A 57671-nucleotide genomic window follows, 5' to 3' on the forward strand; every position below is an offset into this window, starting at 1 on the left:
GGGAGCCGGCTGCGAGCCGGACGCGCGGGAGCCGACTCCGTGTACTGCCGGAGTCGGCTCCCGCCACCCGCACCCCCGAAGGGTCGTCCGGTGGATCCGCCTGCCTAGCGCAGGCCGTTGGCGACTGCGGTGATGAGTTCACCGTTGCTGGTGTCGCCGGAGAGCTCCCAGAAGAAGGCCCCACCCAGCCCCTGGCTCTTGGCGTACGACATCTTGCCGCCGATGGTGGCCGGGGTGTCGTAGCTCCACCAGTTGCTGCCGCACTTCGCGTACGCCGTGCCGGCGATGGTGCCGGTGGTCGGGCAGGTGTTCTTGAGCACCTTGTAGTCCTCGATGCCCGCCTCGTAGGTGCCCGGTGCCGCCCCGGTGGCCGTACCGCCCGGGGTGGCCTGGGTGACACCGGTCCAGCCCCGGCCGTAGAAGCCGATGCCGAGCAGCAGCTTGTTGGCCGGGATGCCCTTGCTCTTCAGTTTCTGGATCGCCGCGTCGGACCAGAAACCCTGCTGCGGAATCCCGGCGTACGACGTCAGCGGCGAGTGCGGGGCCGTCGGGCCCTGCGCGGCGAAGGCGCCGAAGTAGTCGTACGTCATCGGCATCAGCCAGTTGAGGTTGTTGATCGCCCCGGCGTAGTCGGCCGCGTCGATCTTGCCGCCGTTGCTGCCGTCCGCGGTGATCGCGGCGGTGACCAGGTTCGACGAGCCGAACCGGCTGCGCAGCGCGGAGATCAGGTTCTTGAACGAGTTCGGCCCGCTGGCGTCGCAGGTCAGGCCGCAGGCGTTCGGGTACTCCCAGTCGATGTCGATGCCGTCGAAGACGTCCGCCCAGCGCGGGTCCTCGACCAGGTTGTAGCAGGACTCGGCGAACGCGGTCGGGTTCTGTGCCGCCTGGGTGAAGCCGCCGGACCAGGTCCAACCGCCGAACGACCAGATCACCTTGAGGTTCGGGTACATCCGCTTGAGCTTGCGGAGCTGGTTGAAGCTGCCGCGCAGGGCGCCGGCATCCCAGGTGTCGGCGACACCGTCGACGCTCTCCGCCGCCGAGTACGCCCGGTCGTAGTCGGCGTAGCTGTCGCCGATGGTGCACCGGCCGCCGGTGGTGTTGCCGAAGGCGTACAGGATGTGGGTCAGCTTGGCGGCCGAGCCGCTGGTGTGGATGTTCTTGACGTGGTACGCCCGCTGGTAGACGCCCCACTGGGCGAAGTAGCCGACCACCTTCTGCGCCCCCGGGTTGCTGGGCGGCGGGGTCGTCGGCGGTGGCGTGGTCGGCGGCGGGGTGGTCGGGCGTACCGTCGTCGGGGTCGCGGTGGGGGTCGTCCCGCCGCCGCAGGCGCCACCGTTGACGGTGCAGTTCGCCGGTGCCCGGTAGCCGCCGGTGCCGACGTAGCCCCAGCTCGCCGAGGCACCCGGGGCGAGGGCGCCGGCCCAGCTCTTCTGCACCGCCACGTAGCGGTTGCCGCTGCGGGTGACGTCCGCGTCCCAGAAGCTGCTGATGGTGGTGCCGGCGGGCAGGTCGAATTCGACCCGCCAACTGGCGACCGGTGCGTCGGTGCCGTTGGTGACGGTGACCCGGACCTCGTGCCCGGAGCCCCAGTCGGAGCTGGCGGCGAAGGTCGTGGTCAGGCTACCGGCGCCGATGGCCGCGGTGACCGGGACCACGGCGACGGCCACCGCAGCCGCGACGCCGGCCCACAGCGCCCGCCGGATGGATCTCCTCATGGTGGCGTCTCCCTTTATTGATAGGAAACTTTCCAGATAGTGAGGCGACGCTACTCACCAGTTCACCGCTTCGTCAAGATGTCCATGTTTCGATTGGTGCCGGATCCCGGAGCCGGCCGGCGACGGAGAGTAAGTGCCGGGGAAGTCGATCCCGACGACCTCGTCGACCGGTAGCCTCTGGACCATGACCGAGCGGAAGATGCAGACCCGTCTGGTACGGCGGCCGGAGCACGGCGACGACCGGTGCGGAGGATCCCGGTGACCGTCTTCGACGTCCAGATCGGAGCGCTGACCGGCGGCTTCACCGACCTCGGTCAGTTCCGGGGTAACGCCCTGCTGGTGGTCAACCTCGCCTCGAAGTGCGGGCTGACCCCGCAGTACGCCGGCCTCCAGACGCTGCAAGAGACGTACGCGGACCGTGGGCTGACCGTGCTCGGCGTACCCAGCAACCAGTTCGCCGACCAGGAACCGGGCAGCCCCGAGGAGATCGCCGAGTTCGCCCGGTCCACCTTCGGGGCGACCTTTCCGATGACCGAGAAGATCGACGTCAACGGCCCGGACCGGCACCCGCTCTACGCCGCACTGGTCGACGCGTCGGATACCGACGGACACTCCGGCGACATCCGGTGGAACTTCGAGAAGTTCCTGGTCGGCCCGGAGGGCACCGTGGTCGCCCGGTTCGCGCCCCAGGTCGAGCCGGAGTCACCGGAGATCTCCGCCGCCATCGAACGCGTCCTACCCCGCTAGGCGTACTGCCCAGGCAGGTCGGTCAGGTTGGATCACCCGAATCGCCGCCGCAGCGATTCGATGAACTGGTGCACAGTCGCCGAGTCAGAGGGCACGAGCCGGTTGAAAGTGTTGCTTGCCCGCTCGATGTCCATCCGTATGTTGCTGTGCTCCCATTCGCCTTCGCGGGTGTACACCTGGCTGTCCGTCCCGCTGCCGTCCGAGGCATCCCACTCGGGCCGCCCAGTTCCGACGACTCGAGTCGGATGATCTCGTAGAGCCAGTGCTCGGCCCTGTTGACCCAGAAGCTCCTGGGCGAGCACGATCGCTTCGCTCGCGACCGCCAGCGCGGCCTGGGCGTCGACCGCGGCGAACCGCGACGCGATGTAGCTCGCGGTGCCGGCCCGGTCGAGCGCTGAGCGGCCAGCGCTCGGGGCGACAGTCGTTTCGCCAGGCGTCGCACGCAGATAATATCGACAATGGTCGTTCGGCGTCGTCACGCGTGCCGCGCAGTTCGGCCACGGCGAACAGCACGCACCCGGGGAGCCGCACCCGGCATCGGCCGGCCGGATCTCACTCGTCCGGGGAATTGACCCGGTTCGGCTGGTCGGCGCGCCAACTTCGAGCGGTACGTAACAATTCAGTCACTCCGTGTGGCAGGCTTGCCCGGCCCTCCACCGCTCGGGACCCTGTCCCCGGCGCCCAGTTCCCGCCGAGCGATCCACCCGTGACCGGTCCGGGGTGGACGGACGGTGAGTGCGACTTCCAGGGCCGCCGGGCCGGTACCCTGCCCGCCACATCGCCAGGAGGCGAGATGGATCAGCACCTCGAACACCCTGTCCGGACCGTGCGGCGGCTCGCGGCGGCAGCCGTCGCCCTCGGCCTCGGGCTCGGCCTGTCCACCGTGGTCGCCACGCCGGCCGGCGCCACGTCGCCGATCGGCTACGTACGCCTGGCCCACCTGTCGCCGGACACCCCGGCCGTCGACGTCTACCTCGGTCCGGACAGCCCTTCGGCCGAGCCGCAGGTGTTCAAGGCGGTCGGCTACGGGGTGCTCTCGGCGTACCTGCCGCTGCCGACCGGCCCGTACGCCGTCGCGATGCGCCAGGCCGGGGCGCCGGCCGGTGATCCACCGGTACTCACCACCAGCGTCTCGGTACGGGCCGGGGAGGCGTACACGGTCGCCGGGGTCGGGCGTTACGCCGATCTCGGACTGAAGGTGCTCGACGACGACCTGAGCGCACCGGCCGAGGGCCGGGCCAAGGTACGCGTGGTGCAGGCGTCGGTCCGGGCACCGGTGATCGACGTCGCGGTGGCTGACGGGCCGCGCATCGCCTCCGCCGTGTCGTTCGCCACCACGACGCAGTACCACCAGGTCGAGCCGGGCCGGTCGACGCTGCGGCTCTCGGCGGCCGGGGCGGAGCCGACCACCGCCGACGTCTCGCTGCGGGACGGGACCGTCTACTCGCTGCTGGTCCTCGACGCGAAGCGGGGCGGGTTGACCACGGAACTGCGGGTCGACGCCCGGGGCGGCGCGGTGGTGCCGAACGGCGGCGTGGACACCGGTGCCGGGGGCGGTGTGGACACCGGTGCCGGAGGCGGCGCCGGGCCGGCCGAGCCGGCGTACCCGCTCGGGCTGGCTGGGATCGGCGCGCTCGGCGCCGTCGTGGTCGCGGTGGCCGTCCGCTCCGCCGTGCGCCGCCGCACGGCGTGACGGCGCTCCGCGTCACCTCGCCGGCCGCCCGGGTGACCGGCCGGGCCGGCTCGGTCGCGCTCGCCGTCAACCTGCTGCTCTGTGCGCTGCTCGGCGCGGGCCTCGGGGTCACGCTGACCGGCGACGCGGCCTCGGCACCGTCGCCGGCCACGCTGCCGATCTCACTGCCCGGTCCGGTCCCGCCCCCGGAATCGGTCGCGCTGCTGGGACCGGTCGCGCTGCACGATCCGCTTGCGCTGCTGGGACCGGTCGCGTGGCCGGCGACGGTGCCGGCGCCCGTCACGCCGCCGGACTGCCCGGACGGCTGCTCGGCCGCCCCGGCCGGGGCAAGCGTCCGATCCCCCGCCGGACCGCCGACCCGGGTACGCATTCCACGGATCCGGGTCGACGCGACGCTGACCCGGCTCCGGCTGGACCGGTCCGGCCGGCTCGGCACCCCCACCGACTTCGCCGAGGCCGGCTGGTACGCCGCCGGCACCGCTCCCGGGGACGTCGGACCGGCGGTGATCGCTGGACACCTCGACTCGACCACCGGCCCGGCGGTCTTCGCCCGGCTCGCGGAACTGCGGCCGGGCGACCGGATCGAGGTACGACGCGGGGACCGGTGGCTCCGGTTCCGGGTCACCGGGACCAGCCGGCACGCCAAGGCCGAGTTTCCGACCGCCGCCGTCTACGGTCCCACCCCCGGCCCGGAACTGCGGCTGATCACCTGCGGTGGCACGTTCGACCGACCCACCCGGCACTACCGGGACAACGTGGTCGTCTTCGCCGTCGCCGACCAGCCGGTGCCGATCCCACGCTCGGCCGCCGGCTGACCCAGGGCCACCCGCCGGCCCACCGTGGCGCTACCCCAGGCCGCTCAGAATCGGCCCCAGCGCCCAGCGGCGCGGCACCCTAGCGGCCCGGCACCCCAGCACCTCAGCGCCCCAACGGCCCAACGGCCCAACGGCCCAACGGCCCAGCACCCCAGCGGGCCAGCGCCCCAGCGGCCGACGTCCCGACAGCGCGGCCGACAGCAGCGACTTCCGGCTCCTCCGCAGTCGGCTGCCCGGAATGCAAGCGACCCGGCAGCTCCCGCATCCGGCATCACCGGGGGGTCAGACTCTGCGCCGTCCCGAGAAGCCGCACTCCACCCGGTGGTACCAGCCAAGATCGCTGTCCCCCTCCAGCCAGCACCACAGCACCGGCCGGCCGTCCCGCTCACCGGGGAAGTCCAGCAGCACCGGGGCGAAGCCCTTGACCTGGATGTCGTGCCCGGTCAATTCCTCCAGGATGCCGAAGAGCCGCGCCTCCAGGCCCTTCACCTCGGCCAGCCCGCCGAGCGGACTCACTCCCCGGTCGGTCAGGTCGGCCCGCAGCTCGGCCAGGTCGGCGCGGAGCACGATCAGCTCGTCGATCCGTGGACGCAGCGTCGCGATCAGGTGACGTGCCTGCGCAAGGGTGAACACGCGCACAGTATGGGGCACCCGGGCCGGATCGGGCCGGACGCATCTCCGCCGAGCCCGTCATCCGGGCCGGAAGCGGCTCAGTCGTTCTGCGCCGCGATCTCCCGGGCCCGGTCCCGGGCCGCCTCCAGGGCGGCCAGCAGCGCCGCGCGTACGCCGTGGTTCTCCAACTCACGGATCGCCGAGATGGTGGTACCGGCCGGCGAGGTCACCGCCTCCCGCAGCTTCACCGGGTGCTCGCCGGAGTCGCGCAGCATCACGGCCGAGCCGATGGCGGTCTGCACGATCAACTCGTGTGCCACCTGACGGGGCAGGCCGAGCAGGATGCCGGCGTCGATCATCGCCTCGACCAGCAGATAGAAGTAGGCCGGCCCGGAGCCGGAGAGCGCGGTGACCGCGTCCTGCTGCGACTCCGGTACCCGGATGGTCGCGCCCAGCGGGCGGAACATCTCCTCGGCGAGCGCCAGGTGGGCGGCGGTCGCGTGCACCCCGGCGGAGATCGCCGTCATCGCCTCGTCGACCAGGGCCGGTGTGTTGGTCATCACCCGGATCACCGGGGTGCCGTCGGGCAGCCGCCGCGCGAAGAAGTTCGTGGGCAGGCCCGCGCAGAGCGAGACCACCAGCTTGTCGGCGGGTACCTTAGGACCGATCTCGTCGAGCAGCGCGTCCGCGTCCTGCGGTTTCACCGACACGGCGACGACGTCCGCCTCGGCGACCGCCACCAGGTTGTCCACCACCCGTACGCCGTACCGGGTGGCGATCTCCTCGGCCCGGCTCTGCCGGCGGGTGGTGGCCAGCAGCCGGTCCACCGGCCAGCCCGCCCGGAGCAGCCCGGAGAGCATCAATTCGCCGATCTTGCCGGTGCCGATCACGGCAACGGTGTGCGCTCCCGGCGCCATCGCTCCTCCTCCATCCCCGGCAGCGTCGCGCTGCACCTGGAAACGTAGAGCCATCCGCTGACGGTCGGCCACCCCACCACGACGAACCGGGAGCCGACCCCCGGTCAGCTACCGAAGAAGACCTCGGCCTCGGTGTAGCGCTCCAGCGGCACGGTCTTCAGCTCGCGGGTCGCCTCGGCCAGCGGTACCCGGACGATGTCGGTGCCCTGCATGGCGACCATCTTGCCCCAGTCGCCCTCGTTGACCGCGTCGATCGCCTGCAGGCCGAGCCGGGTGGCGAGCACCCGGTCGAACGCGGTCGGGGTGCCGCCGCGCTGGATGTGCCCGAGTACGACCGTCCGGGCCTCCTTGCCGGTCTTCGCCTCCAACTGCTCGGCGAGCCACTGCCCGATGCCGCCGAGCCGGACGTGCCCGAACGCGTCCAACTCCTGGTTGTGCAGCACCATCTGCCCGTCGAGCGGCTGCGCGCCCTCCGCGACCACCACGATCGGGGCGTACTGCTTCTGGAACCGCTTCTCGACGTACGTCGCGACCTGGTCGACGTCGAACTGCCGCTCCGGCAGCAGGATCACGTTGGCGCCACCGGCGAGACCGGCGTGCAGGGCGATCCAGCCGGCGTGCCGGCCCATCACCTCGACGACCAGCGTGCGGTGGTGGCTCTCGGCGGTGGTGTGCAGCCGGTCGATCGCCTCCATCGCGATGTTCACCGCGGTGTCGAACCCGAACGTGTAGTCGGTCGCGCCCAGGTCGTTGTCGATCGTCTTCGGTACCCCGACCACCTGGACGCCGAGTTCGTGCAGCTTGGTGGCGACGCCGAGGGTGTCCTCGCCGCCGATCGCCACCAGCGCGTCCACGCCCTGCGCGGCCAGGTTGTTCTTGATCTGCTCGACCCCGCCCTCGATCTTGAACGGGTTGGTCCGGGAGGAGCCGAGGATGGTGCCACCGCGCGGCAGGATGCCCCGCACCTCCGGGATGCCGAGCGGCTTGGTCAGGCCCTCCAGCGGACCGCGCCAGCCGTCCCGGAACCCGACAAACTCGTGGTCGTAGGTGGCGACGCCCTTGCGCACCACCGCTCGGATCACCGCGTTCAGACCCGGGCAGTCACCACCACCGGTGAGCACGCCGATACGCATGATCTGCTTCTCCTCCAGGAGCTTCGAGTGAGCCCGTTCAGCCCCAGGGTGCAAGTCAGGTCAGACCATCGGCGTCGTTGCCGGCCCGGGGCGGGCCGTCATTGCGCACTGTAGTCGCCCGGCCAAGGCCCGGCCACCGCGCCCCGGGCCGCGTCGCGGGGCCGAACCGGTGAACCCTCCGACGTGCGTCGGCGCACCCGCGCGGGTCGGCGCGGCGGGCCGGCGAGGCACTCCACGCTCCGCCAGGCACCAGCCACCAGCCGCCGGCCGGTCGAGCCTGCGGGGGAACTTCATGATCACCAGCCCGGGTCAGCCAGGGATGATCATGAGTGACGATCGGACACCGCCGGGCGGTCGTGCATCGCCCGCCAGCGGGCCAGGTTGTGCCGGGCGTCGACCAGCGCGTCGTGCCGGTCGGCGGCGGCGTCCGGCAGCGGCGGGCTGCCCCGCTCCTCCCAGCGCTGACGCAACTCCTTGGTGAACCGGGGAATCTCCCTCGGCAGCGCCGGCATGGCTCCCCAGAGCTGGGCCAGCGCCACGTGGTCGTACGCCGCGTACCAGGCCCAGAGTTCCAGCTTCTCCCCGGCCCGGCCCCGGATCGGCTCCATCAGGAACTCGTAGAGATCGTCCCGGATCCGTTCCCGGGAGCGCCACGCCCGGTCGCCCGGGGACGGCAGCTTGTCCAGCACGTGCCGGCGTACCCACGGCACCGCTCGGGAGTCGTCGAACTCGGTGGAGATCGCGTAGAACTCCCGACCGTACTCGTCGACGACACCGATTGACACGAGGTCGACGAGCCGGCCGTCCTCGATGAACTCGCAGTCGTAGAAATAGCGGTAGACCATCGCCGCCATCCTTGCCCATCCGTCCCGCCCTACGGGAATCGGGGGTGGAATTTCCGCCATTCCGCTCCGGCGTACCCGGTCGGGCCAGGGCGCGTGGGAGGTCGGCGTGGTGATCCGGTTGTGTCGGCGGACCACCACGCCCTTCCCCTGCCGGGCCGCCCGACGCCCCCACGTCCGGCGTACCCCGAGTCCGCCGCGGCCGGCCAGGGACTTGCTCGCCCGCCGGCCGGTCGCGGCTCCCCGCGCCCCCACGCATCCGCCACGCCCCCGTACGGTCCCCACCCAGTGGCGGATCTGACGTCAGAATGCCCCCTGGTCAGCGGCAGAACTGTCACAGAAGTGATTTCGGGGGTGTACAGCAAGCGACACGACCGTCATGATCTGATGTGTACCGCTACCGGACCCTACCGGTATCAGTTTCATCTTGCTTCTTCGGTCGGTTGCGGGTCGACCGAGAGCAGAACTGTGGTTATTTACCGGGGAGGGGTTGAGCCGTGGAGGTTCGCCTGCCTGAGCCGGGCGACGCCCTCACCGGCGTCGAGATGTTCGCCGGCCTTGAGCCAGAGGTGCGCCAACGGGTGATCGCCGCGGCGGTGCCACGCACCTATCGCAAGGGTCAACTGCTCTTCGTCGAGAACGATCCCGGCGAGTCCCTGATCGTCCTGCGCCGGGGGGCGGTCGCGGTGTTCCGCACCGCGCCGACCGGCGAGCGGGCGGTGCTCAACGTCATCCGCCCGCCGGACGTGCTCGGCGAGGTGTCCCTGCTGGACGCCTCCACCCGGTCGGCGTCCGCCGAGGCCATCGAGGACTGCACGGCGCTGGCGCTGTCCCGTGGCGCGTTCATGGAGCTGGTGCACTCCAACCCGCGCATACTCGACGCGGTGATGCGGTCGCTGGGTGGGCTGATCCGCCGACTGACCGAGCAGAACGCCGACCACGTCTTCCTCGACCTGCCGGGCCGGGTCGCCAAGACGCTGGTCAGGCTGGCCGGCGAGAGCCAGGCTCCGATGATCACCATCGAACTCAACCAGAGCCAGCTCGCCGAGATGGCCGGTGGTTCGCGGCAGAGCGTCAACCAGGCCATCGGGTCGTTCGCCAGCCGGGGCTGGCTGCGTACCGAGGGGCGGCGGATCGTGGTGACCGACGTCGCGGCGCTGCGCCGGCGGGCGGGCATGGCGGAGCGCTGACCCGTCCGGCACGACGCCGACAGCTCCGCAACGTGTCCCGCCCGGCAGATCCGTGGCCGGTCCCGCGACGCTGTCCCGGCCCTCACGATGGGCGGGCTTCGTCGATTCCCCGTGTCCTCCGCCGACAGTCACACTGTCGACAGTGTCCTGTCGACGGGACCCGCGATCCGGGCCGAACCGCGACCGGGCGTCCGGTCCGCGCCGACGACGAAGGGCGTTCCGGAGCCGGTGACCGGTCCCCGGCACGACGAAGGGCGTTCCGGAACCGTGACCGGTCTCCGGAACGCCCGCGCGGGCCCGGCCCGAGGCCCCGTCAGGTCGCGCCGGGCCAGTTGGTCGTGTCCCGGCTACCGCCGCCGGTCGCCCCCGGCCAGTCGGGATTCTCCCCGCCGACGACCCCGGCGGCCTGGAGCTTCGCCAGGGTGGCGGCGTCCACGTCGATCATGTCCCCCGAGGAGTGGCCGACGCCGTCGCCGTCGGTCCATTCCTTTTCCAGTCGGACGTACACCATTGCCCATCTCCCTGATAACTCGTCGATCGGTAGGCGCCAATGACTGTATCTTGGATCACTATGGGTGGGACTGTCCGCTAGCTAACAGCCCGGTTCCCGACACCGGGCCGGACGCTGATACTCGGCGGTGGCGAATCCCCGACCGCGCGACTGCCGGCGACCCGTCGGAGCCACCGGTCGGCCGCCACGCCGGCCGGCGCCGCCCGGTGGACAGCACGTCCCTTCGACGCTGTAGACAGCACGTCCCTTCGACGTTGTAGGAGGACGGCATCTCCGCTACCTGCACCAGATGCGGCCGAATCACCGCCGTCGGCGACCGCTACTGCGGCGGTTGCGGCACCGAGCTGGCCACCGCCTGTCCGCACTGCGACCAGCCGCTGGCCGCCGATGCCGCGTTCTGCACCGCCTGCGGCAAGCCCCGGCCCGCGCAACCGGGCCGGCCGGCCGCGGTGTCCCAGGAGGACCGGCGGCGGGTCAGCGTACTCTTCGTGGACCTCATCGACTTCACCCCGTACGTCGAGCGGGCCGACCCGGAACTGGTCCGGGGCATGCAGACCGCCTTCTTCTCGGCGGCCCGCCGGGTCATCGGTCAGTACGGCGGAGTGGTGGAGAAGTACATCGGGGACGCCGTGATGGCGTTGTTCGGCGCTCCGGTGGCGACCGAGACCGATCCGTTGCGGTGTGTGCGGGCGGGTCTGGAGTTGCAGCGGGTGCTGACCCGGTTCACCCCGACCGGCGCCGACCACCTGCGGTTCCGGGTCGGGGTGGCCACCGGGGAGGCGCTGGTCGACGTGGCCGCCGCCCGGGACGGCGGACAGGCCATCGTGGCCGGTGACGTGGTGAACACCGCGTCCCGGATGCAGTCGGTGGCACCGCCCGGCGGGGTGCTGGTCTGCGGCACCACGTATTCGTTGACCCGGGACGCGATCCGCTACGCCGAACAGGCGCCGGTGACCCTGCGCGGCCGCTCGTCGCCGACCGAGGTGTGGCTGGCGGTGGCACCGGTGGACCGGCAGCCGCCGGACCGGGAGTCGGACACCACCCCGCTGATCGACCGGGAACACGAGCTGGGGCTGCTGGTCAACGCGTTGCACCGGTCGATCCGGGACCGGCTGCCGCAGATGGTGACGGTGCTCGGGCACGCCGGCATCGGCAAGAGCCGGCTGGTCCGGGAGCTGTTCCGGCACACCGAGCGGCTGACCGACGAGCCGTTGACCTGGCGGGTCGGCCGCTGCCCGCCGTTCGGCGAGAACGTCACGTTCGCCGCGCTCGCCGACATCGTCAAGGCCGAGGCCGGCATCCTGGACACCGATCCGGCACCGACCGCGACCCGACGGCTGGAGGCGGCGCTGGTCGAGCTGGTCGGGCCGGGGGCGGCGGACCGGCTGATGGACGCGCTGCGCCCGGTGGTGGGGCTGCCGGGGCCGACGCTGCCGGCCGAGGAGTCCGAGTCGGCGTGGCGGCGGTTCCTGGTCGCGCTCGCCGCCCGCCAGCCGACCGTACTCGTCTTCGAGGACCTGCACTGGGCCGATCCGAAGATGCTGAACTTCGTCGAGCTGCTCGGGGCGTACGCGCAGAACGTGCCGCTGCTGCTGCTCTGCACCGCCCGCCCCGAACTGGTCAACCGGGAGCCCAGTTGGGCGGGGACGATCACCGGCTCGATGAGTGTCACCCTGCCGCCGTTGCGGGACACCGGCATCGCCTCGCTCTACGGCCACATCTTCGGCCAGGCGGCCTTCTCCACCGACATGCTCAGCCCGCTGGTCGAGGTGGCCGACGGCAACCCGCTCTACGCCCACGAGTACGTCCGGATGCTCATCGAGCAGGGCGCGCTGCGCCAGTCCGGCCGGGGCTGGTCGCTGGAGAAGCAGCACGACCTGGCGATGCCGGACAGCGTGCACTCGGTGATCGCCAACCGGGTGGACCTGCTCGACAGCCAGGATCGGATGGTGCTGCTGGCCGCCTCGGTGGTGGGGATGCAGTTCTGGCCGGGGGCGGTCGCCGCCGCGCTCGGCCAGCCGGTCGAGTCGGTCGAGCGGGCGCTGCGCCGGCTGGAGCAGCGGGACTTCGTGCACGAGCAGGCCACCTCGGCGATGGCCGGGCAGCCGGAGTTCCGGTTCCGGCACGTGCTGGTCCGGGACGTCTGCTACCAGCGGCTGCCCCGGACCGAGCGGGTCGCCCGGCACGACCGGACCGCGGACTGGCTGGACGGGATGGCCCGGGACCGGGACACCGACCTGGCCGAGGTACTCGCGCACCACCGCTGGGCGGCGCACGAGATCGCGCACACCCTCGGGGTGGACACCGAGCGGTACGCTCCGCCGGCCCGGGAGGCGCTGCACCGGGCGGCCCGCCGGGCGTACGCGCTGCACGCGCTGGACGCGGCGGCCAACCACGCCGGCCGGGCGCTCGGGCTGGCCGACGACAGCGACCCGGTCGGCCGGCTGCAACTGGAGCTGCTGCTCACCGAGGTCTCCTACTTCCGCGACGGCACCGCCTTCCTGGCCGGCGGCGGCACCGACCAGTTGCACGCCCTGGCCGACCGGCTCTTCGCCTACGACGAGTACGGCGGCGCGGCGCGGGCCTGGACCCTGCTCGGCAAGGCCGCCTGGCTACGGGCCGACCGGGCCGAGGCACTGTCCTGTCTGGACCGCGCCGTCGAGCTGTTCGACGCGCTGCCGGACACCGCGCAGAAGGCGGACGCCTACGCCGAGCTGGGCCGGCTGCACATGCTCAACTACGAACGCGACCCGGCGGTGGCTGCGGCCGGCGCGGCGGCCGACATCGCCGAGCGGCTCGGCCTGGTGGAGACCCAGACCGACGCCCGGATAACCGTGGCGACCGCCCGCTACCAGGCCGGCGACCGGGCCGGGCTGGACGAGTTGCACACCATCCTGCGGTTCTGCCGGGAGTCGCAACTCGTCGCGGAGCCCCGGGTGGTGCGCAACCTCGCGCACGCGATGCGGGAGGAGGGCGACTGGGTCGGCGCGGACGAGCTGGTCGCGTCCTGCGCGGCGTTGGCCCAGGCCGAGGCGCTGTCGACCGGCGGTTCGGCGGAGGCGGCCCGGGCCTACTGGGAGGGTGACGTGGGCCGGCTGCTGAGCGTGGCCGACGGTTTCGTGGACACCCCGGCCGGGCGGTGGGACATGCAGGTCCGGGGGATGCGGGCGTACCTGCGGGTGCTGCGCGACGAGCCGGTGCCGGGCGAGTCGCCGACCGGCCGCCCCGGGGTCGCCGGCCCGGACGACGTGACGGACGCGCTGGAGACCGCCCGGCGCAGCGGCTTCCACCGGCTGCACTGGAACACCCTCGCCCTGGGCGCGTTCTGCCGGGCGCTCCAGGGGCGTACGGCGGAGGCGGCGGAGTTGCTCGACGAACTCGCCGAGTCGTGGTCGACGGTGCCGGCACTGGCCAGCGGGGAGTGGATTCCGGCCGCCTCGTACGCCGCCGCGCTGACCGACCGGGACGCGGCGGTACGGGTCCGGGCCATGCTGGACGCGGTCACCCACTCCACGCTCTGGGTCGAGGCGGCGCTGCGTACCGTGACCGGGGCGCTGGCCGGCGCGGACGGTGACCATGCCCGGGCCGGGCAGCTCCACCTCGCGTCGGCGGAGACCTACGCCCGGATTCCGGACGTCACCGACCGGATGTTCGCACTGGCGCTCGCCGCCGACGAACTGGTGCTGGCCGGCGACGACTCGGCCGCCGAGGTGGCGCTGGCCGAGGTACGCGCCTTCGCGCTGCGCAACCGGACCCCGGGCCTGCTCCGGCTCGGCCAGGGCCCACCGGCGGCCGGCGCCACCACCCCGATGCTCGCCTCCTGACCCGCCCGTCGACCCCGCGTCCGGTCCCGCCGGAGGGCAGGACCGGACGGGTTGCCCGGGATCAGGCGGCGAGCGAGTCGGTGGGCGACCCGGCAACCGGCTTGCCGGCCGCCGCCTTCACCTGCTGGTTCTTGATCTTCTGGGCGTAGATGTCGACGTACTCCCGGCCGGAGAGTTCCATCAGCTCGTACATGATCTCGTCGGTGATGGCCCGCTCGACGAACCGGTCTCCGGACATGCCGGCGTACCGGGAGAAGTCCAGTGGCCGGCCAAACCGGATCTTGACCCGCTTGATCTTCGGCAGCAGTTTGCCGGGCGGCTGGATCTCGTCGGCGTTCAACATCACCACCGGGATGACCGGGGCGCCGCTGTCCAGCGCCAGCCGGGCCACCCCGGTCTTGCCGCGGTAGAGCCGACCGTCCGGCGAGCGGGTCCCCTCCGGGTAGATCCCGGCGAGGTTGCCGGCCCGCAGCACCTTGAGCTGGGTGTCCAGGGCGGCCTGCGCGGCCCGCCCGCCGGTGCGGTCCACCGGGATGGTGCCGGTCCCCACGAAGAACATCTTCACCAGCCAGCCCTTCAGCCCCTTGCCGGTGAAGTATTCGGCCTTCGCGACGAACGTCACTTTTCGCTTGACCATCAGCGGCATGAAGATCGAATCGGAGAACGACAGGTGGTTGCTGGCGATGATCGCCGGACCCGAGTCCGGTACGTTCTCCCTCCCCTCGACCTGCGGCCGGAAGATCATCCTCAGCCAGGGCCCGAGGATGAGGTACTTCATCAGCCCGTACAGCACCAGTGTCCTTCCCGAGAGTCCCGCGCGTCCCCACGTCGGCCGGCGAGGGCGCGGCGACACGGGTACGCGTCGCGCCGCCGTCGATGGCCGCGGGCGGGAACTGTCGGCAAGAAGCCTACGAAGCGGGTACGCCGCGCCACAACGCACTCCCGGAACCAGTGCCCGCCGTGTCACGATTCATTGCACGGCGCACGCGGCGCGGCCGGCGGTCGGCAAACACGGCCGCGCGCGTCACGGCCGGTAGGGAGGGTGTCGGGGTGTCAGCGGGTGGCGCCCGCCGGGGACGGCGGGACAACGGGCTCGAGGCGACGGAGTACGCCGTCGCCGGCGACGTGGACCCGCGGCTCGGCGAGCACCTGCTCGACGTGCTGGCCGCGGGCGGCATCGCCGCCTACCTGCAACCGTCGGCCGACCTCAATCCGGTGACCCGGACCACCACCGTGCCGCCCCGCCCGGTGGACCGGCTCTACGTCGACCGGAGCTTCCTGGCCACCGCCCGGGACTACCTGACCCAGCTCGCCGACGAGGACCCTCCGGGGCAGCCCCCGGCGCCCCGCCCCGATCCGGACCCGGACGTGGAGGCGGAGTGGGCCCGGATCGTCGCCGGCTACCACACCGAGGTCGCGGCGGACTCCCGCTCCTGGCCGGCCGCCGAGGACGTCGTGGTCGGCGAGTCGACCGACCGGCCGGGCGGGGCCACCACCACCCTGCCGGCGCCGGAGACTCCCAAGCCGGCCGATCCGGGCGTACGCCGGCTGCCGTCCGCGACCGACTTCTCCGGCATCTCGGTCGGTGGTCGGGCCGACGACCCGTCGCTGCTCGACGGCCTGGACACGTTCGGCGCGGACCTGCCCGACGACGCGGAGGAACGCTACGTCCCGCCGCCGCCCCCGCCGCTGCCCCGCCCCTCGAAATACGCTGTCGTCGGCGTGCTGGCCATCGTCGCCGGTTTCGCGCTCTTCCTCTTCCCGGACCTGATCCCCATCGACCGGGGCCTGGTCACCATGCTCGGCTTCGCCGGCATCCTCACCGGTTTCGTGACGCTGATTTGGCGGCTGCGGCCCGGCAACGAGGAGGACGACGACCCCGACGACGGCGCGGTGGTCTGAGGGTACGGGCCGACTGTCCGGTCCACCCAACGTCCAGATCGCGAGATTCATCACCGGGTGCAGGCAACACGTAACACTCGCGTAATTTCGCGTCAGTAGGAATACTGCTGTACGTCACCTTCCCCTCACGACTACCCGATCGCTCCTATTCGCGGTGGTCGCCTCGCCCGGAACGAGGTGCCCGATTGCGACAGAGTTCCCTCGTGGTGGTGGCCAACCGGCTGCCCGTCGACGACAGTGTGGCGCCGGACGGCGCCTGTGAATGGCGCCGCAGCCCCGGTGGGCTGGTCAGCGCACTGCACCCCCTGCTCCAACACACCCCGGCGACCTGGGTGGGCTGGGCCGGCGGCACCGGTCCGGCACCCATGCTCGCCGACATCGACGGCGTACGCATGCACACCGTGCCGCTGGCCGGCGACGACGTACGGGACCACTACGAAGGTTTCGCCAACGCGACGCTCTGGCCGCTCTACCACGACGCGGTGGAGCAGCCGGTCTACCACCGTCGCTGGTGGGAGGCGTACCAACGGATCAACCAGCGGTTCGCGGACGCCGCCGCCGAGGCCGCCGAGCCGGGCGCCGTGGTCTGGGTGCAGGACTACCACCTGCAACTCGTACCCGGCCTGCTCCGGTCGATCCGGCCCGACCTGCGGATCGGGTTCTTCATGCACGTGCCGTTCCCGCCGCCGGAGCTGTTCATGCAGCTTCCCCGCCGCGCCGAACTGCTGCTCGGGATGCTCGGCGCCGACCTGGTCGGCTTCCAGCGCCCGCAGGCGGCGCACAACTTCGCCCAGCTCGCCACGAAGGTGCTCGGGCTGGCCGCCACCGACCGGCGGATCGCCGTCGACGACCGGGTGGTCCGGATCGGGGCGTTCCCGGTCTCCATCGACATGACCGAGATGGAGGCGCTGGCCGAGCGCCCGGACGTGGTCACCCGGGCCGCCCGGATCCGCCGGGACCTCGGCGACCCGCAGCACGTACTGCTCAGCGTCGACCGGATGGACTACACCAAGGGCATCGAGCAGCGCCTGAAGGCGTACAGCGAGTTGCTGGCCACCGGGCACGTCAAGGTACGGGACACGGTGATGGTGCAGGTCGCGGTGCCGAGCCGGGAACGTGTCGAGCAGTACCAGATCCTCCGGGAGCGGGTGGAGCGCGAGGTCGGCCGGATCAACGGCGAGTTCGGGCGGGTCGGCGAGCCGGCGATCCACTACCTGACCCAGCCGTTCGACCGGTCGGAACTCGCCGCGCTCTACCGGGCCGCCGACATCATGGCGGTGACCCCGCTGCGGGACGGGATGAACCTGGTCGCCAAGGAATACGTGGCGGCCCGGGTCGACAACGGCGGTGCGCTGCTGCTCAGCGAGTTCGCCGGAGCGGCGGCGGAGTTCCCGGAGGCGTTCCTGGTCAACCCGCACGACCTGGAGGGGCTGAAACTGACCCTGATGCACGCGCTCCAGGCCATCCCGGCCGACCTGACGGCCAGGATGCGGGCGATGCGCGAGCAGTTGCGGGTACACGACATCCGGGCCTGGGCCCGGTCCTACCTGACCGCCCTCGACCAGAGCGGAGACCTCGCCAACCGCCTCACCATCACCTGACCATCCCTCGTGGTCAGGGAGCGTTCGGCCTGCCATGGCGAGCCGGACGCTCCCTGATCACGTAATAGCCGGGTCAGGTGGAGAGGTCCTTGTCGAGCCAGTCGAGGATCGCGTCGATCGGTTCGCGCCAGCGGGCGTCCAGCATCAGGTCGTGGCCCATGCCGGGGAAGAGCAGCGGGGCGACGCCGTACCGGCCGGCCGCCCGGGTCAGCGCCGACGGCGGCACCACCCGGTCGTCCGGACTGCCGACCACCAGCATCGGCGGGTTGCCCACCGCCGGCTCGGCCGCCCGGTGCCGGAGCAACTGCCACTGCGCCCGGGCCGAGGCCCGACCGAGCCGCGCGGTGTACTCCCGGGCCGCCGTGTCCGGCAGTTCCCGGCTGAACAACTGGCGGTGACTCAGCCGCAGCGGACCGCCGAAGACCGCCGGCAGCGTACCGACGGGGTTGCGGGCCAGCGCACCGCCGAGCGTGCCCCAGCCGCCGAAGACCGGCGCGACCAGCACCCCGGCCCGGGCCGGATAGCGGGCCAGCGCGTGTGCCACCACGAGCGCGCCGGCGCCGTGCCCGACCAGCACCGCCTGCCGGTTCAGGCTGGTGGCCACCTGGACCACGTCGTGCGCGTACGCCCGCAGCGTCGCCTTCGGCGCCGGGCCGCTGCCGCCGTGCCCGCGCAGGCTGACCGCGTGCGCCGGAAAGGCCCGGGACGCGGCGTGTTCCAGCCAGTGCTCGGCGAACGCCCACGCCCCGTGCCCGAAGCCCGGTACGAACAGCAGCGGCGGCTTGCCCTCCGGCGCCTCCGGCGTGGCGGCGCGTACCTCCCGGAACACCGCCGGCACCGGACGGGTCCACTCCCGTACCCGCACCACCCGGGTCTTCACGCCGCCACCTCCAGCTCGTCCAGGGTGCGCTGCAACACCCGCAGATAGTCGATGTGCCCGATCTCGAACCAGTGCCGGGTGCTCTCCTTCATCTTCGCCGAGTGCCACCGGTTACCGGCCTCGGCGTCCACCCGGGCGGCGAACGCGCGGGCCCGCTCCGGTGCCGACTCGCGGAGCCGGAGCCAGCGGGCGATCAGCACCGACTGCCAGTGCACCAGCGGGAAGAGGCCGGAGTCCGGCTGGAGCAGGCCGGCCACCGCCAGCGTCGGATGCCGCCGGGGGAAGGCGTTCAGGTAGAGCGCCGGCCGACCCGAGGCGTCGGTGCCGAGCAGCTCCGGCGCCAGGAACTCGAAGCGCGGCAGGTAGCCGGTGGCGAAGACCACCAGGTCCGGCTCGATCTCCTGCCCGTCCACCAGGGTCACGCTGTTGCGGCGGAACCGGCCGATGTCGGGCACGGGAGTGATCGAGCCGTGTCCGAGCTGGTAGACGAGGTGACTGTTGACGATCGGGTGGGTCTCGAAGACCCGGTGGTCGGGCTTGGGCAGACCGAACCGGGTCAGGTCGCCGACGGTCAGCTTCAGCACCCGGTGGAAGAGCCACTGCCGCAACCGCAGCGGCAGCCGGTACGGCGCGAGCGAGTCGTTGACCTGGTCGGCGGGGCGGCCGAAGGCGTACTTCGGGGCGTACCAGTAGCCTCGGCGGGTCGAGTGCCACGTCTTGGCCGCCTGCTGGCCGGACTCGACCGCGATGTCACAGCCGGTGTTGCCGGCCCCGACCACCAGCACCTTCTTGCCACGCACCTGGGTCGCGTCCTTGTACGCCGACGCGTGGATCACCCGGCCCCGGAACTCGTCCAACCCCTCGTACGTCGGCATCTTCGGTGCCCAGTTGTGCCCGTTGGCCACCACCACGCCCGAGTAGCGGGAGGTGCGCTCGGCGCCGTACCCGCCGGTGCTGCGGGTGGTGACGTCCCACCGGTCCCCGTCGGCCGGCTCGACCCGGACCACCTCGGTGCCGAACCAGATGTGCGGTCGCAGGTCGAAGTGGTCGGCGTAGTGCTCCAGATAGGACAGGAGCTGGCCGTGGTGCGGATAGTCCGGCCAGTTGTCCGGCATCGGGAAGTCGGGGTATTCCGACAGCGGTCGGGACGAGACGAGGTGGGTGCTGGCGTAGACCGGGCTGCGGTCGTGCCGCCAGTTCCAGGCCCCGCCGACCCCGGTCTCCCGTTCGTAACAGTCGACGCCGAAGCCGTACTCCTTCAGGTTTTTTATCGCGGTGAGGCCGCTGGCCCCGGCGCCGATCACGCAGACGGTGCCGGCCCGGTCGTATACCGGGCGTCCGTCCCGCCAGAGGGTCGCGCCGGGGTCGTTGCTCTCCTGGTCACTGAAGGTGGACACCGAGAAATCTCCTTTTGTCCGGCACGAGTGCCGACGTGCGGGGGAATCCTCTCGGCTGTCGTCGCCTCTTGTCCAGCCCAACGCGCAGTCGGATGCGGTAATCGGGACGGGTCGACATCGAGCAGGCTCGTCGGACGTTCGCGGCCGGGATCGATTCGCCGCCCGGCACGCACGCAATCCGTTCGCAGCCCGGCACGCAGGCGGTAAGTTTCGCCGCCACGCACGCAGGCGATCGGTTCACCGCCCGGCACGCAGGCGGTCGCACGCACGAAGGCGGTCAGCCGGCGGCCGGCAGTAGCAGGTCGGCGCGGATCGGGAAGTGGTCGCTGGCCCGCCGGGTCTGCTCGGTGTCCACCACGTCGTAGCCGAGCACGCTGATCCGGGGGTCGACGAAGAGCGCGTCGATCCGGTCGCGCGGCTGCCGGCACGGGTAGGTGAACCGGGACTCGCCGCCGCCCACCACCGCCGCGTCGGTCAGGCCGTCGGCGACGGTACGCCAGGCACCGCCGCCCGAGTTCTCGTTCAGGTCCGCCCCGACCACCACCGGCAGCCGCGTCGCGGCCAACTCCTGCTTGAGGAGGTACGCCTGACCGGGCCGCTCGGCCGGGTCGGTGGACAGGTGCGAGCCGGCCAGGGTGAACCGGGACGCCCCGATCCCGCACTCGGCGAAGACCGCACCGCGCATGTGCCGGCCCGGCGTCAACGGGAACTGCCGGCACCAGGTCTGGTAGACCCGGACCCGCAGACTGGTCAGCAGCAGGTTGCCCAGCGCCGGCAGGCCGCCGCCCGCGACCACCAGGCCGAGCCGGTCGGCCAGCACGGCACACTTGTGCCGCCATCGGAACCGGCGCGGCGCCTCCTGCACGATCACCACGTCCGGCCGCATCGCCCGGACCGCCTCGGCGAGCGCGGCGGTGTCGTCCCGCTGCCCGTGCACGTTGTACGAGAGCACCCGAAGGCGCACCGCCGACTCCTCCGCACCGGAGGACTGCTGCGATGCCTCCGCACCGGAGGACTGCTGCTGTGCCACGCCGTACCCCTTGCCTGTCCGTTCCTCCGCGTGTCCCCCGTGGTGGTCCGGTCACCGGCGCCGGGGGTGGTCCGGCTACCGGCGCCGGGCCAGGTCGGCCGCGCCGACCATACCGGCCGAGTTGCCCAGCTCAGCGGGGCGGATCTCGGCCACCGGAATCCCGGCACGCGCGGCGAGAGCGTCCAGATAGGACCGACGGGTCGGACCCATCAGCAGGTCACCGGCCTCGACCACCCCACCGCCGACGACCAGCACCTGCGGATCGAGGATCTGTGCCATGTCGGCCAGGCCGATGCCGAGCCAGCGCCCGATCTGCGCGAAGGCCGTACCGGAGACCGGATCACCGGACCGGGCGGCGGCGGTCACCATCGGCCCGGTGACCGCGTCGACGTCACCGCCGGCCAGTTCGAGCAGGATCGTGGCCCGGGCCGGCTCCTGCCGCGCGCCGGCCCGGGCGAACCGGACCAGGGCGTTGCCGCTGGCGTACTGCTCGATGCAGCCGAGCCGACCGCAGCCGCAGACGTGGCCGTCCGGTACCGAGAGCATGTGCCCGAGTTCGGCGGCGATGCCGTGCGCGCCGCGCAGCAGCTCCCCGCCGAGCACGATGCCACCGCCCACCCCGGTGCCGATGGTGAAGAGCACCATCGAGTCGTCGGCGTCCCGGGCGGCGCCGTACCGGAACTCGGCCCAGGCGGCGACGTTGGCGTCGTTCTCCACGATCACCGGCAGCCCGACGGCGTTGCTGACGTAGTCCCGCAGCGGCTCGTCCCGCCAGGCGATGTTCGGGGCGAACAGCACCGTCGACCGGGCGGCGTCGATCCAGCCGGCGGCGCCGATCCCCACGGCGTCCACCTCGTGCTCGGCCGCCAACTCCTTGACGACCTCGACGATCACGTCCCGGGTCCGGGCGACGTCGTCGGCGGGAGTGTCCCGGCGAATCCGCGCCCGCACCTCACCGTCGACGTCGACGACCCCGGCGGCCACCTTGGTACCCCCGACGTCGACTCCGATGGTCAGCGTCACCGAGCCGCTCCCCTCTGCCACACCGCGCCCTCGCGGTCACTGTCCCGCCACTGCCGCCGTACCGTGCCCTCGCCACCCGGCGACACCGGCGGACCCGTCCCGGCGGTCAGCCGCCCTCGCCGGGCCCGGCCTGCTCGCCGGGACCGGTGCTGACCGGTCCCTCCGGGGTCCGCGACGCGGGCACCGGTGGTCGTCCGGTGGCCGGCGGCGCGGCGGGCCGGGGCTGGTCCGCCCCGGCCGGGGTCGCCCGGTCCGGACCGGCGGTCGTCCCGGTCTCCCGGGTTCCGGCCTCGGCACGGGTGGCCGCCGCCCAGACGTCGTCCGGCTCGTCCACCGGCCACGAATCATGCCTGGTACGGGTCGCCTCGCGCCACACGGTGTCGCGCCACGGGCCCGGCGCGTCGGCCGGCTGGGCCCCCGAGGTGCCGGAGTGACCAGTTGATCCACTTCCGGTGCCCCCGGCCGACCCTGCTCCGGTGCTCCCGGCCGTTGCCCCTCCGGCGGTGCCGGCCGTCTCTCCTCCGGCGGTGCCGGCCGTCTCTCCTCCAGCGGTGCCGGCCGTTTGTCCTCCGGGGGTGCCGGCCGGGCGGCCGCCGTCGGTGCGGCGGGCGCTGGGGGCGGTGATCGAGGAGAGCGCGCGCAGCAGGCTGGCCACCCCGGCGGCGAAGTCACCGGCTCCGGTGGCCAGCCGCTCGGTGAGTTCGGGGCTCGGGTCACGCAGTGCCGCGATCGAGCGGCAGACCGGGCAGACGCAGCACTCGGGATCACCGGTGGCGAAACCGGCCCCGAACAGCGCTTCCGGCCCCGGTTGGCCGGCCTGCGGCGGCACCTCTCCCACCGGCGGCACCTCGGCTCCGACACCGCCGGGTCCGAGACCCGCCCCGGCCGGCCGCGCACCCGCCGCCTGCGCCTCCCCGGCTGCCGACCCGGTCGGCTCAGCCGCCGATTCTTCCGACCACACACCCGACCCGTCCGGCTCGGCGGCCGTTTGCGGCGACCGCGCGCCAGATCCGTCCGGCTCGGCGGCCGACATGTTCGGCTGCGGGCTCGCGCGGTGCGGCTCCGCCCCTGTTGGGTCGGCAGTCGAACCCTCCGACCGCACGCCCGACCCGTGCGGTCGGGCGGGGCGGGACGCGTCGGCGGGTGGCCGGACCGGGCTGTCCGGCGGCGGCGTGGCCGGCTCCGGACGGCTCGGTCGGGGTACCACGCCGGCCTGGTCCAACACGTCGGAGATCACCTGACCGAGCGGCCCGAACGCGCCGGCCCGACCCCGGGCCTCGGACGCGGCCGTCTTGGCCATCGCGAGCGCGGCGGCGACCAGGCGCTCGGCCTCCTCCCGGGCCGAACCCGGGTCGGGCGCTCCCCCGAACGAACCACTGTCTCCCATGATCGGCTCCTCTACGCCGCACCCGCCCCGGGCGACCGGGGCGACCGGGCCGGTGCCGTCACCCCGCCCCGGACCGTCGTCGCACCCCGGACCGCTGTCGCACCCGGGGCCGTCACCCCGCCCCGTTCAGGGCTTCCACTCGCCGCTTGAGCTGCGTCAACGCGGCATCCATGATCATTTTTTCGGCCTTGCGGCGGAACATCCCCAGCATCCCGACCGACAACTCGACCTCGAGTGTGTAGGTCACCGTCGAGGTGCCGTCCCCGTTGTCCCCGATGTCGTACGACCCGTTCTGCACCTTCTGCATCCGGGAGGGCTCCACCAGGTGCCACTCGATCCGGGAGATGTCCTCGGCGTACTCGTACGCCAGGGTGTACTCGTCGGTCATCACCGAGGCGTCCAGGACGAACCGGACCCGGGCCGGGTAGCCGTCCTCGTACTCCTCGACCACCTCGACCCGCTTGACCGCCTCGGCCCACTCCGGATAACTCGGAAAGTCGCAGATCACCGCTGTCACCCGAGCCGGCGGCGCGGCGATGACGATGGACTGGGTGGAGGAATCCGCCATGCCCGGCAGGCTACCTCCCAGCGGGGTGAGACCGGCCGACCACCTCGCCCCATTCGTTCCCGGTCGACCCACCTGGCCGGGCGGGCCGGGCCGGTCGAAGGTAGGTTGCGGGTAGCCCGACCGGCCAGGTTCGGCCGGGTTGCAGGGTTGCCCGACCGGCCCAGGGTCGGTACAGGCGGCACAGGATCGTTACAAGCACGAGGGAGTGCAGGTGCGCGAGTTCTCGGTTCCCCCAGCGGTCACGGTCGGCGACGCGGCCAACCTCACCGACCCGGTCTGGGACAACGCCGAGGAGGCCCCCGACAGCGTGCAGTTCGTCCGGCGGGCGGTGGACGCCTCCGGGCGGCAGGACGGCTGGACCGACGTGACCTGCCGGCAGTTCCGCGACGAGGTGGTGGCGCTGGCCCGGGGGCTGATCGCCGCCGGGATCAACCCGGGCGACCGGGTCGGGCTGATGAGCCGCACCCGGTACGAGTGGACCCTGATCGACTACGCGATCTGGGCGGCCGGCGGGGTGACCGTACCGATCTACGACACCTCCAGCCCGGAGCAGATCGCCTGGATCCTCTCCGACTCCGGGGCGACGGCCTGCGTGGTGGAGACCAACGGGCACGCGATGGCGCTGGCCGGGGTACGGGACGGGCTGCCCCAACTGGAGCAGGTCTGGCAGATCGAGGTCGGCGGCATCGACGAACTCGTGGCGCTCGGCGAGCGGGTAGACCCGGCCGAGGTCGACCGGCGCCGCAAGGCGGTCAGGGCGGGCGACATCGCCACCATCATCTACACCAGTGGCACCACCGGCCGCCCCAAGGGCTGCGTACTGACCCACCGGAACATGCTCTCCGACATCTGCAACGCCATCCCGGTACTGCCGAACCTGTTCAACGAGGGCGCGTCGACGCTGCTCTTCCTGCCGCTGGCGCACTCCTTCGCCCGGCTGATCCAGATCGGCACGGTCCGGGCCCGGGCCACGGTGGCACACAGCGCCGACGTGAAGAAGCTTGTCGACGAACTGAAGGAGTTCAAGCCCAGCTTCGTGCTCTCGGTACCCCGGGTGTTCGAGAAGGTCTACACCGGCGCGGTGCAGAAGGCGACCGACGAGGGCAAGGGCAAGATCTTCGCCAGCGCCGAGCAGGTGGCGATCGCGTACAGCCAGGCCCTGGACACCCCGTCCGGACCCGGCCTGGGCCTGCGGCTGCGGCACCGGGTCTTCGACCGGCTGGTCTACCGCAAGCTCCGGGCCGCGCTCGGCGGGCGCTGCCAGAACGCGATCTCCGGCGGCGCCCCGCTCGGCGCCCGGCTCGGGCACTTCTTCCGGGGCGTCGGGGTGCTGGTCTACGAGGGGTACGGCCTGACCGAGACCTCCCCGGCGGTCGCCGTGAACCTGCCCGGCGCCATCCGGATCGGCTCGGTCGGCCGGCCGCTGCCCGGGGTGACCATCCGGATCGCCGACGACGGCGAGATCCTGATCAAGGGTGACGTGGTGTTCCAGGGCTACTGGAACAACCCCGAGGCGACCGCCGAGGTGCTCACCTCCGACGGCTGGTTCCACAGCGGTGACCTGGGCGAACTCGACAACGACGGCTACCTCTGCATCACCGGCCGGAAGAAGGAGATCATCGTCACGGCGAACGGCAAGAACGTCGCCCCGGCCGTACTGGAGGACCGGATCAGGGCGCACCGGCTGGTCAGCCAGTGCATGGTGATCGGCGACCGGCGGCCCTTCGTCGCCGCGCTGGTCACCGTCGACGAGGAGGCCCTGCCGGCCTGGCTGCGCGAGCACGGCCGCCCGGACGGCACCCCGGTCGGGGAACTCCGGAACGACCCGGACCTGCGAGCCGAGATCCAGACCGCGGTCGACGAGGCCAACCAGGCGGTGTCCCGGGCCGAGTCGGTCCGGGAGTTCCGGATCCTGCCCCGGGACTTCACGGAGGCGACCGGTGAGTTGACTCCGTCGATGAAGGTCAAGCGCAACGTCGTGGAGAAGACATACACAGCGGAAATCGCCGAGATATACGGCGACTGACTACCATCCGTCAGGTGCCCGCCTCGACCACCGGCCTCACCCGTCCGCATCCGCTCGCGGCGGCGGCGCGGGTCGTCATGCTCGCGCTCGTCGCGGTACTCACCCTGATCGCCACCCGGGAACCCGGGCAACTCCGCTGGGTCGCCCTGCTCGCCGTCGCCGGAATCCCGGCGGTGGTCGCCCCCGGGCACCGGCTGCTGGCCCCGTTGGGCCGGTTCGCCGAGGTCGTCCTCGTGGGGCTGGCCGCCGGCCAGGTCGCGGCAGCGGCCAACATCGGCACCCCGATGCCCGGCGTCGGCGCGTCGGCCATCCTGCCCTACCTGGCCGTACCGCTGACCGTGGCGGCGTTGCAGCGCCGGGTCCGGGAGGGCGTCGGACTGATCGCGGTCGCCGCCGTCACCCTGATCCTCAGCGGTGTGCTCAACTCCGGCGGTGACGGGCCGCAGATCAGTCAGGTCGGCTACCTGACCGTGGCGGCCCAGTGGGTGATCCTGGCCGCACTCGGGCTCTTCGCGGCGGGTTCGCTGCAACGGACCATCCAGGCCCGCAACGAGACCCGGCCGCAGCCGTACACCGAGGCGACCCGACTGCTGACCCAGTTGCGGAGCGTTGCTCGACAGCTACCAGGAGCCACTCTTGACCCGGGCAGCATCTCCGATCACCTGATCGAGGAGCTGCGCGTGGTCACCCGGGCCGACCGGGCGGCGGTGCTCTCCGCCAGCGGCGGCGGCCGACTGGTCGTACTCGCCCAGGCCGGCGCGGACCGGGTCGACTGGGAGACGACGCTAGACGCCGACTCGGCCATCGCCGACGCCTGGGCGAGTCAGCAGCCCCAGACGGCACACCGGTCACAGGCCCGGTCACACTCCGGCGGCGAGGTGTCGGCCCTGGTCGTACCGCTGGTCGCCGGGGTACGCACGGTCGGCCTGGTCACCCTGGAGGCGGACGTCGCCAACGCCTATCCGCCACCGGTGGTGGCCCAGGTCACCGCGTTGACCCGGCCGGCGGCGCTGCGCCTGGAGGCCGCGCTGCTCTTCGACGAGGTACGGTCGCTGGCCACCAACGAGGAGCGGCAGCGGCTGGCCCGGGAGATCCACGACGGGGTGGCCCAGGAACTGGTGATGGTCGGGTACGGCATCGACAACGCCCTGGCCAGCCTGCCCGAGGAGGCCAAGGAGACCGGCGAGGAGCTGCGTACGCTGCGCGGCGAGGTGACCCGGGTGATCACCGAGCTGCGGTTGAGCCTGTTCGAGCTGCGCAGCGAGGTTGACCGGCACGGCGGGCTGGCCGCCGCCATCGCCGAGTACGCCCGCACCGTCGGCGCCTCCGCCGGACTTCGGGTGCACTACACGCTCGACGAGTCCACCGCCCGGCTGCCGGCGGCCACCGAGGCGGAGTTGCTGCGCATCGCCCAGGAGGCGATCACGAACGCCCGCAAGCACGCCGGGGCGTCGAATCTATGGGTCACCTGTGCCGTGGACCCCCCATTCGCCCAGATTGAAGTGTCGGATGATGGTCAGGGCATCGCTGACCAGCGGCCCGATGGCAGGTATGGTCTTGCGATCATGGCAGAGAGGGCGGAACGTATCCGGGGCCGGCTAGAGATCAGTCCGCGACACCCCAGCGGCACGACGGTGGCAGTGGTGCTCGGAACCTCGCCCCGGCGCGATAACGTGCGCGATAGCGTCACCGCATCAGAAGGGGAGTAACCCGAGCATGACCACCAGCCCCACGCCGACCACTCGGACCAAGGTCCTGCTCGTCGACGATCACGACCTGATCCGTAAGGGCCTGCGGCACGCGTTCGAGCGGGACCGGCAGTTCGAGGTCGTCGGCGAGGCCGCCACCGCCGCCGAGGGGGTACGCCAGGCCGGCGCCCTGCAACCCGATGTAGTGATCATGGATCTCCGACTTCCCGACGGCAGCGGCCTGGAGGCCACCCGGGCGCTGCGCAAGTCCAGCGCCACCATGGGAATCGTGGTCCTCACCATGTACGCGGGCGACGACCAGCTCTTCGGCGCCCTCGAAGCCGGTGCCAGCGCGTTCGTGCCGAAGACCGCCCCCGCCGACGAGGTCGTTGCCGCCGCCCGGCACGCGGCCTCGTCACCGAGTGCGTTCACCGCCGCCGACCTCGCCGAGGCGATGAAGCGCCGGCTCGCCCCCTCCGGCCCGCAGCTGTCCCCCCGCGAGGGGCAGGTGCTCCGCCTGCTCGCCGACGGGATGAGCGTCGCCGGCATCGCCAAGCAGCTCTTCGTCAGCGAGTCGACGGCGAAGACGCACATCTCAAAGCTCTACGAGAAACTGGGTGCGGCCAACCGGGCCCAGGCACTGATGACCGCCCTCCGGCTGGGGCTGCTCGAAGCCCCGGACGCCCCCAAGTTCTGACCGTCCGCCGGGCCGGGTCGCGCGACCGGAATGCCAACGGGTACGAATCCCGTCGGCATTCCGCTCCTCCCGCGACCCGGCTTGGCGTGCGACCTCCGCTGGGCAGGTGGCGGGACAGACCGACCAGCCGCACGGCAGGTTTCTCCCGTCGCAGGTATTGGGTGAGGCCGCCGAGTGGTCAGTTCGACGGGTTGGGCACCCGGGCGGGAACGGCCCGACCGGTCATCCGGCGGAACGCCAGATAGGTCTCGCAGCCGAGGCAGAGCCCGAAAGCCCCGTTGAGGAAGGCGGCTGCCAGGGCCAGGCAGGAGACGGTCAGGCCCAGCCAGGTGGCCCCGGCCAGGTAGCCGGTGGCGGCGACGAGCATGAACACCAGCCCCAGCAGTTGCGCGAACCGTACCGGTGCGGCCGGTTCCAACTCGGCGGGGCGACCCAGCCGAGGGGCCACGACGGCCCGGAACAGCAGTGCGTACGGGCTGCGGCGCGGGTCGACCGTGCCGACCGCGAACACCACGGCCTGGGCCAGGGCGAGCCAGCCGGACCCGGTGAGGAGCACGACGACCAGTACGAGCGCGGTGACGGCCGCGGCGAAGCGCGGTCCACGGGGGTCGAGCAGCATGTTCACCTCGGAAGGCAGGGACGGCGCCTGGTCGCCGGTCAGCGGCGCTCGTCGGAACTGGACGCGGGGGTCACCGCAGGGGTCGGGGGCTGGTCAGCGGCGGAGACGGACGGAGGGCCGGCGATGATCGGCGACCCGGTCCCGCAACAGCGGTACGCCCGCCGGCACTCCCCCGGCGGTACGCCTGGTCATGACGGTCCCCTGCGCAGCAGCGGCGCCACCGCCGCGAGGACCTGTGCCCGGGCCGGTACTCCGGCGGCACGCCGGACGATCCGTCCGTCGGCGTCGACCACCAGCACGGTCGGGGTACGCCAGATGCCCAGCGCGCGTACCGCCGGCAACTGACTCGCCGCGTCGACCTCCACGTGCCGTACCCCGTCGAGGGTGCCGGTGACGTCGGCCAGCACCTGCCGGGTTGCCCGGCACGGCGCGCAGAACGCCGACGAGAACTGGAGCAGCGTGGCGGAGTCGCCCGGCCGTACGCCGAGCGCGGCCAGCAGGGCGGGATCGACCGGCCGGCCGCCGACGCGGTCGGGGGTGGTGTCCGGGCCGGCAGCCGCCGGAGGCCCCGGGGCGTCGAGCCGCATCGTCGTCGTCTCCGGGCGGAGCCGCCCGTCGCACCGGCGGCGCCACAGCCCGAAGCCGGTAGCCAGCAGCAATGTGGCCACCACGGCGACGGACCCGCTCAGTGCGGCGTTCTGCACGGCTCCAGACTGCCACGTAAGGGCGTCGATGACCATCGCTGTCCGGTCACCTGTTCCGAGCCCGGCCCGACCACCGGTGTCCCGTCCGCCGATCCCGAACGAGCCGGAGCAGGGGAAAGCCGAAGCACGGACGGCCGGAGCACGGACGGCCCGAGCACGGACGGCCCAAGCACGGACGGCCCAAGCACGGGAGGCCGAAGCACGGGAGGCCGAAGCACGGGAGGGCCGGTCAGTCGGTCAGTAGCTCCGTCATCCGGCGGGCCTGCCGCTCCCAGGGCCATTCCCGCTCCACCCAGGCCCGGCCGGCGGCACCCATCCGGCGGGCCAGTTCCGGATCGGCGAGCAGGGTGGCCACCCGGTCGGCGAGCTGCCCGAGGCTGCGGCCGTCGACGACGTACCCGGTCTCGCCCTCCCGGACCGCGTCCGGAGCGCCGCCGGAGTTCCCGGCCACCACCGGCAACCCGGTGGCGGACGCCTCCAGGTAGACGATGCCCAGGCCCTCGACGTCCAGCCCGCCGTTGCGGGTCCGGCACGGCATCGCGTAGACGTCCCCGGCCGCGTAGTGCGCCGGCAGCTCCGCAGTCGGCACCGAACCGGTGAAGACCACGTCGGCGGCGACGCCCGCCCGCCGGGCGAGCTTCTCCAGCGTTCCCCGGTACGGGCCGCCGCCGACCACCAGCAACGCCGCGCCCGACACCCGACGGCGGATCTCCGGTAGCGCCCGGATCAGCGCGTCCTGACCCTTGCGCGGCACCAGCCGGGAAACGCAGACCACCACCGGCCGGTCGGCCAGGCCGTGTCGGGCGCGGACCTCGGCCCCGTCCACGTCGGGGTGGTAGACGTCCACGTCCACCCCGGGGGCCAGCCGGCGCAACTCGGTCCGGCCGCGCAGCACCCGGTCCAGCCGGACCCGGGTGTATTCGCCCAGGTAGGTGGTGACGTCGACGCCGTCACCGATCCGGCGCAGCGCCGACCGGGCGCCGGGCAGTGCCGCCCAGCCGACCTCGTGACCGTGGGTCAGGGCCACTGCCCGACCGATCCCGGCCCGGCGGCGCAGCCCGGCGGCGAGCAGCCCCAGCGGGGCGGCGGCACCGAACCAGACGGTGTCGCAGTCGTACGCCCGGGCCAGCTCCGCCGCCCGGCGGGCGACGTGCCGGGTCGGCAGCAGCACGCCGGTCGGCTCGCGGACCACCTCGAACGGCTGGTCCGCGTCGAACTTGTCGGCGCCGCGCCAGGTGGAGGCGTACACGACCACCGATCCGGCCGGTTGCCGGACCGCGAGGCCGTGCACGAAGGACTGGATTCCGCCGGGGCGCGGCGGGAAGTCGTTGGTGACGAGCAGGGTCCTGGTCAACGGCCGACTCCTCGGGCGTACGCGCGGGCCGCCGCCATGCGCTCCACAGTGGATGGATGACTCGCCCGGTAGAGGTACTCCCAGCGGGGCGGATCGGGATCGGCGAGGTTGAGGCTGGACAGCCGCCGCTGCATCGCCTCGAACGCGGCCGGGTCGCCGGTCAGCGCCAGCGCGTGCGCGTCGGCCCGCGCCTCGACCTGCCGGGAAACCCACGCCTGGGCCGGCGCCGCCACCAGACCGGCCACCGTGACCAGGGCCAGCAGCAGCGGGAACGCCCGTGGCTCGGCCACCGAGTCGACCCCGGCAGCCCGCAGCAGCGCCCCTGACGAGCCGAGCAGATAGAGCGCGACGACCGCAGCGGCGGCACCGAGCGCACCGGTGAGGGTGCCGGTCAGCACGTCCCGGTCCTTGGCGTGGCCCAACTCGTGCGCGACCACGCTGGCCACCTCGGCGGGCGGCGCCTCGCGCAGCAGGGTGTCGTAGACGACGATCCGCCGGGTCGGGCCGAAGCCGGAGACGTACGCGTTGACCGCCCGGGTACGCCGCGACGCGTCGGCGACCAGCACGTCCTTCACCGGTACGCCGTCGGTGTCGGCCAGCGCCATCAGCTCGGTGCGCAGCGGACCCGGCTCCATCGGGGTGAACCGGTTGAAGATCGGCTCCACCAGCACCGGAAGGATGAAGGAGAGCAGCGTGACCAGCACCGCCGCGCCGGCCGCGCCGAACGCCCACCACCACCTCGGGGCCAGCCGGGTCACCGTGTAGAAGCCGAGCAGGGCCACCGCGCCGATCACGGCACTGACCGCGTACGACTTGAGCAGGTCGACCGTCCAGCCGCCCCAGCCCTGGGTGGAGAGCCCGTAGCGGGCCACCACCGCGTGCCGCCAGGCGGCGAACGGCAGGGTGAGCAGATCGGCGACCAGCACCACGGCCAGGCCACCGAGCACGGCCTGGGCGATCCAGTTGTCCCCGAACGGGCGGCCGACCAGGCTGACCAGTTTCGCGCCGAGCGGAGTGAGGCCGAGCAGCAGCGCCACGACCAGTCCGACGGCGAGCGCGCCGTAGCCGCCCGGTCGCAGTGCGGCGGCGAAGGCCCGCCCCCGGGCCACCTCTGCCGGGTCGAGTTCGTCCAGTGCGGCTAGTTGGTCGACCCGGGGCGCTGGCGGCCGGTGCCACGGCACCAGTAACGCCGTGGCGGCGACGAGCAGCAGCACGAGGGCGCCGAGGGTCAGCCCGGCCCAGGCACGCGGCGTCATGCCGTGGCCCGTACCCACTCGGTCATCCGCTCCGCCCTTCGCCGCGACGCCGTACCGGTCGGACCGGCGCTGCCGTCCGTCGGCTGCGCCGTGGCCGACGGCCTTCGCCGGCCCGATCGCGGGGCAATCCTATGCCGGATCGCCGGTCGGAGGTGTCGGGCGGGCCGCCTCCGGTTGAGCCACGCGGCGACGCCGGACCGGCTCCAGTCAGCCCACCGGGCGGCGCCGGGCCGGGTCCGATCAGGCCACCGGGCGACCTCAGGTCAGGCCACCCGGCGACGTCGGGCCGGCTCAGGTCAGGGCCATCCGGCGACCTCGGGTCAGGCCACCCGGCGACGCCGAGCCGGCTTCGGGTCAGGCCACCCGGCGACGTCGGCGCCGGGTGGCGAGCCGCAGCGGTGCCGAGACCGGGGCGTCCAGGATCTCGACGTCGAAGCCGGCCCGGGTGAACACCTCGATGGCGTGCATCTCGTCGGCGGTCAGCGCGGCCTGCGCGGGCGGCTGGTCCAGCAGGGCACTCACCAGGCACCCGGAGCAGGCCGCAGCCGCACCCCGCAGGGTGCAACTGTCGCAGTCGATGAGCATCGACCCTCCTCAAGCAGCGGCGGCGATCGCTGTTGTTGTCCCGCCACCGTCCGTGACATCGACGCTAGAACAGGGGTACGACAAAACCTCCGTTGCCACCCAACGGCCCCATCCGGATGATCAACGGACAAAGAGGCGGGGCAGGCGGCAGCGGTCCTCTGGAGGGGATGGGCGGCAGCGGTCGCCAGGAGTGGGACGGGTGGGCAGCAGTCGCCAGGAGCAGACGGGCGGCGAGCGGTCGTCAGGAGCGGGCGAGTCGGCGGAGCAGGGAGTCCGCGCCGAGCGGGTAGGCGCCGTGCCGGCGTACCCCGTCGGCGACCTCGCGGTCGGAGGAGACCACCACGATCGGCCGGCCGGCCGGCTCGGCCCGGACCAGCCGGCGGATCAGGTCGTCGGCGGTCTCCCCCTTCCGGGAGAAGAGCACCCGGACGCCGCGTGGCGAGGGCGGCAGCCCGTGCATCCGCTCGGCGCCGTCGAAGACGACCGTCACCTCGTCACCGGTCTGTGCCGCGATCCCGCCCAGGCCGGTGATCAGGCGCTTGCGCTGCTGCTCAAGGGACATGTCACCGAAACCGCGCTTGGTGACGTTGTAGCCGTCCACCACCAGGTGCGCCCGGGGCAGCGCCAGCAGCTCGTCCAGCCGGGCGGGGTCGTCCGTGTCCAGGGCCCGGGCCGAGGTGGTCGCGGCCGGGCGCTCGGCGAACGCGTCGGCGACGTAGTCCGCCGGCAACCGGTCGGCGGGGTCCAGGGCGAGTTCCCGGCGCAGTCCGACGGCGGCCCGGCCGATCGTCTCCAGCAGCAGCCAGAGCCGGGCGTCGTCGACCGACCGTGCCTCCTTGGCGGTCTGCCGGACCGCGCCCGCGGTCGCCTCCGCCTCGGCCAGCCGGGCCCGTACCCGGCGCAGCTCCGCCTCGTGGTCGGCCGCCGCCCGGCTGGCCCGCCCTTTCTCGGTGGCCAGCAGCTCGGCCGCCCGCCGCTGCCCGGCCTGGGTCTCCCGGAGCGACCGGCCCAGTACCCGGTTCTCCTCGCGGAGCTGACCCACCTCCTCGCGGAGCCGGGCCACCTCGTCGCGCAGCTTGTCGGCTTCGACCTTCGCCACCGCACGGTCGTGCTCGGCCCGGGTGGCCCGCTGTTCCGCCTCCCGGACCAGTTCCGCGACGACCGCGCTGTCGGCCTCGGCCCGGACCGCCGCCCCGGCGTCCTCGACCAGGTCACGCCAGCCCGCCGGCCGGGTCAGGTAGGCGAGCGCGGCGACCTCCACCGGATCGGCCGCGGCCGGACTGCCCCCGGAGACCACCACGGAACCCAGCTCGCCGGCCTCGGACAGCACCCGGCTGGCCACCCGCTGCCGGAACAGCGGATCGGCGGCGAGCTGGATGGCGATCGGTGCACCGCCGAGCCGGGCCCGCCGGTTCGGCGCGAACTTGGCGACCCGGCGCAGCGGCGGTGGCAGTTCGTCGGCCGGCAGCGTCGGCAGCGCGGCGGCGGCCAGGCTGACGATCCGGGCCCGGACCGGCTCCGGCAACGTCGGCTCCGGCTCCCGATCAACCGACTCTCGATCGGCCGGCGCATGATCGTCCGACTCACGATCGTCCTGCACCTGCACACGATCGACTGACTCAGGATCGGCCGACTCAGGATCGGCCGACTCACGATCAACCGGCTCCTGATCGACCTGCGCACGATCAACCAGATCACGATCAACCGGCGCAGGATCGGCCGACTGCTGGTCGACGGGTGGCTCGGGTTCGGTGCCGACGGAATCGGGCACGGTGTCGGTGAGCAGGGTCGGCTCCGGCTCGTCGGCAGCGGGTACGGCCGGATCGGGCTCGTCGCTGCCGCCGTCCCGCCCGGGATCGCCAGCACGCTCGGAGCGCGCGAGCTGCGCCGCCTCCTCCGGGAGGCGGTCGTCGGACGGTTCGGTGCGGGGCATGTCGCCAGTCTCCCACCGACACCCTACCGATCGCCCAACACCTCAGATGATCTCGCCCCGTCGGCCCCTGGTAACGACTGGTACGGATGATACGGAAGTGTCGTACGTGCCGCCTAACCTGCCCGCCGTGGTCCCATCTCAATATGTCCAGGGCACGCTGGACGGCCTGCCGGACGGCACTCCCGGCGCGGACGGCTGGCCCGACGTGGCGACGTCGCTACGCCAGACCACCTTCGTGGTGCTCGACCTGGAGACCACCGGGGGCGCCCCGGACGGCGGCGGGATCACCGAGATCGGCGCGGTCAAGGTGCGCGGCGGCGAGGAGCTGGGCGTGCTCGGCACCCTGGTCAACCCGGGCGAGCCGATCCCGCCGTTCATCACCGTGCTGACCGGGATCACCCAGGCGATGCTGCTGCCGGCGCCACCGGTCGAGGAGGTGCTGCCCAGTCTGCTGGAGTTCCTCCGGGGTGCGGTGCTGGTCGCGCACAACGCGCCGTACGACGTGGGTTTTCTCAAGGCGGCCTGCGCGCGGCACGGCTACACCTGGCCGAACCCCCGGGTGTTGGACACGGCGGCGCTGGCCCGCCGGGTGCTGACCCGCGACGAGGTACCCAACCGCAAGCTCGGCACCCTGGCGGCCTTCTTCCGCACCCCGCACCAGCCGACGCACCGGGCGCTGGCCGACGCGCGGGCGACGGTGGACGTGCTGCACGGGCTGATCGCCCGGCTGGGCGGGCACCGGGTGGAGACCCTCGGCGAGGCGATCGAGTTCGCCAAGGCGGTCACCCCGACCCAGCGACGCAAGCGGCACCTGGCCGAGGGGCTGCCGAAGGTGCCGGGGGTCTACATCTTCCGGTCCGCCGACGACCGACCGCTCTACGTCGGCACTTCCGGCGACATCGCCACCCGGGTCCGCAGCTACTTCACTGCCGCCGAGAAGCGGGCCCGGATCTCCGAGATGCTCGCCGCCGCCGAGCGGGTCGAGGCGGTCGAGTGCGCCCATCCGCTGGAGGCCGAGGTACGCGAGCTGCGGCTGATCGCGGCGCACGCGCCGCCGTACAACCGGCGGTCGAAATATCCGGAGCGGGTGGTCTGGCTCAAGTTGACCTCGGAGCCGTACCCGAGACTGTCGCTGGTCCGGTCGCTCGGGCCGGACGACGAGGCCTACCTCGGGCCGTTCAGCTCCCGCCGCTCGGCCGAGCTGGCCGCGGCCGGGGTGCACGACGCGGTACCGCTGCGCCAGTGCACGCCCCGGCTCTCGGTCCGGACCACCAGCCCGGCCTGCGCGCTGGCCGAGCTGGGCCGCTGCCCGGCACCCTGCGAGCACCGGATCTCCGTCGACGAGTACGCCGACCGCGCGGTCGCGCCGGTCCGGGCCGCGCTGGCCGACGACCCGCAGGTACTGGTGGACTCGCTGTTGGCCCGGATCGGGGTGCTGGCCGACGCGCGGCGCTACGAGGAGGCGGCGGTGGTCCGGAGCCGGCTGGCGGCGGTGCTTCGGGCCACCGTCCGGATGCAACGCCTGGTCGGGCTGACCCGGATCGGCGAGTTGGCCGCCGCCCGGCGGGCCGCCGACGGCGGGTGGGAGATCGCCGTGATCCGGCACGGTCGGCTGGCCGGCGCCGGTACCGCCGCGCCGGGGGTGCCGCCCCGGGGCGTCCTCGACCTGGTCCGGGCCACCGCCGAGACGGTGCTGCCCGGCCACGGGCCGGTGCCGAACGCCTCGGCCGAAGAGTCCGAGCGGATCCTGTCCTGGTTGGAAAGACCCGACACGCGGCTGGTCGAGACATCCACCGGTTGGTCCTCTCCGGCCAGGGGTGCCGGGCGGTTCCGTGACCTGCTGATCCGGGCCGAGGCGGCGTCGTCGAGACAACTCCCGACCGAACGCACATAAGCAAGTGTCCGATCGGACGACCTTCACTCCTTTAGGCTGTTAGAGAAGTGCAGTCCTGCCCGTTTTCGGGGCTTGCGTTCGCGCCGGGGTTTCGGCGCGCGCCGGCACCGGCCCGGGCGGTGAGTGAGGAGGTGCTCCGCGTGGACCTCGACGCCGGCCACGGCGCCGCCTTTGGGAGCGCCCGCCCGACGGAGATCACGCTGAGCAGGCGACTGCGCTCGTTGCTCTCCTGGCCGTCCGCTGAGGACGATCCGGTGACCAACCTGGTCCGGGCCCACCGCAGCGTGCATCCCAGCGCCGACGTCGGGGTGCTGCGCCGCAGCTACGCCATTGCGGAGAGCATGCACCGGGGGCAGTTCCGCAAGAGCGGCGAGCCCTACATCACCCATCCGCTGGCGGTGGCGCAGATCTGTGCCGAGTTGGGGATGGACACCGTCACCCTGGTCGCCGCGCTGCTGCACGACACCGTCGAGGACACCCGTTACACCCTCCAGGCGCTGACCGGCGACTTCGGACGCGAGGTGGCGCACCTGGTCGACGGAGTGACCAAGTTCGACAAGGCGTTCTACGGCAAGGCGGCCGAGGCCGAGACGATCCGAAAGATGATCATAGCTGCGGGCAAGGACGTCCGGGTGCTGATCATCAAGCTCGCCGACCGACTGCACAACATGCGTACCCTCGGGGTCCGCTCGCCGGCCTCCCGGGCCCGGATCGCCGGGGCGACCCAGGAGGTGCTGGTCCCGCTCTGCGACCGGCTCGGCATCCAGGCGCTCAAGCGGGACCTGGACGACGTGGTGCTGCAACACCTCGAACCCGAGGCGTACGAGCGGATCCACGAGCACGTGAGCAGCCGGCCGGGCTGGGCCGGCTACCTGGAAGACGTGGTGGCCCAGGCCAAGGTGGTGCTCCGGCGCGACAAGATCGTCTCTAACGTACGGCGCCGGGACCGGCACTACTACTCGATCTGGAAGGACACCGTCGCCCGGGACCAGGCCACTCCGTTCGACCTGCCCCGGATCGCGATCGTGGTGGACGGTCCGGACACCGACTGCTACGCCGCGCTCGGCTCGATCCACGGGCTCTGGCGGCCGGTCGCCGGGCGGTTCAAGGACTTCATCGCCGCGCCGAAGAACAACCTCTACAAGTCCCTGCACACCACCGTGATCGGCCCGAACGAGCGGACCGTCGAGGTGCTGATCCGGACCAAGACGATGGACCGGTCCGCCGAGTACGGCATCGCCGCCGACTACCGCTACCCCAGGCCGGGGGTCGACGCGGCGGGCAGCGCCGAACAGCTCGACTGGTTGCAGCGGGTGCTCAACTGGGAGCGGGACACCGCCGACCCGGCGCAGTTCCTCCAGTCGTTGCGTTGCGACCTCGCCGAGACCCAGATCCAGGTCTTCGCCGAGGGCCGACAGGTGGTGCTCCCCGCCGGCTCCACCCCGGTCGACCTGGCGTACGAGTTGGGCCCGCACCGGGGCGACCACTGTCTCGCCGCGAAGATCAACGGTCGGCTGGCGCCGCTCTCGTCGGAACTCGACGAGGGCGACGTGGTGGAGATCTTCAGCGAGACCGACGCGCAGGGCGAGTTCGACCTGGCGGTCGCCCCGCCCGGGCCGCGCAAGGAGTGGCTCGGCTTCGTCAAGTCGCCGCACGCGCAGATGCAGATCAACCGCTGGTTCGCCGAGCACCAGGAACCGGCGATCTCGATCACCGACAAGGTCCGGCTCGGCCGGGCCACGATCGGACTGACCCTGCGCAAGCACAACCGTGGGCTCGCCAACGACCTTCCGCTGCGCCGGCTGGCCGAGGAGCAGGGCTACCCCGACCTGGAAACCCTGCTGGTCGCGGTGGTCGACCGCACGGTCGAGCCGGACGTGGTGGTCGAGCAGTTGATCGCCATGGTGGACCACCAGGAGTGAGATCGGCGGTCCACCGGGAGTGAGAAGCGTGGTCCACCGGGAGTGAGAGCTGTGCCCCGGGTCACCCGCTCGGCCGGTACGCCATCTAGCCTGGTCCGGTGATCCCCCGCCGCTCGTCGACGCGCGCCGTCGGCTACAAGCTCTTCTACCGACTTCCCCTCGGGGTGCGCCGCCGGTTGGTCCGGATGGCGGTGCCGAAGTACATCGTCGGCGCGGTCACCCTGGTCTTCGACGCCGAGGCGGCGGCGCCGGGCCGGATCCTGCTGCTGCGCCAGCCGCCGGGTCGGGGGTGGACGCTGCCGGCCGGGCTGCTCCAGCGCCGCGAGGAACCGCTGGTCGGCGCCGCCCGGGAACTGCACGAGGAGACCGGCATCAAGCTGCCGCTGTCCGAGTTCCAGCCGGCCGTACCGAACGCCGTGGTACACCTCAAGGGCTGGGTCGACATGGTCTTCGAGGTACGCGTCCCGGCCTCGACCACCGAACTGGTGGTGGACGGTGCCGAGGTGTACGAGGCCGCCTGGCACCCGCTCGACGAGCTGCCTCCGCTGAGCACCGCGACCGGCCGGCTGCTCGGGCGGTACCGGATCGGTCCCCTCGCCGAGACGGATCCGGCCGCCGCCTCGCCACCGTCATGACCGCGACCGGCGCCCCGCCGCCGCTCCCGGGCCCGGCCGGTGCCGACGTCTGTGCGGTGGTACTCGCCGCCGGGGAGGGCCGGCGGCTGCGCCCGCTCACCGAGCACCTGCCGAAGGCGCTCTGTCCGGTGGGGAACGTACCGCTGCTGGACCGGGCACTCGAACGGGTGGCGGCACTCGGCTTCGCCGCTCCGGCGACGGTCGCGGTGAACGCCTGCTACCTGGGCGAGCAGGTGGTCCGGCACGTCGGCGACCGGGCCCGGCTCTCGGTCGAGCCCGGTGACCCGCTCGGCACCTCCGGCGGGGTGGCCAACCTGCGGAGCTGGATCGACGGCCGGGGCGTACTCGTCGGAAACGCCGACGCCTATCTGGCGGCGCCGGACACCCGGCCGGGGCCGGACATCGCCGCGCTGCTCGCCGGTTGGGACGGCCGGACGGTACGGCTGCTCGGCCAGCCGGTCGCCGGACCGCCCCGCCCCGGCGACTTCGGCCGGTACCGGTTCGCCGGCTTCTCGCTGCTGCCCTGGGCCCGGGTACGCGACCTGCCGGTCGAGCCGGCGGAACTCGTGCACACGGTGTGGCGGCCCGCCGAGGCGGCCGGCGAACTGGAGGTGGTCGAGTTCTCCGGCCGGTACCTCGACACCGGCACCCCGGCCGACTACCTGGCGGCGAACCTGGACGCGGCGGGTGGCGGCAGCCTGGTCGATCCGACCGCCGAGGTGACCGGCGCGCACCGGGCGGCGGTGATCGGCGCCGGTGCGGTGGTCCGGGGCTCGGTCGAGCGCTGCGTGGTCTGGCCCGGCGGCCTGGTCCGCGCCGCCGAGCACCTGACCGACGCGATCCGGGTCGGCGACACGCTGACCGTTCCGGCCCTGCCCACGCCCGTGCCGGGCCGATAGCGGTCGGCGGTTCCGCGAACCTCTAGCATGGCGGGCAGCCGGAACACGGCACCCGAGCTCCGCCCGGCGCCCGTGGCGCCGGCGAGTACGTCGACGAGAGGAGTCTCCCGGTGATCACCGCGATCGTCCTGATCGACTGCGCCACCGACTCGATCCCCGAGGTGGCCGAGGCGCTGGCCGCGCTGCCCGGCGTCAGCGAGGTCTACTCGGTCGCCGGTCACGTCGACCTGATCGCGGTCGTCCGGGTGCGCGAGTTCGAGCAGATCGCCGAGGTGATCGCCGGACGCATCTCGAAGACGGAGGGCGTGATCGGCACCGAGTCGCACATCGCCTTCCGGGCGTACTCGCAGCACGACCTGGAGGAGGCGTTCGCGATCGGCCTCCCGGACACCGACTGAGTCCACCTCTCCCGGACTCCCGCCGAGTCCACTCTCTCGTCCGGCACGGACTGCACACACCGCCCACGCCGAGTCCGCCTCTCTCGTCGGGCACCAACTGCACGCACCGCCCACGCCCCGGCCCCCGGACGCGGAACACGGAGACGGACCGCTCGTATACCTGCGGACGGTGGCTACCCGGCGGTAACGTGACCCGGCTAGGCTCGCCGGATGACCACCACCCCGGGCCACGCGGCGACTCCGGAATCCACGACTCCGGAATTCACGCAGTCCTTCGTCGAGCGGGACGGCGACCGGATCGCCCTACGCAGCTACCCGGACCCGGTGGGCGTACCGGAGGCACCCGTGGTGCTGGTCTGGCCGGCCATGGGAGTCCGGGCCAGCTACTACGCGCCGTTCGCCGCCGCCCTCCGGGCCGCCGGCTTCGCCGTGGTGGTGGCCGACCTGCGCGGCACCGGCGCCAGCACCCCGGCACCGAGCCGCGCCTCCCGGTACGGCTACGCCGAACTCGCCGGTGACGTCGGCGCGGTGCTGGACAGCCTGAAGCCCCGGCTGGACGGCCGGACCCGGATCCTGCTCGGCCACTCGCTCGGCGGGCAGGCCGCACTCCTGCACCTGGCGCTCGACGGTGCACAGCAGGTCGACGGGCTGGCGCTGGTGGCGGTCGGGCTGCCGTACTGGCGGGCCTATCCGGGCCGGCTCCGCTATCCGGTTCTCGCCAGCACCCAGTTCATCGCCGGCTGTACGGCCGCGCTGGGCAGTTGGCCCGGCTGGAGCTTCGGCGGCCGGCAGGCGCGCGGGGTGATCCGGGACTGGGCGTACACCGCCCGGACAGGGCGCTTTCCCCGGCTGGACGGCGTGGACGTCGAGGCCGCGGTGCGGGACCTGCGGACCCCGGTGCTGGCGGTCAGCGTCGACCACGACCAGTACACGCCGCACGGGACGGTCGACCACCTCTGCGAGAAACTGGTCGCCGCACGGGTCCGGCGCAGCCGTTACACGGAGGCCGAGAGCGGTCGCCGGCTCGACCACTTCACCTGGGTACGGGCGTCGGCGCCGATCGTCGCCCGGGTGGTGGAGTTCGCTGCGGAACTGCCGCCGCGCTAGCCGGGCCGCGTGGGCGTACCGGTGCCGGAGTTGGCCGGTCCGCCCGACGGGTCCCCCGGCGATCCGACCGGAGGACCCGTCATGCCGCGATGGCGCAGCGGCAAACTAGCTGATTGTCGGGCTCGGCGTACCGGTACCGCCCGGCGTCGGAGCGCCGGAGCTGACTCCCGGGCTCGGCGCCACCGTGGTGCCACCCGGGATCGGGATGCCCAGACTCTGGGCCACCGCCACCAGCGCGTTGTGGTGCGCCTGGAGCACCGGGGCCGCCTGCTGGGCCACCTGCTTCGCCGACGGGTCGGAACCCTGGGTCAGCTCGGCCTGCACCAGTTGCATCGCCTGGGTGTGCGCGGTCAACTGGCTGGTCACCCACTGCGTGTCGAAGTCCGCACCTGTAACGTTCTGCAACTGGTTGATGACCGCCTGCTGTTCGCTGGTCACCTTGTTCGGCAGGGTCAACGAGGCCGACGAGGCGACGCTCTGCACCTTCTGGTCGAGCTGGGTGTGGTCCGTCACGAACCGGCCCCCGAGGTCCTTGACCTCCTGGCTCGCCCCCTTCTGCTTGGCCAGGTTACCGGTCGCGATCTCCGCGAGGTTCACCTGGTGAATCGACTGCAGGAACTGCTTGTCCTGGGCCGACAGCGAAGCGGACGGCGTGGCCGACGGTGTACCCGACGGCGCGGCGGCGGCGCTGTACGCGGCACCCGCCGGTACGAGGCCGAGCACCGCCATCGAGACGAGCACGCCCAAGCGTTTGACGACCAACATGTTTGTTCCCCCCTCCGTCGTTGAACTTCGGGGGTACCCGGTTGACCCGTGCACACGCGGACCGATGGCAGCCGAGATCGGTCAGGTCCGGCACGATCCCGCCCGACGCGACCGTACGACTGTTTGCCGCCACGTCCGCCGGGTACCCAAACACCCGGCGGAGCCCGCGCGCCGCGGAGTCCGGGGCGGTCCGGGATCGTGCGATCGGACGGTCGGCTAGGGAAGTTCGTCGGCCTTGGCGGACTTGGCGACCTCGACCCAGGTGTCGAGGGTGCGCCCGGCGGCGCCGGAGTCGATCGCCTCGGCCGCCCTGACCAGGCCGTCCCGCATCGCGGGGAGCAGCCCACCGGGGAAGCCGCCGTGCGCCGCCAGGGCCGCGGCGGCGTTGACCAGCACGGCGTCCCGGACCGGCCCGCGCTCGCCGGCCAGCAGTCGGCGGGTCACGTCGGCGTTGTAGGCGGCGTCACCACCGCGCAGGTCGCCGGGGGCCGAGCGGGGCAGGTCGAGGTCGGTCGCGTCGGCCGTCTCCTCGGTGACCCGGCCCTGGTACGCGATCCACACCCGGGTCGGCGCGGCGGTGCTGAACTCGTCGAGCCCGTCCTCGCCGCGCATCACCAGCACCGAGTCGCCGCGCCGGGCGAACACCTCGGCCACCACCGGAGCCATCCGGGGGTCGAAGCAGCCGACCGCACCGGACCGGGGCCGGGCCGGGTTGGTCAGCGGGCCGAGGAAGTTGAAGACCGTCGGCACCCCCAGCTCGCGCCGGGGTCCTCCGGTGTGCCGCATGCCGGGGTGGAACCGGGCGGCGAAACAGAAGCCGATGCCGACCTCGGTCACGCACCGCTGCACCCCTGCCGGCCCCAGGTCGAGCGGGATGCCGAGGAACTCGAGCAGGTCGGCGGCGCCGCACGAGGAGGAGGCGGCCCGGTTGCCGTGCTTGACGACGCGTACCCCGGCGCCGGCCACCACCATCGCGGTCATGGTGGAGATGTTGACGGTGTGTGCCCGGTCGCCGCCGGTGCCGACCACGTCGACGGCGTCGGCCCGGAGCGGGTCCGACAAATCGACCAGGGTGGCCCGGCCCAGCATCGCCTCCACCAGGCCGGCCAGTTCGGCCGGGGTCTCACCCTTGGCCCGGAGCGCCGTGGCGAACCCGGCGATCTGGACCGGGGTCGCCGACCCCGACATGATCTCCCCCATCGCCCACGCGGTGTCGGCGGTGGAGAGCTCCTCGGCGCGCAACAGCGCGGCGAGCAGGTTGGGCCAGGTCCGTTCCCCCATGCGGGCCTCCCAGTCGGGCGGGTGGTTGGCGGTGTGTGGTGGTGCCTTCCCCCGGCTCCCTAGGAGCGCGCGCTCGCCCCGCTGGCGCGGGCGCGGAGCAGGCCGGCCACGGTCTGGCCGGTGGTCACCGGGTCGAGCGGGTGCACCAGGGTGGCGTCGACCTGGGCGTAGGCGGCGAGCCAGCGGTCGGCGGCCCGGGCGATCACCACGCAGGTCGGCGGGGCGTCGTCCCGGTCGTCCTTGATCTGCCGGGCGATGCCGAGCCCGCCGGACGGGGTCGCCTCGCCGTCGAGCAGCAGCAGGTCGATCTCGAAGTCGTCGACCAGCCGGATGCACTCGGCATAGCTGGCCGCCTCGACGAACTCGACGGTCAGGTCGGCCGCCGGCCGGGTGCCGACCGCGAGCCGCATCCGGTCCCGGACCTCCGGGTCGTCGCTGTAGAGCAGGACGGTGTATTGACGATCGCTCATCGGTCGCTGGGCTCCCACCTCGTAGCTGCCCGCCGATCGTACCGGTCGCCCCCGGTGCCTGACCGGCCCGCCCGGCTCCCGGGGCCGGTACCGCCCGAATCCCGGGATCGGCGCACGAACCCGGCCCGGCCGGCACCTGACCGGCGCACCCGGCCGCCCGTACCGGCTCCGGCCGTTACACCGCGCTGCCGGCGGCCCGTTCCCGGGCCTCCTGGCGGTCCAGTTCCCGGTCCATCCGGCGGGCCTCCCGCTCGGACTGCCGGACCCACTGCACCACGAGCACGGCGAGCATGGTCACGCTGACGAACTCGCCGCCGGCCCAGAGGATGCCGCCGGCCACCTTCTGATCGTTCCACGGGTCGGACCAGGCCAGCGCCAGCGAGGGGTACCAGTCGCCGCCGAAGAGCGTGGTGCTCTGCATCACCGTGAGCCCGAGCACGGTGTGGAACGGCACCGAGAGCACCATCAGCAGGGCCCGGGCCGGGTACGGCCAGCGGCCGGGCAGCGGGTCGAGCCCGACCAGCGGCCAGAAGAACAGGCAGCCGGTGAGGATGAAGTGCGCGTGCACCAGCTCGTGCCCGAACGAGTTCTCCAGGGTCCACCGGTACACCCCGGAGAAGTACAGCACGAACGGGTTGACCACGAAGATCGCGTACGCGAAGAGCGGGAAGGTGACGACCTTCGCCACCCGGCTGTGCAGCACCGCGAGCAGCCGCTTGCGCGGCGCCTTGCCGAGGGTACGCAGTGCCAGCGTCACCGGAGCGCCGAGCGCGAGGAAGATCGGCGCGACCATCGACAGCACCATGTGCTGGACCATGTGCACCGACAGCAGGCTGGTGTCGTACGCCCCCAGTCCGCTCAGCGTCACCGAGGCGATCCCGCCGAGCCCCGGCCCGAGGAAGAGCACGGTACGCAGCACCGGCCAGGAGTGCCCGCGCACCCGCAGCCGGTGTACGCCGTACAGGTAGAGCCCGGCGGCCAGCACCAGGCCGACGGCGAGCCAGCTGTTCAGGGTGGCCTCGGTGAAGATGGCGGAGACGGTGAACGGTGCCGTCTCGGCGCCCCCACCGGCGAGAACGGCCGGTGGCGGGAGCACCGCCGAGGCGGATGCGGGATCGAGGTGCAGCACGTTTTTCAGGCTAGGCCAGACGAAGCGGGCGAGGCACGTCACCCCGTCCGACGAGGCAGTTAGGCCACCCCGACGATGGCCGATGCCGATCAGGGGCAATAATGACCGCGTGACTGCGGCCTCAGCCATTGACAAGAGCCGGATCCACTCGCTGACCCGACCCAACATGGTCAGCGTCGGGACGATCGTGTGGCTCTCGAGCGAACTCATGTTCTTCGCGGCGTTGTTCGCGATGTACTTCTCCATCCGGGCGGCGGCGCCCGAGCAGTGGGAGAAGCACACCGAGGCACTGAACATCCCGTACGCGACGACGTTCACGGTGATCCTGGTGCTGTCCTCGGTCACCTGCCAGATCGGCGTCTTCGCCGCGGAGCGGGGTGACGTGCACGCGCTGCGCCGCTGGTTCACGCTCACCTTCGTGATGGGCCTGATCTTCGTCCTGGGTCAGCTCAACGAGTACCGCGAGCTGGTACACGAGGGGGTGAAGATCAACGCGGACGGGTACGGCTCGGTCTTCTACCTGACCACCGGCTTCCACGCGCTGCACGTGACCGGCGGTCTGGTCGCCTTCATCATCTTCATGATCCGGACCACCATGGGCCGGTTCACCCCGGCGCAGGCGACCTCGGCGATCGTCGTCTCCTATTACTGGCACTTCGTCGACGTGGTCTGGATCGCGCTCTACGGCATGATCTACTGGCTTCAGTGATCTTGGTCATGTCACGTTCCGCCCCGTTGCCCCGTCCCTGAGACAAGGTCGAGAAAACCGTTAAGGACACAGGCCATGACTTCTGACACCCCCGGCGGCAACCGCTCCCGCGGGCTGCTCTCGCGGTTGCGCCGCGCGCGGTCGAGGCCGCGCGGCAGGGCCCGCCGTCGACTGGGCGCCGCGGTCCGGTTACTGGCCGCGCTCTTCCTGGCCGGCGGCGCCTACACCGTCTTCGCGCCGGGGCTGCAGGCGCAGGACACCCCCCAGCTCACCTCGGCGGCTCAGGAAGGCAAGGCGCTCTTCGACACGAGCTGCGTGACCTGCCACGGCCGCAACGCGCAGGGCGTCGAGGGACGCGGACCGAGCCTGATCGGCGTCGGTGCCGCGTCCGTGGAGTTCCAGGTGGGCACCGGCCGGATGCCGCTGGCCCGGCAGGAGGCCCAGGCCGAGTCGAAGCCGCCGGTCTTCAACGCCGACCAGACCACCCAGCTCTCGCAGTACGTGCAGGAACTCGGCGGCGGGCCGCAGCTTCCCGAGGGCGACAACCTGCACCGCGGCGGCGACGTGGCCGAGGGCGGCCGGCTGTTCCGGATCAACTGCTCCTCCTGCCACACCTTCGGTGGCGGCGGCGGCGCGCTCTCCTCCGGCAAGTTCGCCCCGGACATCAAGTCCGCCGACGACCGGCAGATCTACGCCGCGATGCTCACCGGACCGCAGAACATGCCGGTCTTCGGTGACAACCAACTCCGGCCGGAGCAGAAGGCCGACATCATCGCGTACGTCCAGCAGACGCTGGCCGAGGACCGCGACCCGGGTGGGCTGAACCTGGGCCGGCTCGGCCCGGCCACCGAGGGTGTGGCGATCTTCCTGGTCGGCATCGTCGCGCTGGTCTTCGCCGCGCTGTGGATTGCGGGGAAGTCATGAGCGAGCGCAGCGAGCGAATCAGCATGCTCAGTGCGGATGAGCCTCATGGCGAGCCGGAGCGAAGCGGAGGATCGGCATGAGCACTCGTACCGACGGACACGCCGTCAGCACCAGCGACGCGATCGACGTGAACGACCCGGAGGTCTCCCGGTTCGACATCGTCCGGGAGGGCGCCCGGCGGGACGACATCGAGATCGTCCACTACGAGGCCCAGTTCCCGGTGCCCGGCACCAAGGCCGAGCGCCGGATCACCCGGGTCATCGCCGCGATGTTCCTGCTGGTCGGGCTCTTCGCCACCGCGTTCGTGGTGGCGTACATCTGGTGGCCCTGGCAGTACAAGCCGGGCACCGGCGCCGGCAAGCTCTACACCCCGATCCTCGGCCTGACCCTCGGCCTGGCCCTGCTGCTGGTCGGCTTCGGCATCCTGGCCTGGGGCAAGAAGCTGCTGCCGAAGGAGGTGTCGATCCAGGATCGGCACATCGAGCCGGCCAGCGACGAGGAACGCAAGATCACCGGTAACACGCTCGTCTACATGGCCGACGAGCTGGGCGTACGCCGCCGGCCGCTGCTCGGCGTCTCGCTGCTGGCCGGTCTGGCCCCGGTGGGCGCGGTCGCTGCGGCACCGCTGATCGGTGGCCTGATCGAGCAGCCGCACAAGAACAACCAGTACTTCACCACCGGCTGGAAGCCCATCGACGGCAAGCTGATCCACCTGACCCACCACGACGGCACCCCGGTACGCCCCGAGGACGTCAGCCCCGGCGGTCAGATCACCGTCTTCCCCGGTATCGAGGGCGGCGCCACCAACAAGCACGCCGACTCCCCGGTCCTGCTGATCCACCTGCGGGAGGACGACGCGACCGAGGCGAAGGCGGCCAACGACCGGGACGGCAAGCAGAACTTCATGTGGGGCAACTACATCGCCTACTCGAAGATCTGCACCCACGCCGGCTGCCCGGCCAGCCTCTACGAGCAGCAGACCAACCGGCTGCTCTGCCCGTGCCACCAGTCCCAGTTCCTGATCACCGACAACGCCCGCCCGATCTTCGGACCCGCGAGCCGGCGGCTTCCTCAGCTTCCCCTGACCGTTGAGGAAGGCTTCTTCGTCGCGCAGTCCGACTTCACCGAGACCGTCGGGCCCGACTTCTGGGAGCGGCCATGAAGCGTCGTAGGTTCGATCTGGCGGCGGTGCCGGGCAAGGCGGCCCGGGAGGTCGACGACCGGCTCCAGGTGAACACCCCGCTGCGGTCCCTGCTCAACAAGGTCTTCCCGGACCACTGGTCGTTCCTGCTGGGTGAGATCGCGCTCTTCTCGTTCGTCGTGCTGCTGCTGACCGGCGTCTACCTGACGCTGTTCTTCGAGCCGTCGCTGCGCGAGGTCACCTACGACGGCAGCTACCGGCCGTTGCAGGGCACCCACATGTCCGCCGCCTACGCCTCGACGCTGGACATCTCGTTCGACGTCCGTGGCGGCCTGGTCATGCGGCAGATGCACCACTGGGCGGCGCTGCTGTTCATGGCGTCGATCATCGTGCACATGATGCGGATCTTCTTCACCGGAGCGTTCCGCAAGCCGCGCGAGCTGAACTGGATGATCGGCTACCTGCTCTTCTGGGTCGGCTTCCTGGCCGGGTTCACCGGGTACTCGATCCCGGACGACGGGCTCTCCGGCACCGGGTTGCGGATCGCCTCGGGCATCATTCTGTCGATCCCCGTGATCGGCACCTGGGCCGCGACGGCGGCCTTCGCCGGGGAGTTCCCGGGCGAGATCATCATCAGCCGGTTCTTCATCCTGCACGTGCTGCTGATCCCGGCCCTGCTGGTGGGTCTGATCAGCGCACACCTCGGACTGGTCTTCAAGCAGAAGCACACCCAGTGGCCCGGCCCTGGCCGGACCAACTCGAACGTGGTCGGCGAGCGGATGTTCCCGCGCTACGCGCTCAAGCAGGGCGGCTTCTTCATGATCGTCTTCGGGGTGATCGCGCTGCTCGGCGGGCTCGTCCAGATCAACCCGATCTGGCTGTTCGGCCCGTACGAGGCCGGCGTGGTCTCCGCGGCCAGCCAGCCCGACTGGTACGTGATGTTCCTGGACGGGTCGACCCGGTTGATGCCACCGTGGCAGATCAACATCCCGATCGGCGACGGCTACGTCATCCCGCCGCTGTTCTGGCCCACCGTCGTGCTGCCGGGCCTGATGACCATGATCCCGCTGTTCTACCCGTTCATCGAGGCACGGCTGAACCGGGACCGGGCGATCCACAACCTGCTCCAGCGCCCGCGCGACGTTCCCGGCCGTACCGCCCTCGGTGCGATGGCGGTGTCGTTCTGGCTGGTGCTGACGCTCTCCGGCGCCAACGACGTGATCGCGGACAAGTTCTTCATCAGCCTGAACGCGATGACCTGGGCGGGCCGGATCGGGTTGATCGTCGTACCGCCGATCGCGTACTACGTCACCTACCGGATCTGCCTCGGCCTCCAGCAGCACGACCGGGAGGTACTGGCGCACGGCGTCGAGACCGGCATCATCCGCCGGCTGCCGAGCGGCCAGTTCGTGGAGGTGCACCAGCCGCTCGGCCGGACCGACGACCACGGCCACGGCGAGCTGGAGTACGTCGGCTGGGTGGTGCCGAAGAAGATGAACCGGCTCGGCGCGCTCGGCCCGGCGATCCGGGGCTTCTTCTACCCGATCGAGAAGCCGGCCGAGGCGCCGGTCTCGCCCGGTCACCCGCCGGTCGAGCCGCGCCCCGAGCGCGAGGAGATCGGCAGCGGCGAGCGCCGCTGAGCAGTACACGCCACACGTGGCGCCCGCCGGATTTCCGGCGGGCGCCACGCTCGTTTCGGGGCCGATCACCGCACTTCTCCGACCCCTGTCCAGGACTTCTTCCGACCCCCTGTCCAGGTCGGAACTCTCCCGCTCCCGCCCGAGGGCGCAACGGGGCGGCGGGATCACCTCACCGGGCCGCTGTCGAGCTGGGCGCACAGACGGGGCACTCGGGCGACGAGGGGCACGCCAGGGACTCAGGGCGGCACGGTATTGCCCCGGTCTCCGGGCCGACGTACACCTGCACCGCCTCGCGGCGCCGGGACGCCCGGAGCGGCCTGCGGCGGGGTGGCCTCCGCCGGTGGGCGCACAGACGGGGCAGCTCGACAGTCTCTCCGCCGCAACCTATCCGGCCGAGCCGGTCCCGGTCAGAGCCCCGGTCGGCACCGGCCCGAGCCGATTTCGGTCGGTACCGGCCTGGACCGCCCGGCCACACTGCCGGCCGGCTTCCGGAGGGCGGCACAGGTGGACAGGCCAACCGGGACGGGCCTGGGCGGTCCGTCGGCCGCCAGGGCATACCCCGGGTACCCCCCGAAGCAGGTCTCCGCCGTACGGCCGGTTCAGCAGGGCCGACGGGGGCCGTACGACGACGACCCGCAGCCCTGGACAGGGGCTACGGGTCGTCGGGAAGACGCGCGAGGGCGGGGCGGGTCAGTGCTCCGCGGTGCGCCGGGTGCCGGAGTAGTACTCGAAGAGCAGGCCGCAGGCGCCGAAGATCACCGCGATCATGCCGGTGGCGATCAGCCACCACTGCCAGAACACCAGGCCCAGGCCGGCGACGGTGGCGGCGAGGGCCAGCCCGAACGGCCAGTAGCTGCCCGGGCTGAAGAAGCCGACCTCACCCGCGCCGTCGGAGACCTCGGCGTCCGGCCGGTCCTCCGGACGCGGGTCGATCCGCCGCGAGACGAACCAGAAGAAGCCGCCGCACATCGCGGTGAGCAGGAACGACAGCGCGAGCGCGACCGTACCGATCCACTCGACGCGGCCGTCCGCGCCGGCCGTCCACAGCCCGTAGACGACCCCGGCGATCGCCAGGAAGAGCGAGACGATGCCGAACAGCTTCCATTCGGTCTTCATTTAGCGCTCCTCAGCTTCCCGCGCTCGCGTTACCGAAGTTGTTGACGTCCCGTCGGGTCTCGAACGGCCGGGTCTTCTGGGCCAACGGTTCCTCGCCGATCGAGACCAGGGCGTCCTGGGTCGACTGGCCGCCCCGCTTCGCCTCGATGAACCGGTCGTACTCCTCGGGCGACACGACCCGCAGCTCGAAGTTCATCATCGAGTGGTACGTGCCGCACAGTTCGGCGCAGCGGCCGACGAACGCGCCCTCGGTGTCCAGGCTCGTCACCTCGAAGACGTTGCGCACGTTGCCGGGGAAGACGTCCCGCTTGAAGAGCATCTCCGGCACCCAGAACGAGTGGATGACGTCCCTGCTGGTCTCCTCGAACCGGATGCTCCGGCCGGTCGGCAGCACCAGCACCGGGATCACCTCGGTGGTGCCCAGCGTGGAGGCGATCGTCTCGGCGTTGTCCTGGCTGTCCGGCGCGGACCGGTAGTTGAACTGCCAGTTCCACTTGAACGCGACCACCTCGACGGTCACGTCCGGGTTGGTGCTGGTCTTGTTCACCCCGGTCTGCACGATCGCCGTGTAGTAGAAGAGCACGGCGACGACCAGGATCGGCGCGATGGTGTAGAGGAACTCCATCGGCATGTTGAACCGGGTCTGCACCGGCAGCGCCTCGCCCCGCTTGCGGTAGCGGATGACGCACCAGAAGATCAGGCCCCAGACGAAGACGCCGACCGCCAGCGCGGCGATGGTCGAGCCGATCCAGAGGTCGTACATGCGGTGGGACTCGGGGCTGATGCCGCCCTGCGGCCAGCCGAACCCGTCGAACGTCCGGCCGACGTCACAGCCGGTCAGCAGGGCGAGCAGCGCGGCGCCACCGGCTCCGAGCCCGGCCAGCCGACCCACCGACGGGCGCGTGCCGCGCCCTCGGGCGTCCCGGGGACTGCTCTGCCGTACGGCCGACGGCCGTACCTCCGAACCCCTTGCGACCACCTGGTCCTGCCTCCCTAGCGCGCCGCGGCGTCCGGATTGTCGACACCGGCGGCAAAGGCGTCACCGACGGTCGCAGATTACTCGACCTGCGTCGGCTGGACGGCCTTGGGGTCCGCGTCCCCACTCCGCCGGGGGATCTTGCCCGATCCCGTCCCGCGCTACGGTTTGCTGGTGAGCGAGCCTCCGGCGTACTTCGACGCGGCCTCGGCCGCACCATTACACCCGGTAGCCCGGCAGGCGATGCTCGCCGCCCTGGAGGACGGCTGGGCCGATCCGGCCCGTCTCTACGCGCCGGCCCGCCGGGCCCGCCAGCTCCTCGACGCGGCGCGGGCGGCCACCGCCGAGGTGCTCGGGGTACGCCCCGACGAACTCTCCTTCACCCCCAGCGGTACGGCCGCGGCGCACGCCGCCGTGCTCGGCGGGCTGGCCGGGCGCCGCCGGGCGGGCGGCACCCTGGTGCACTCGGCGATCGAGCACTCGGCGGTGCTGCACGCGGCGGAACGGCACGTGGCCGCCGGAGGTTCCGCCACCGGGATCCCGGTGGACCGGGCCGGCAGCCTCGACCTCGACGCCTGGTCGGCGGCGGTGGCCGGCCCCGGGGTGGCGCTGGCCACACTGATCAGCGCCAGCCACGAGGTGGGTACGGTGCAGCCGGTGGCCGAGGCGGCGCGGGCCTGCGCGGCGGCCGGGGTGCCGCTGTACGTCGACGCCGCCCAGTCGGTGGGCCGGATTCCGGTGCCGGCGGGCTGGTCGATCCTCTCCGCCAGCGCACACAAGTGGGGCGGCCCGCCCGGGGTCGGGCTGCTGGTGGTGCGCAAGGGCACCCGCTGGGAGTCGCCCTATCCGGCCGACGAGCGGGAGGCCGGCCGTACCCCCGGGGTCGGCAACCTGCCGGCGATCGTGGCGGCGGCGGCCGCGCTGCGGGCGGTGCACGCGGAGGCGGTCGCCGAGGCGGCCAGGCTCGGCCCGCTGGTGGACCGGATCCGGGCGACCGTGGCGGCGACGGTGCCGGACGTGGAGGTGGTCGGCGACCCCGTCGACCGGCTGCCGCACCTGGTCACCTTCTCCTGCCTCTACGTCGACGGCGAGGCGCTGCTGCACGCCCTGGACCGGCGCGGCTTCGCCGTCTCGTCCGGCTCCTCCTGCACCTCCTCCACGCTGCGCCCCTCGCACGTGCTGGAGGCGATGGGGGTGCTCTCGCACGGCAACGTGCGGCTCTCGCTGCACCGGGAGAGCACCGAGGCGGAGGTGGACCGGTTCCTGGCCGAACTGCCGGGGATCGTGGCCGGGCTGCGCGCCGAGGCCGGGGTGGTCGGCCTCTGAACGGGGTGCGGCGGGGCGCGGTTGGCGCGGCGTCGCCGGCATCGGACAATCGCCGGAAGGCCGACGGCGAGGCGGACGGGCGTACGCGAGTGCGGGGAGGTCAGCGGTGAACGGGCCGGATGACGTGGTCGACTGTCTCGGCCAGCGCTGCCCGCTGCCGGTCATCGCGGCGGCCCGACGGCTGCCCGAACTGCCGGTCGGCGGTGTGCTCCGGGTACTCGCCGACGATCCGGCCGCCGCGATAGACATTCCGGCCTGGTGCCGGATGCGGGGGCAGGAGCTGGTCGGCACCTCGACCGTCGACGGCTCTCCCGCGTACGACATCCGCCGCGCGCACTGACCGAAGACGGCCCAGCCGCGTCGGCAGGCCGGCGGCGGTCACCGGGTCGGTGACCCGGGCCGGCCGTCGACCGCCGCGGGAACCGTCCCGCGCCGCCCCGGCCGGCCCCGGGCCGGTGACGCCTCAGTTCAGGTGCTGCCGGACCTCCTCGGCGGCCTGGTCGCCGTAGGACTCGGCGAGGCGCTTGACGAAGAGGTCGGCGCGGACCTCGTACTCCTGGGTGCCGACCGTCTCCAGCACCAGCGTGGCGAGCAGCGAGCCGATCTGGGCCGACCGCTCCAGGCCGAGTCCCCAGGAGAGGCCGGCGAAAAAGCCGGCCCGGAACCCGTCGCCCACCCCGGTCGGGTCGGACGCCTGCATCTCGCGGGCGATCGGCACGTGGATCCGCTCGATGTCCCGGCCGACGATCTCGACGCCGTCCTTGCCCAGCGTGGTCACCCGGATCTTGACCCGGTCCAGCAACTGGTCGTCGGTCAGCCCGGCCTTGCTCTGCAACAGCGACTTCTCGTACTCGTTGGTCAGCAGGTAGTCCGCACCCTCGACCAGCCCGAGTACGGCGGAGCCGTCCATCCGGGCGAGCTGCTGCGACGGGTCGGCGGCGAAGGCGTACCCCCGCTGGCGGCACTCCTCGGAGTGCCGCAGCATCGCGTCCGGGTCGTTGGCGCTGACCAGGACCAGGTCGAGCCCGCCGACCCGGTCGGCGACCGGGGCCAGCTCGATGTTGCGGGCCTCGCTCATCGCACCGGCGTAGAAGGAGGCGATCTGGCACATCTCGGTGTCGGTGGTGCAGACGAACCGGGCCGTGTGGGCGACCTCGCTGACGTGCACCGAGGCGCAGTCGACACCGTGCCGTTCCAGCCAGGAGCGGTAGTCGTCGAAGTCGGCGCCGACCGCGCCGAGCAGCACCGGCCGCAGCCCGAGCTGCGCCATCCCGAAGGCGATGTTGGCGGCCACCCCGCCCCGGCGGAGCACCAACTCGTCGACGAGGAAGGAGAGCGAGACCTTGTGCAGCTGGTCGGCGATGAACTGATCGGCGAACCGGCCCGGGAAGTGCATCAGGTGGTCGGTGGCGATCGAGCCGGTGACGGCGATCTTCATGTCGGCCCTCAGGAGTCGGGAACGGAATTACGGCCGGGTCAGCCTACCGGTCCGCCGTCCGCCACGTCCCCGATCGATCGGGTACCAGCCACCGCGTCGTCACCCACTGCTCGCCGCTCGGCAACCCTGGGCAGTCGCCCGTCCGGCCCGCTCGATGGCGGGTACCCCGGAAACACCGAACGGGCCGTCCCCGGCGCGGCGGCGTGACGGACTCTCCGGGTAAACGTCACGCCGCCCGCGCGGGACGACCCGCTCAGGACACCAGTATGTAGCTGTTGATCGGGATGTTTCGGCTGAAACCGGAACAAAGCACCGATCAGTGGAACGAATCACCGCAGGCGCACGAGTTCTGCGCGTTCGGGTTGTCGATGGTGAAGCCCTGGGCGTCGATCCGGTCGGCGAAGTCGATGGTGGCGCCGGTCAGGTAGGGCGCGCTCATCCGGTCGACGACGACCTCGACCCCGCCGAAGCCGCTGACCACGTCACCGTCGAGCGAACGCTCGTCGAAGAAGAGCTGGTAACGCAGGCCGGAGCAGCCACCCGGCTGCACTGCGACCCGCAGCCGCAGGTCGTCGCGGCCCTCCTGCTCGATCAGGGCCTTCACCTTCTGCGCCGCGACGTCGGTCAGGACGATGCTGCTCGGAGCGGTCTCCGCGGTCGACTCGGTCTGCGCTGGCGTTGTCACGATGAAAGTCTCCCCTGCGCCGGTGCGATGGTTGTCCGTACTGGCCAACGCTAGCGGGCTGGCCGATGATTCCCAATGCGGGTGCGAAATTCGATTCTAGGCCGGTGCGACGCAGGTCACCCCCGGTCGGGTGGAACCGGTCCCGGCGTGCCGGATCGTCCGGTCCGGTGTGACGAATGTGACGAACGCCCCAGAGCGCCCCGGCAGGCCCTCATCATCGACTCCACTGGCCGGCCAGCCGGGCGGCCAGGGCCCGCAGGCCCTCCGCCGGACGCTCCATTGCCCGCTCGACACCGCCGTGCGGCTCCCCGCCGAAGTGCTCCACCAGGCTGTACGCCTCGGTCACCCCGGCGGCCGCCGACTCGCGCCGCCCGGCGCTGACCCGGCCGGCCAGCACCACGCACGGCACCCCACGGTCCCGGGCCGCCCCGGCGACCCCGGCCACCACCTTGCCGCGCAGCGACTGATGGTCGAAGGAGCCCTCCCCGGTGATCACCAGGTCGGCCTCGTCGTAGGCGGCGTCCAGCCCGGTCAGCCGGGTGACCAGGTCGATACCGGACTCGCACCGGCCGCCGAGGGCGAACAGCGCCGCGCCGAGGCCACCGGCCGCGCCGGCACCGGGCAGCCCGGCCAGCCCGGATGGGCAGCCGGGCAGGTCCCGCTCCAACACCTCGGCGAACCGCCGCAGCGCGTCGTCGAGCAGGAGTACGTCCTCCCGGGAGGCGCCCTTCTGCGGGCCGAAGACGTTCGACGCCCCGGTCAGCCCGGTCAACGGGTTGTCCACGTCGGTGGCGGCGACCAGTTCCATGCCCCGCAGTTGCGGCCGGCCGACCAGCCCCTCGACGGCGCGCAGCGCGGCTCCGCCGTACGGGAGAGCCGTTCCTGAGGCGTCCACCGGTACGGCGTTCAGCGCGGCGAGCAGCCCCGCGCCGCCGTCGTTCACGGCCGAGCCGCCCAGCCCGACCACGGCACGCCGGGCCCCGGCCTCGGCGGCGGTGGCGAGCAGCGCGCCGAGCCCGTACGAGCTGGTCCGCAGCGGGTCGCGTTCGTCCGGGGCGAGCAGGTGCAGGCCGCACGCCTGGGCGCTCTCCACGTACGCCGTACCGCCGTCGGCGGTCAGCAGGATCTCGCCCTCGACCGGCCGGCCCAGCGGGTCGACGGTGCGGACCGGTACCCGGCGACCCGGCAGGGCGGCGGCGAGCACCTCCACGAAACCCGGCCCGCCGTCGGAAAGCGGACGCGACACCAACTCGTCTCCGGGAGCGACCTCCCGCCAGCCGTCCCGGACCGCCTCGGCCACCTGGCGGGCGGAAAGGGTGCCGGCAAACTTGTCCGGACAGATCAGGATCCGCATGGATCACGAGTGTGGCAGCCCACATCGGCGCGACCGGAAAGCGGCCCCCGCTGTGGAAGCATGGGTACGTGACTTCGACCTGGGTAGAGCCGTCCAGCACCGCAACCGCCCTGCTGCTGCTCGGCCAGGGCGCCGACCCGGCCAGCGAGCGCGGGGTCGACTGTCCCGGCGAGTTGCCGCCGCCGAGCGACCCGAACCTGGTCGCCCGGGCCACGGCGGCGAAGGCGGCGCTCGGCGACCGGGTGTTCGTGCTCGGCCACCACTACCAGCGCGACGAGGTCATCCAGTTCGCCGACGTGACCGGCGACTCGTTCAAGCTGGCCCGCGAGGCCGCCGCCCGGCCGGACGCGGAGTACATCGTCTTCTGCGGCGTGCACTTCATGGCCGAGAGCGCCGACATCCTCACCACCTCCGCCCAGCAGGTGGTGCTGCCGGACCTGGCCGCCGGCTGCTCGATGGCGGACATGGCGGCGCTGCCGCAGGTGGAGGCGGCCTGGGAGGCGCTGGAGGAGCTGGGAGTGGCCGGCTCGACGGTGCCGGTGACGTACATGAACTCCTCGGCCGACATCAAGGGCTTCGTCGGCCGGCACGGCGGTGTGGTCTGCACCTCGTCGAACGCCGAACGGGCGCTGCGCTGGGCGTTCGAGCGGGGCCAGCGGGTGCTCTTCCTGCCCGACCAGCACCTGGGCCGGAACACGGCGGTGCTGAAGATGGGCCTGGACGCCGACGACTGCGTGCTCTACGACCCGCACAAGCCGGGTGGCGGGCTGACCGCCAAGCAGCTCCGGGAAGCGAAGATGATCCTGTGGCGGGGGCACTGCTCGGTGCACGGCCGGTTCACCAGGAGCAGCGTCGACGAGGTCCGGATGCGGGTGCCCGGGGTGAACGTGCTGGTCCACCCCGAGTGCCGGTACGACGTGGTGACCGCCGCCGACTACGTCGGTTCGACGGAATACATCATCGACACCATCGAGGCGGCGCCGGCCGGCTCGGCCTGGGCGGTCGGCACGGAGTTGAACCTGGTCCGGCGGCTGGCCAACGCGCACCCGGACAAGCAGGTCATGTTCCTGGACCGGACCGTCTGCTACTGCTCGACGATGAACCGGATCGACCTGCCGCACCTGGTCTGGTCGCTGGAGGAGCTGGTCGCGGGCCGGGTCCCGAACCAGATCACCGTGGACCCGGACACCGCGCACCACGCCCGGGTGGCGCT

At 72.3% G+C, this 57671-nt stretch carries 52 protein-coding genes (1 of these 52 running past the window's edge); 23 read left to right on the forward strand and 29 right to left on the reverse strand.

Going from position 1 to position 57671, the window contains the following annotated elements:
- Window positions 1-104: 104 nt before the first annotated feature.
- Complete coding sequence (locus tag Pen02_RS25070) at window positions 105-1715, reverse strand: glycosyl hydrolase family 18 protein (RefSeq protein WP_203868545.1); 1611 nt, start codon at window positions 1713-1715, stop codon at window positions 105-107.
- A 258-nt stretch (window positions 1716-1973) separates the two neighbouring features.
- Here Pen02_RS25070 and Pen02_RS25075 point away from each other — a divergent pair, with 258 nt between their 5' ends.
- Window positions 1974-2462 carry a glutathione peroxidase gene (locus tag Pen02_RS25075; protein WP_203868546.1) on the forward strand — a complete coding sequence of 163 codons (489 nt, stop codon included), beginning with the start codon at window positions 1974-1976 and terminating at the stop codon, window positions 2460-2462.
- A gap of 32 nt (window positions 2463-2494) precedes the next feature.
- Here the strand turns inward: Pen02_RS25075 and Pen02_RS25080 are convergent, their stop codons facing one another.
- Window positions 2495-2941 (reverse strand): hypothetical protein, encoded by a 447-nt coding sequence (locus Pen02_RS25080; protein ID WP_203868547.1) that lies wholly within the window; start codon window positions 2939-2941, stop codon window positions 2495-2497.
- A gap of 314 nt (window positions 2942-3255) precedes the next feature.
- Between Pen02_RS25080 and Pen02_RS25085 the strand changes: the two genes are divergently transcribed.
- Window positions 3256-4155 carry a DUF4397 domain-containing protein gene (locus Pen02_RS25085; RefSeq protein WP_203868548.1) on the forward strand — a complete coding sequence of 300 codons (900 nt, stop codon included), beginning with the start codon at window positions 3256-3258 and terminating at the stop codon, window positions 4153-4155.
- Window positions 4152-4970, forward strand: a complete 819-nt coding sequence (locus tag Pen02_RS25090) for a class F sortase (RefSeq protein WP_239141256.1) — start codon at window positions 4152-4154, stop codon at window positions 4968-4970. The genes Pen02_RS25085 and Pen02_RS25090 overlap by 4 nt, the downstream gene beginning before the upstream one ends.
- Window positions 4971-5252: 282 nt before the next feature.
- Here the strand turns inward: Pen02_RS25090 and Pen02_RS25095 are convergent, their stop codons facing one another.
- From Pen02_RS25095 to Pen02_RS25110, 4 genes are all read right to left on the reverse strand, one after another.
- On the reverse strand, window positions 5253-5603 hold the full coding sequence (locus tag Pen02_RS25095) for a DUF2203 domain-containing protein (protein ID WP_203868549.1): 351 nt from the start codon (window positions 5601-5603) through the stop codon (window positions 5253-5255).
- 77 nt (window positions 5604-5680) lie between these two features.
- Window positions 5681-6499 (reverse strand): pyrroline-5-carboxylate reductase, encoded by an 819-nt coding sequence (proC, locus tag Pen02_RS25100; protein ID WP_203868550.1) that lies wholly within the window; start codon window positions 6497-6499, stop codon window positions 5681-5683.
- A gap of 104 nt (window positions 6500-6603) precedes the next feature.
- A complete protein-coding gene (locus Pen02_RS25105; protein ID WP_203868551.1) occupies window positions 6604-7632 on the reverse strand; it encodes a 6-phosphofructokinase in 1029 nt (342 codons plus the stop codon).
- 323 nt (window positions 7633-7955) lie between these two features.
- Window positions 7956-8477: a polyadenylate-specific 3'-exoribonuclease AS gene (locus Pen02_RS25110; protein WP_203868552.1), complete on the reverse strand. Its 522-nt coding sequence runs from the start codon at window positions 8475-8477 to the stop codon at window positions 7956-7958.
- A 494-nt stretch (window positions 8478-8971) separates the two neighbouring features.
- Between Pen02_RS25110 and Pen02_RS25115 the strand changes: the two genes are divergently transcribed.
- Window positions 8972-9664 (forward strand): Crp/Fnr family transcriptional regulator, encoded by a 693-nt coding sequence (locus tag Pen02_RS25115; protein ID WP_203868553.1) that lies wholly within the window; start codon window positions 8972-8974, stop codon window positions 9662-9664.
- Window positions 9665-9977: 313 nt separating this feature from the next.
- Here the strand turns inward: Pen02_RS25115 and Pen02_RS25120 are convergent, their stop codons facing one another.
- Window positions 9978-10175, reverse strand: a complete 198-nt coding sequence (locus Pen02_RS25120) for a hypothetical protein (protein WP_203868554.1) — start codon at window positions 10173-10175, stop codon at window positions 9978-9980.
- A 299-nt stretch (window positions 10176-10474) separates the two neighbouring features.
- On the opposite strand from Pen02_RS25120, the gene Pen02_RS25125 reads away from it, so the two are divergent.
- Window positions 10475-13999 (forward strand): adenylate/guanylate cyclase domain-containing protein, encoded by a 3525-nt coding sequence (locus Pen02_RS25125; protein WP_239141271.1) that lies wholly within the window; start codon window positions 10475-10477, stop codon window positions 13997-13999.
- Window positions 14000-14060: 61 nt separating this feature from the next.
- On the opposite strand, the gene Pen02_RS25130 is transcribed toward Pen02_RS25125, so the two are convergent.
- On the reverse strand, window positions 14061-14792 hold the full coding sequence (locus Pen02_RS25130) for a lysophospholipid acyltransferase family protein (RefSeq protein WP_203868555.1): 732 nt from the start codon (window positions 14790-14792) through the stop codon (window positions 14061-14063).
- A gap of 257 nt (window positions 14793-15049) precedes the next feature.
- Between Pen02_RS25130 and Pen02_RS25135 the strand changes: the two genes are divergently transcribed.
- Window positions 15050-15901, forward strand: a complete 852-nt coding sequence (locus Pen02_RS25135; protein WP_203868556.1) for a DUF308 domain-containing protein — start codon at window positions 15050-15052, stop codon at window positions 15899-15901.
- 185 nt (window positions 15902-16086) lie between these two features.
- A complete protein-coding gene (locus Pen02_RS25140; RefSeq protein WP_203868557.1) occupies window positions 16087-17502 on the forward strand; it encodes an alpha,alpha-trehalose-phosphate synthase (UDP-forming) in 1416 nt (471 codons plus the stop codon).
- Between the two features lie 73 nt (window positions 17503-17575).
- Here Pen02_RS25140 and Pen02_RS25145 read toward each other — a convergent pair whose 3' ends face one another.
- From Pen02_RS25145 to Pen02_RS25170, 6 genes are all read right to left on the reverse strand, one after another.
- Window positions 17576-18382 (reverse strand): alpha/beta hydrolase, encoded by an 807-nt coding sequence (locus Pen02_RS25145; protein ID WP_239141258.1) that lies wholly within the window; start codon window positions 18380-18382, stop codon window positions 17576-17578.
- Window positions 18379-19779: a flavin-containing monooxygenase gene (locus tag Pen02_RS25150; RefSeq protein WP_203868558.1), complete on the reverse strand. Its 1401-nt coding sequence runs from the start codon at window positions 19777-19779 to the stop codon at window positions 18379-18381. The genes Pen02_RS25145 and Pen02_RS25150 overlap by 4 nt, the downstream gene beginning before the upstream one ends.
- A 277-nt stretch (window positions 19780-20056) precedes the next feature.
- Complete coding sequence (locus tag Pen02_RS25155) at window positions 20057-20743, reverse strand: endonuclease/exonuclease/phosphatase family protein (RefSeq protein WP_203868599.1); 687 nt, start codon at window positions 20741-20743, stop codon at window positions 20057-20059.
- A gap of 141 nt (window positions 20744-20884) precedes the next feature.
- Entirely contained in the window at window positions 20885-21832 is a 948-nt protein-coding gene (locus Pen02_RS25160) for an ROK family glucokinase (RefSeq protein WP_203868559.1), read from the reverse strand.
- A 106-nt stretch (window positions 21833-21938) separates the two neighbouring features.
- The gene (locus Pen02_RS43040) at window positions 21939-23219 is read right to left on the reverse strand and encodes a hypothetical protein (protein ID WP_203868608.1); all 1281 of its coding nucleotides are present in this window, start codon (window positions 23217-23219) and stop codon (window positions 21939-21941) included.
- A 112-nt stretch (window positions 23220-23331) separates the two neighbouring features.
- The gene (locus Pen02_RS25170) at window positions 23332-23787 is read right to left on the reverse strand and encodes an SRPBCC family protein (RefSeq protein ID WP_203868560.1); all 456 of its coding nucleotides are present in this window, start codon (window positions 23785-23787) and stop codon (window positions 23332-23334) included.
- Between the two features lie 211 nt (window positions 23788-23998).
- Between Pen02_RS25170 and Pen02_RS25175 the strand changes: the two genes are divergently transcribed.
- The 3 genes from Pen02_RS25175 to Pen02_RS25185 are packed head-to-tail and all read left to right on the forward strand — an operon-like array spanning window position 23999 to window position 28198.
- Window positions 23999-25813, forward strand: coding sequence for an AMP-dependent synthetase/ligase (locus Pen02_RS25175; protein ID WP_203868561.1), 1815 nt, complete (start codon window positions 23999-24001; stop codon window positions 25811-25813).
- Window positions 25814-25827: 14 nt separating this feature from the next.
- Window positions 25828-27522 carry a GAF domain-containing sensor histidine kinase gene (locus Pen02_RS25180; protein WP_203868562.1) on the forward strand — a complete coding sequence of 565 codons (1695 nt, stop codon included), beginning with the start codon at window positions 25828-25830 and terminating at the stop codon, window positions 27520-27522.
- Window positions 27523-27529: 7 nt separating this feature from the next.
- On the forward strand, window positions 27530-28198 hold the full coding sequence (locus Pen02_RS25185) for a response regulator transcription factor (protein WP_130460771.1): 669 nt from the start codon (window positions 27530-27532) through the stop codon (window positions 28196-28198).
- Between the two features lie 178 nt (window positions 28199-28376).
- Here the strand turns inward: Pen02_RS25185 and Pen02_RS25190 are convergent, their stop codons facing one another.
- From Pen02_RS25190 to Pen02_RS25215, 6 genes are all read right to left on the reverse strand, one after another.
- Window positions 28377-28817, reverse strand: coding sequence for a DUF4395 domain-containing protein (locus Pen02_RS25190; RefSeq protein WP_203868563.1), 441 nt, complete (start codon window positions 28815-28817; stop codon window positions 28377-28379).
- Window positions 28818-29005: 188 nt separating this feature from the next.
- Entirely contained in the window at window positions 29006-29521 is a 516-nt protein-coding gene (locus Pen02_RS42000; protein WP_239141260.1) for a TlpA family protein disulfide reductase, read from the reverse strand.
- 229 nt (window positions 29522-29750) lie between these two features.
- On the reverse strand, window positions 29751-30875 hold the full coding sequence (locus Pen02_RS25200; protein WP_203868564.1) for a glycosyltransferase family 4 protein: 1125 nt from the start codon (window positions 30873-30875) through the stop codon (window positions 29751-29753).
- The gene (locus Pen02_RS25205; protein ID WP_203868565.1) at window positions 30872-32131 is read right to left on the reverse strand and encodes a M48 family metallopeptidase; all 1260 of its coding nucleotides are present in this window, start codon (window positions 32129-32131) and stop codon (window positions 30872-30874) included. Before Pen02_RS25205 ends, Pen02_RS25200 begins: the two co-directional genes overlap by 4 nt.
- A 354-nt stretch (window positions 32132-32485) precedes the next feature.
- Window positions 32486-32716, reverse strand: coding sequence for a hypothetical protein (locus tag Pen02_RS25210; protein ID WP_203868566.1), 231 nt, complete (start codon window positions 32714-32716; stop codon window positions 32486-32488).
- Between the two features lie 241 nt (window positions 32717-32957).
- The gene (locus Pen02_RS25215; protein WP_372445663.1) at window positions 32958-34649 is read right to left on the reverse strand and encodes an NYN domain-containing protein; all 1692 of its coding nucleotides are present in this window, start codon (window positions 34647-34649) and stop codon (window positions 32958-32960) included.
- A gap of 127 nt (window positions 34650-34776) precedes the next feature.
- Between Pen02_RS25215 and Pen02_RS25220 the strand changes: the two genes are divergently transcribed.
- The 6 genes from Pen02_RS25220 (at window position 34777) to Pen02_RS25245 (ending at window position 41504) form a co-directional block, all read left to right on the forward strand.
- Window positions 34777-36543, forward strand: coding sequence for a DEDD exonuclease domain-containing protein (locus tag Pen02_RS25220; RefSeq protein WP_203868567.1), 1767 nt, complete (start codon window positions 34777-34779; stop codon window positions 36541-36543).
- Between the two features lie 140 nt (window positions 36544-36683).
- Window positions 36684-38465, forward strand: coding sequence for a RelA/SpoT family protein (locus tag Pen02_RS25225; protein ID WP_203868568.1), 1782 nt, complete (start codon window positions 36684-36686; stop codon window positions 38463-38465).
- Between the two features lie 101 nt (window positions 38466-38566).
- Complete coding sequence (locus Pen02_RS25230) at window positions 38567-39100, forward strand: NUDIX hydrolase (protein WP_203868602.1); 534 nt, start codon at window positions 38567-38569, stop codon at window positions 39098-39100.
- Entirely contained in the window at window positions 39097-39999 is a 903-nt protein-coding gene (locus tag Pen02_RS25235; RefSeq protein ID WP_203868569.1) for a nucleotidyltransferase family protein, read from the forward strand. Before Pen02_RS25230 ends, Pen02_RS25235 begins: the two co-directional genes overlap by 4 nt.
- 110 nt (window positions 40000-40109) lie before the next feature.
- Window positions 40110-40397: an Lrp/AsnC family transcriptional regulator gene (locus tag Pen02_RS25240; RefSeq protein ID WP_203868570.1), complete on the forward strand. Its 288-nt coding sequence runs from the start codon at window positions 40110-40112 to the stop codon at window positions 40395-40397.
- A gap of 210 nt (window positions 40398-40607) precedes the next feature.
- On the forward strand, window positions 40608-41504 hold the full coding sequence (locus Pen02_RS25245) for an alpha/beta hydrolase family protein (protein WP_203868571.1): 897 nt from the start codon (window positions 40608-40610) through the stop codon (window positions 41502-41504).
- 105 nt (window positions 41505-41609) lie between these two features.
- Here the strand turns inward: Pen02_RS25245 and Pen02_RS25250 are convergent, their stop codons facing one another.
- The 4 genes from Pen02_RS25250 to Pen02_RS25265 form a co-directional block, all read right to left on the reverse strand.
- The gene (locus Pen02_RS25250) at window positions 41610-42269 is read right to left on the reverse strand and encodes a DUF4142 domain-containing protein (RefSeq protein ID WP_203868572.1); all 660 of its coding nucleotides are present in this window, start codon (window positions 42267-42269) and stop codon (window positions 41610-41612) included.
- A gap of 216 nt (window positions 42270-42485) precedes the next feature.
- Complete coding sequence (gene trpD / locus Pen02_RS25255) at window positions 42486-43550, reverse strand: anthranilate phosphoribosyltransferase (RefSeq protein ID WP_203868573.1); 1065 nt, start codon at window positions 43548-43550, stop codon at window positions 42486-42488.
- Window positions 43551-43609: 59 nt separating this feature from the next.
- Window positions 43610-44020, reverse strand: coding sequence for a response regulator (locus tag Pen02_RS25260; protein ID WP_203868574.1), 411 nt, complete (start codon window positions 44018-44020; stop codon window positions 43610-43612).
- A gap of 175 nt (window positions 44021-44195) precedes the next feature.
- On the reverse strand, window positions 44196-45149 hold the full coding sequence (locus Pen02_RS25265; protein ID WP_372445664.1) for a cytochrome c oxidase assembly protein: 954 nt from the start codon (window positions 45147-45149) through the stop codon (window positions 44196-44198).
- A gap of 109 nt (window positions 45150-45258) precedes the next feature.
- Between Pen02_RS25265 and ctaE the strand changes: the two genes are divergently transcribed.
- The 4 genes from ctaE (at window position 45259) to qcrB (ending at window position 49563) form a co-directional block, all read left to right on the forward strand.
- Window positions 45259-45858: an aa3-type cytochrome oxidase subunit III gene (gene ctaE, locus Pen02_RS25270; protein WP_203868575.1), complete on the forward strand. Its 600-nt coding sequence runs from the start codon at window positions 45259-45261 to the stop codon at window positions 45856-45858.
- 75 nt (window positions 45859-45933) lie between these two features.
- Complete coding sequence (qcrC, locus tag Pen02_RS25275) at window positions 45934-46782, forward strand: cytochrome bc1 complex diheme cytochrome c subunit (protein ID WP_203868576.1); 849 nt, start codon at window positions 45934-45936, stop codon at window positions 46780-46782.
- A gap of 76 nt (window positions 46783-46858) precedes the next feature.
- Entirely contained in the window at window positions 46859-47944 is a 1086-nt protein-coding gene (gene qcrA / locus Pen02_RS25280) for a cytochrome bc1 complex Rieske iron-sulfur subunit (RefSeq protein ID WP_203868577.1), read from the forward strand.
- Window positions 47941-49563 (forward strand): cytochrome bc1 complex cytochrome b subunit, encoded by a 1623-nt coding sequence (qcrB, locus tag Pen02_RS25285; RefSeq protein ID WP_203868578.1) that lies wholly within the window; start codon window positions 47941-47943, stop codon window positions 49561-49563. Before qcrA ends, qcrB begins: the two co-directional genes overlap by 4 nt.
- Window positions 49564-50253: 690 nt before the next feature.
- On the opposite strand, the gene Pen02_RS25290 is transcribed toward qcrB, so the two are convergent.
- Both Pen02_RS25290 and ctaC read right to left on the reverse strand, forming a co-directional pair.
- A complete protein-coding gene (locus tag Pen02_RS25290; protein ID WP_203868579.1) occupies window positions 50254-50679 on the reverse strand; it encodes a cytochrome c oxidase subunit 4 in 426 nt (141 codons plus the stop codon).
- Between the two features lie 10 nt (window positions 50680-50689).
- Window positions 50690-51658: an aa3-type cytochrome oxidase subunit II gene (ctaC, locus tag Pen02_RS25295; RefSeq protein ID WP_203868580.1), complete on the reverse strand. Its 969-nt coding sequence runs from the start codon at window positions 51656-51658 to the stop codon at window positions 50690-50692.
- 171 nt (window positions 51659-51829) lie between these two features.
- On the opposite strand from ctaC, the gene Pen02_RS25300 reads away from it, so the two are divergent.
- Both Pen02_RS25300 and Pen02_RS25305 read left to right on the forward strand, forming a co-directional pair.
- On the forward strand, window positions 51830-52981 hold the full coding sequence (locus tag Pen02_RS25300) for a cysteine desulfurase family protein (protein WP_203868581.1): 1152 nt from the start codon (window positions 51830-51832) through the stop codon (window positions 52979-52981).
- 106 nt (window positions 52982-53087) lie between these two features.
- A complete protein-coding gene (locus Pen02_RS25305; RefSeq protein WP_203868582.1) occupies window positions 53088-53321 on the forward strand; it encodes a sulfurtransferase TusA family protein in 234 nt (77 codons plus the stop codon).
- A 123-nt stretch (window positions 53322-53444) separates the two neighbouring features.
- On the opposite strand, the gene Pen02_RS25310 is transcribed toward Pen02_RS25305, so the two are convergent.
- The 3 genes from Pen02_RS25310 to Pen02_RS25320 form a co-directional block, all read right to left on the reverse strand.
- On the reverse strand, window positions 53445-54419 hold the full coding sequence (locus Pen02_RS25310; protein WP_203868583.1) for a carbohydrate kinase family protein: 975 nt from the start codon (window positions 54417-54419) through the stop codon (window positions 53445-53447).
- 316 nt (window positions 54420-54735) lie between these two features.
- Window positions 54736-55104 (reverse strand): iron-sulfur cluster insertion protein ErpA, encoded by a 369-nt coding sequence (erpA, locus tag Pen02_RS25315; protein ID WP_203868584.1) that lies wholly within the window; start codon window positions 55102-55104, stop codon window positions 54736-54738.
- Window positions 55105-55318: 214 nt separating this feature from the next.
- Window positions 55319-56458, reverse strand: a complete 1140-nt coding sequence (locus Pen02_RS25320; RefSeq protein ID WP_203868585.1) for a glycerate kinase family protein — start codon at window positions 56456-56458, stop codon at window positions 55319-55321.
- A gap of 68 nt (window positions 56459-56526) precedes the next feature.
- Between Pen02_RS25320 and nadA the strand changes: the two genes are divergently transcribed.
- A protein-coding gene (gene nadA, locus Pen02_RS25325) for a quinolinate synthase NadA (protein ID WP_203868586.1) crosses the window boundary here: on the forward strand, window positions 56527-57671 show its 5' portion. 25 nt of this gene lie beyond the right edge of the window; 1145 of the gene's 1170 nt are visible here — the first part of the coding sequence; it begins with the start codon at window positions 56527-56529; its stop codon lies beyond the right edge, outside the window.

Origin of the sequence: Plantactinospora endophytica (assembly GCF_016862915.1) — a bacterium.
GTDB classification, from domain to species: Bacteria; Actinomycetota; Actinomycetes; order Mycobacteriales; family Micromonosporaceae; genus Plantactinospora; species Plantactinospora endophytica.

Coding starts and splice junctions, on each gene's coding strand:
- Pen02_RS25250 (WP_203868572.1), bottom strand. CDS start 42,269: ATGTTGGTCGTCAAACGCTTGGGCGTGCTCGTCTCGATGGCGGTGCTC.
- Pen02_RS25120 (WP_203868554.1), bottom strand. CDS start 10,175: ATGGTGTACGTCCGACTGGAAAAGGAATGGACCGACGGCGACGGCGTC.
- Pen02_RS25190 (WP_203868563.1), bottom strand. CDS start 28,817: ATGCTGCTCGACCCCCGTGGACCGCGCTTCGCCGCGGCCGTCACCGCG.
- Pen02_RS25320 (WP_203868585.1), bottom strand. CDS start 56,458: ATGCGGATCCTGATCTGTCCGGACAAGTTTGCCGGCACCCTTTCCGCC.
- Pen02_RS25260 (WP_203868574.1), bottom strand. CDS start 44,020: ATGAGCGATCGTCAATACACCGTCCTGCTCTACAGCGACGACCCGGAG.
- Pen02_RS25170 (WP_203868560.1), bottom strand. CDS start 23,787: ATGGCGGATTCCTCCACCCAGTCCATCGTCATCGCCGCGCCGCCGGCT.
- Pen02_RS25105 (WP_203868551.1), bottom strand. CDS start 7,632: ATGCGTATCGGCGTGCTCACCGGTGGTGGTGACTGCCCGGGTCTGAAC.
- Pen02_RS25185 (WP_130460771.1), top strand. CDS start 27,530: ATGACCACCAGCCCCACGCCGACCACTCGGACCAAGGTCCTGCTCGTC.
- Pen02_RS25085 (WP_203868548.1), top strand. CDS start 3,256: ATGGATCAGCACCTCGAACACCCTGTCCGGACCGTGCGGCGGCTCGCG.
- trpD (WP_203868573.1), bottom strand. CDS start 43,550: ATGGGGGAACGGACCTGGCCCAACCTGCTCGCCGCGCTGTTGCGCGCC.
- qcrB (WP_203868578.1), top strand. CDS start 47,941: ATGAAGCGTCGTAGGTTCGATCTGGCGGCGGTGCCGGGCAAGGCGGCC.
- Pen02_RS25235 (WP_203868569.1), top strand. CDS start 39,097: ATGACCGCGACCGGCGCCCCGCCGCCGCTCCCGGGCCCGGCCGGTGCC.
- Pen02_RS43040 (WP_203868608.1), bottom strand. CDS start 23,219: ATGGGAGACAGTGGTTCGTTCGGGGGAGCGCCCGACCCGGGTTCGGCC.
- qcrC (WP_203868576.1), top strand. CDS start 45,934: ATGACTTCTGACACCCCCGGCGGCAACCGCTCCCGCGGGCTGCTCTCG.
- Pen02_RS25210 (WP_203868566.1), bottom strand. CDS start 32,716: ATGCTCATCGACTGCGACAGTTGCACCCTGCGGGGTGCGGCTGCGGCC.
- Pen02_RS25310 (WP_203868583.1), bottom strand. CDS start 54,419: ATGAAGATCGCCGTCACCGGCTCGATCGCCACCGACCACCTGATGCAC.
- Pen02_RS25290 (WP_203868579.1), bottom strand. CDS start 50,679: ATGAAGACCGAATGGAAGCTGTTCGGCATCGTCTCGCTCTTCCTGGCG.
- Pen02_RS25070 (WP_203868545.1), bottom strand. CDS start 1,715: ATGAGGAGATCCATCCGGCGGGCGCTGTGGGCCGGCGTCGCGGCTGCG.
- Pen02_RS25215 (WP_372445663.1), bottom strand. CDS start 34,649: ATGCCCCGCACCGAACCGTCCGACGACCGCCTCCCGGAGGAGGCGGCG.
- Pen02_RS25110 (WP_203868552.1), bottom strand. CDS start 8,477: ATGGTCTACCGCTATTTCTACGACTGCGAGTTCATCGAGGACGGCCGG.
- Pen02_RS25205 (WP_203868565.1), bottom strand. CDS start 32,131: ATGACGCCGCGTGCCTGGGCCGGGCTGACCCTCGGCGCCCTCGTGCTG.
- Pen02_RS25245 (WP_203868571.1), top strand. CDS start 40,608: ATGACCACCACCCCGGGCCACGCGGCGACTCCGGAATCCACGACTCCG.
- proC (WP_203868550.1), bottom strand. CDS start 6,499: ATGGCGCCGGGAGCGCACACCGTTGCCGTGATCGGCACCGGCAAGATC.
- qcrA (WP_203868577.1), top strand. CDS start 46,859: ATGAGCACTCGTACCGACGGACACGCCGTCAGCACCAGCGACGCGATC.